This window comes from Ruegeria intermedia (assembly GCF_900129345.1).
In the GTDB taxonomy this organism is placed as follows: Bacteria; Pseudomonadota; Alphaproteobacteria; order Rhodobacterales; family Rhodobacteraceae; genus Ruegeria; species Ruegeria intermedia.
The window spans coordinates 1-55148 of record NZ_FQVK01000016.1; the positions used below are offsets into that span (position 1 = coordinate 1).

Below are 55148 nucleotides of genomic sequence, written 5' to 3' on the forward strand. Positions count from 1 at the left end.
CTGGTTCGGATGAACGTCAAACTGCGTCGCCAATTCGCTCATCGTTTTGTCGCCCTTCAAAGCTGCCAATGCCACTTTCGCCTTGAATGCAGGGCTGTGGTTCCGCCTCGGTCGTCTTGCCATATTCACTCCTTCGTCCCGGCACGCTGCCGGATCAGGAGCGGAAAATCCACCTAACTCATCTGTTCAGATTTCTCGGACCACCTCTGATCGATTGCAACACACAGCGACCACACACATCACTTGGCGGGCTGGCTCCAGCCGTTTACGCCAATCTCAACCGTGCCACCCGGCCTGCTTCGCTTGAGCTACGCAAGGGCTCCGCTCAGCAGGCCTTGACCGCAACCTAATCACGAGAAAGAAACAGGAACGGATTCCACATCCAAACGGCCCGGATCAAGGGGCTGGGTCAGGAGCCTTTCTTGCCGGGCCCAGAGACTCTCAGCGGCCGAACACGTCGTTTGGCGTCCAGGTGAACCGCTCGCCCTGCTTGCCCCATTTCATCATCAGGCACGAGGTCCCGTATTTCTGGAAATAGTTGATCTTGAGCGGATACCACCCGGCTTGCGGCACCTCGACCTCGGTGCGCTGGTTGGCCTCGCAGGGTTGACGACCATTGACATAGCCGATCTGCTGGCCACCGACATAGGCATCGATCCCGTCATTCGACCAGGTCTCCAATTCATAGACGCCCGGCGAGTCAAAGCGGATGTAGCCCGTGATCTCGGCCGCCACGTTGTAGGCCTGATCGAAGGTCAGAACCGGCTCGCCCTCATCGGTGTCGCGATAATCAAGCCCCCGCAGCGGTGCGCCCGGCTTGGCCTTCTTCATCATCTGCTTGGCCTTGGTAACCGTCTGGATCTTGCGCGGCGGATTGCCCTCCCACGCATATTTCACGTTCAACCCGGGCTTCAGCCCCGAAGGTTGCGGATTGGCGGGCTGCAGCTTCAGCGGCGCGGCGTAGGACGCGCCTGCCACAAGCACGACGATCGCCGCGGCCCCTCCCTTGCAAAAAACTTTCATCGTCATCTCCCTGAACTGCACCGTTCGAACCAAATCCAGTTTGGTTGCGGCGCTCTGTTTTGCGACCAGCCTAAGACGGGCCGGGCCTTGCCGCAAGGCGTTGCACCCGTCCCCGCCGACCCTGGCCGCGTGAATTTGCCGCCCGCGCGGGACAAGCCGAGTTGCATCCGGGGCGACCTCAGGTCATATAGCGTGGAACTTTCGCGTTGAGAGGCGTCATGACCCAGTATCTGGATTTCGAAAAACCGCTGGCCGAGATCGAAGGCAAGGCCGAAGAGCTGCGCGCCCTGGCTCGCGCCAACGAAGAGATGGACGTGACCGAGGAAGCCGCCGCGCTGGACGCCAAGGCGGCCAAGCTGCTGGACGAGCTGTACCGGGATCTGACCCCCTGGCGGAAATGCCAGGTGGCCCGTCACCCCGAACGCCCCCATTGCACGGACTATGTCGAGGCGCTGTTCACCGAGTTCACGCCCCTGGCCGGCGACCGCAACTTTGCCGACGATCTGGCGGTGATCGGCGGGCTGGCGCGGTTCAACGACCGGCCGGTGATGGTGATCGGGCACGAGAAGGGCTCGGACACCAAGTCGCGGATCGAGCGCAACTTCGGCATGGCCCGCCCCGAAGGCTATCGCAAGGCGGTGCGTCTGATGGACCTGGCCAACCGGTTCGGCCTTCCGGTGATCACGCTGGTGGATACGGCCGGTGCCTATCCCGGCAAGGGCGCCGAAGAGCGCGGCCAGTCCGAGGCGATTGCCCGATCGACCGAGATGTGCCTGAAGATCGGCGTGCCGCTGGTGTCGGTGATCATCGGCGAAGGCGGCTCGGGCGGGGCGGTGGCCTTTGCCACGGCCAACCGGGTCGCGATGCTGGAGCACTCGATCTATTCGGTGATCTCGCCCGAGGGCTGCGCGTCGATCCTGTGGAAAGACGCCGAGAAGATGCGCGAAGCCGCCGAAGCGCTGCGCCTGACCGCGCAGGATCTGCACAAGCTGGGCGTCTGCGACCGGATCATCCCCGAACCCAAGGGCGGTGCGCATCGCGATCGTCCGACCACGATCAAGGCCGTGGGGGACGCAATTGCCGACATGCTGAAAGAGCTGGACGGCAAGGATGCCGCCGCGCTGATCCAGGACCGGCGTCAGAAATTCCTGGATCTGGGTTCCAAGGGGCTGGCGGCCTGAGTCGTCAGCCGCCCAAGGCCCGCAGCAGGTTGACCGAGGGCTCTCCCGTCACCGGCAGGCCGCTGGCGCGCTGATAGGCGCTGATGGCGGCCTTGGTGTTGTTTCCGATCACGCCGTCCGCGCCCTGCGTATCATAGCCCGCGGCCGTCAAACGGCGCTGCAGCGCCTTGCGGTCCTCGAGCGTCAGGCCGTTTTCATCCGGCCCGAATGACGCCTTGAACCGCGGGCCGCCGGCGATCCGGTCGGCCAGATGCCCCACCCCGATCGCATAGCTGTCGGAATTGTTGTAGCGCTTGATCGCCTGGAAATTGCGGAACACGGCGATCCGCGGCCCCGGTTTCTGCGGCTGCAGGATGGCCAGGGGCGTACCGGAACTGGCGGCCGGTGATCCGACCTCGCCACCCCAGGGCCTGCCCCGCACCCAGCCCGCGCGCGATAGGTAGGCCGCCGTCGAGGCCAGAGAATCCGTCGGGTCGTCAGACCAGATGTCGCGCCGCCCGTCGCCCGTGAAATCGACCGCATAGGCCAGGTACGAGGTCGGGATGAACTGCGTATGCCCCATGGCGCCGGCCCAGCTGCCGGTCATGTTTCCGGGCGTCGTGTCACCGTTCTGCAGAATCTTCAGCGCCGCGATCAGCTGCTTTTCGAAGAACGCGCCCCGCCGGCCGTCATAGGCCAGCGTCGACAGGGCCGAGATCACCGGCACGTCACCGCGCCGCTCGCCATACCGGCTTTCCAGCCCCCAGATGGCCACGACAATTTCCTTGTCCACGCCATAGCGCGATTCGATCTGGGCCAGCGTGCCATTGTGACGCTGCAGCATCTGGCGGCCCTTGCTGATCCGCTCGTCCGAGGCGGCGATGGCCAGATAATCCTCGAGCGAGCGCTTGAACTCGACCTGATTGCGGTCGCGCTCGATAACGTCGGGCAGGTATCCCGCGCCTCGAAACGCCCGGTCGATGGTAGCCTGCGAGATCCCCTGACCGGCCGCGCGGGCCTTGAAACCGGCAACCCAGGCGTCCCAGCCGGCATTGGGCACCGGCTTCATCCGCGTGACCGTTGCGCGGGTCTGTGTCGTTCCGCCCGCGCAGGCCCCCAGCAGGCCGAAGCCCAGCCCCAGTGTAAACATCCGTCGATCGATCATGGCTGGCATCTGCTCTTGTTCGTTGTTGCCGCCAGCCTAGCGCAACCACCCTTCCGACGCCAGCTTGGCGCCAAGAGGCCAGCCAGATTTGCGCCTCTGCGCAGGTCTTTGCTCAGCTGACCAGCAGACGCAGGCCCTGCGTGACGTCCGAGCGCACCGCCAGCCGCAGGCCCGGCTCGTCCCCTGCCTTGAGTGCGGCGATGATCAGCTTGTGGTAATGCGGCGGTTCGGTCCGGCGCAGGCGGCCATAGAGCGCCCGCATGGTCGGCCCCAGCTGCAACCAGACGGTTTCGGCCATGGCCAGCATCGCCGGCGCCTGTGCGCGCAGGTACAGCGTGCGGTGGAATTCGAGATTGGCGCGGATATAGCCCACCGCGTCGCGCTTGGTCACCATTTCCGCGACCGACATGTTGATGCTCTGCAGCCGGTCGATCAGGGCCATGTGGGCCCGCGGCAAGGCGCGGCTGGCCAGCTCGACCTCGAGCAGCGCCCGCAGCGCGGCCAGCTCCTCGATCCGGTCATTGCTGAGCTCGGGCGTCGACACCCGCCCCGAGCTGGACAGAAACAACGCGCCCTCGGCCACCAGCCGCCGCACCGCCTCGCGCGCGGGGGTCATCGAAACATCGAATTCCTTGCCGATGCCGCGCAGGGTCAGGGCCTGCCCGGGCGCGATTTCGCCGTGCATGATGCGCGACCGCAAGGCGCGATAGACCTGGTCATGAGTTGCGGATTGCGAGTCGGGGTTTCGGGCGGTATGCATGGCCCCATGTGATCACAAATCCAAACGGGGTCAACCAGAGCCTGCCTCGAACCGATACCGGTGTAGCTCGGCCCCGTTGTCGCGCAGCCAGCGCCGCGGTGCTTCATATGGGCCGAACAGACGCTCGACCTGCGTCCAGAACGCCGGCGAATGGTTCATCTCGGCCAGATGCGCCACCTCGTGCGCGGCTACATAGTGCAGAACCTCGGGCGGGGCCAGAATCAGCCGCCAGGAGAACATCAGACCACCCGCCGAACTGCATGACCCCCAGCGCGACCGCGTGTCGCGAAGGGTGAGGCTGGAATAGGCCCTGCCCAGCATCGCCGCGTAGTCATCGCAGGCCCCGGTCAGGCGATCCCGCGCCAGCTCTTTCAGGAACCGGGCCAGCCGCCGGGCCTCGGCCCCTTCGGGCACGGCAATCCGGTCCGCCGCCAAAACGACCCGTCGCCCGTCCGCAGGCACGATTCGCCGGGGCACCCCCTCGACCGGCAGGATTTGCCCGAATCGAATGACCGCCGGTTCGGGCCGGGCGCGAAGATGCTGGCGGATCCAGTCCTCTTTCGTACGGGCAAAGCCGATCGCCTCGGATTCGGGAACGCCCTGCGGGTAGGTCAGCGTAACCCTGCCGTCCAATTGCGAGATTCGCAGGCTGATGCGCCGCGCCCGCGCCGATTTCCGCAGCGTCAGGGCGACAGGCGGGTACCCGGGCAGTGAATGTCGCCCCATGGTGCATTCTCCTTGGCGCAAAGGCTTTGACAGTGTCCGCCGCATGTGGCAGGTGACCTGAATCGTTGATACGACTCACCTGATATCAAGGGGAATTGACATGCCCAAGGAAGAATGGGGCGTAAAGCGCGTTTGCCCGACCACCGGAAAACGGTTTTACGACCTGAACAAGGACCCGATCATCAGCCCCTACACCGGCGAGATCGTTGAATTTGAAACCGGCAAAAGCCGGATGATCGCGGCGGACGCCGAAGATGCCGCATCCGTCAAGGCCCGCGAGGCCACGTCGGATGACGACTTGGTGCTGGACGATGACGACGCCGTCGATGTCGATCTGGATGACGACATCCTGGAAGACGATGACGACGACAACGTCTCGCTGGACGACATCACCGACGTCGCGTCGGAGGATGAGGATTCCTGAATTGGCGCGGGCGGCACCCGATGCCGCCCCGCACGGACCGGCGCATCGGACCGAACGTCGACTTTTTTGACAGATTTTCGATTTTTGGTCTTGCACTCACCGACGCCGTTTCATAAACGTCCGTCCACCGCCACGGCGGTTCCGGAATGGGGCCTTAGCTCAGTTGGGAGAGCGCTTGCATGGCATGCAAGAGGTCAGGGGTTCGACTCCCCTAGGCTCCACCAAATCCTCCTTTTCGGGAAGAAACCTTCTCGTTGAAAATCCCGCGACTACTCAGAAGCGCTCCGCAGAGTGAAACTCGAGGCTGTCAGGGTCGGCCGCCTATTCGATGAACCCCGATTGAAGCTGGCTCGGGGGCGGGACAAAAAGCTGCAAGCGCTGCCCCCCCCCCGAGCAGATCGCCACGATCAAGGCGTTCTACCTTCATCACCTTCTGGGAGAAGAAGTCAGGATGGACGAGATTACCCGCCTGACCTGACGACTGATGCAGTCAAGATCGTGCCTAAACAGGCAGAAGCCCTGGTCACCGAAGTCAGCCGCTGATTCCCGGCAGACACTCAAAAAAACCATGCGCCGAAAGATTTCGACGCGCCCTCTCAGCATTTACCGCATGGGCTGGCCGATCGGGTGTCTTTTCGTTTTCGGCCTGATCGGTCAGCCGTTTGCGGCGATCAGCTCCGCCTGCGCCACGATCACCTCGGCCTGCTTGATCGAGGCGATATCGACCAGCCGCCCCTTGTAGACCGTGGCACCTTCGCCATTGGCCTTGGCTTGCTCCATCGCGGCAAGGATTTCGCGCGCTTCGGCCACCGCCTCGTCCGACGGGGTGAAGACCTGATTGGCCAGCGCGATTTGCCTGGGGTGGATCGCCCATTTGCCGACCATGCCCAGCGTCGCCGAGCGGCGCGCCTGCGCGATATAACCTTCATCGTCCGAGAAGTCGCCGAACGGACCGTCGACCGGCAGCACCCCATGCGTGCGGCAGGCGGCCACGATGGCAGCCTGGGCCCAGTGCCACGGGTCCGACCAGTATTTCTGACCCTCGCGCAGCATGTAGTAGTTTTCCTGCGTGCCGCCGATCCCCGTGGTCTGCATCCCCATCGAGGCGGCGAAATCGGCCGCGCCCAGGCTCATGGCCTGCAGGCGTGGAGAGGAGGCCGCGATGTCCTCGACATGGGCAATGCCGGCGGCGGATTCGATGATGACTTCAAAGCTGATGGACTTGGTGCGGCCCTTGGCGCGTTCGATCGCAGTGACCAGAGCGTCAACCGCATAGACGTCCTCGGCGCAGCCCACCTTGGGGATCATGATCTGATCCAGCCGGTCGCTGGCCTGTTCCAGCAGGTCCACCACGTCGCGGTACCAATAGGGCGTGTCCAGCCCGTTGATGCGCACCGACATGTATTTGTTGCCCCAATCCACGGTGTTCAGCGCCTCGATTACGTTGGCGCGGGCTGCGTCCTTGTCGGACGGGGCCACCGAATCTTCGAGGTCGAGGTTGATCACGTCCGCGGCCGAGGCGGCCATCTTGGGGAACAGCTTGGTGTTGGATCCGGGGCCGAACAGTTGGCAGCGGTTTGGCCGCGCCGGGGCGGCGGGTTGGATACGAAAGCTCATCGGCACCTCGCTGGGTAATGAAATTGCGATTTCAGTTGGCAATTGGGTATTAAATTGCGCGACCCTGCGCAAGCCTGATTGTGCAACTGCGGCAATGCTGTTGCAGAAATCTGTGCGCAGCCCCCCGGAGCGCGGCGGTCAAAGCTTCATCATTTCGAAAACTTCGAAGCTTTTTGCGTCGCGGGGTCGAATCTTGCAAAATTCTCCGGTCGATGTGCGGGAGGTTGGAGGAAAACGAGAAACGCTCGTTGACGGCCTTCAATAGGTTGGGGCGGAAGAAAAGGAGAGCGCGCGATGATCGAGACACCGTATCTGCTGTTTTTGGGCGATGCCCCCGACCAACTGGCCGCCAAGGTCGCGATCGGCATTCGGGACTGGCGTCCGGAAAACGCCGTGGGTCAGCTGCGGATGGAGGGCTGCAAGGCCGATCTGGGCCTGACCGACATGACCCTGGCCGAAGGCAAGGCCGCCGGCGCCAAGACGCTGGTGATCGGTGTCGCGAACCGCGGGGGCGTCATCAGCCAGGCCTGGAAAGAGGTCCTGATCGCCGCGTTGGAAATGGGCTATGACCTGGCCTCGGGCCTGCACAACCTGCTGCGCGACGAAGGCGATCTGGTGGCCGCGGCCCAGACCCATGGATGCACCCTGCATGACGTTCGCGTGCCCACGGTGGGCTATCCGATCGCCAACGGGCGCAAGCGCAGCGGCAAGCGCTGTCTGGCGGTGGGCACCGATTGTTCGGTGGGCAAGATGTACACGGCCATGTCGATGGATGCCGAAATGCGCAAGCGCGGCATGAAATCGACCTTCCGCGCCACCGGCCAGACCGGCATTCTGATCACCGGGCAGGGCGTTCCGCTTGACGCCGTGGTGGCCGATTTCATGGCCGGTTCCGTCGAGTACCTGACGCCCGAGAACGATCCCGATCACTGGGATCATATCGAGGGGCAGGGGTCGCTGTTCCATGTCTCATATTCCGGCGTGACCATGGCTTTGATCCATGGCGGTCAGCCGGATGCTCTGGTCCTGTGCCACGAGCCGACCCGCACCCATATGCGCGGTCTGCCGGAATACTCTTTGCCGACGCTGGAACAGCTGCGCGACACGGCCCTGCCTTTGGCGCGCGTGGCGAACCCCGCCTGTCAAGTCGCGGGTGTGTCGATCAACACACAGCACCTGAGCGAGGAGGGCGCGAAAGCCTGCATCGCCAAGGTCGAGGCCGAGATGGGCCTGCCGGCGACCGATCCGTACCGGTTCGGCGCGGGCAAGCTGGTGGACGCGCTGGCCGCGATGTGATCCAACCGGGGCGCCGATGGCGGGGATACCTGCCTCCGGCGCTGGAAAATGCAAAGACAAGGGAGTGGGCGCGTGCAGATCGACGTCTCTCGTGATGTGTTCCGGCTGGCGCAGGTGTTCACCATCTCGCGCGGGTCGCGGACCGAGGCCAAGGTACTGACGGTGCGCCTGACGGATGGGGCGCATCAGGGTTGGGGTGAATGTGTGCCCTATGCCCGGTACGACGAAACGCTGGAGTCGGTCGAGGCCGAGATCCGCGGCCTGCCCGACACGTTTTCGCGCCAGTCGCTGATGGACCTGCTGCCCGCCGGTGCCGCGCGCAATGCGGTGGATTGCGCCCTGTGGGACCTTGAAGCCAAGCGGGCGGGCAAACGCGCCTGGGAACTGGCCGGCCTGCCCGCGCCCAAGCCCGAGATCACCGCCTATACCCTGTCGCTGGATACGCCCGACGCGATGCGGGCGCAGGCGGCGAAGAACGCGCATCGTCCGCTGTTGAAGATCAAGCTGGGTACGCCCGACGACATGCCGCGGCTCGAGGCCGTGCGGGCCGGGGCGCCCGATGCCCGTATCATCGTGGATGCCAACGAGGGCTGGTCGGCCGAGGTCTATGCCGATCTGGCACCGCATCTGGTGCGGTTGGGCGTCGCGCTGGTCGAACAGCCGCTGCCCGCCGGCGATGACGAGGCGCTGATCGGGCTGGAGCGCCCGGTGCCGGTCTGCGCCGACGAAAGCTGCCACGATCGCGCCAGCCTGCCCGGGTTGAAGGGCAAATATGACGTGATCAACATCAAGCTGGACAAGACCGGCGGCCTGACCGAGGCGCTGGAACTGCGCCGCGCGGCGCGGGCGCAGGGCTATGGCATCATGGTGGGCTGCATGGTCGGCAGTTCTCTGGCGATGGCGCCTGCGACACTGGTGGCGCAGGGTGCGCTGGTGACGGACCTTGACGGCCCGCTTCTGTTGGCCGAAGACCGCGACACCCCGCTGGTTTTCGACGAGGCGGGCGTACACCCGCCGCAGGCGGCGCTCTGGGGGTGACGCGCTGAGGCGAGGAACGGGCGCAGCCCAAGGACGAGAAGGATATAACATGACCCGCACCGTTTACGTGAACGGCGAATACCTGCCCGAGACCGAAGCCAAGGTCTCGATCTTCGACCGAGGCTTTCTGATGGCGGATGCCGTCTATGAGGTGACCAGCGTGCTGGACGGCAAGCTGATCGATTTCGAGGGTCACGCGGTGCGCCTGAAGCGGTCTCTGGACGAATTGCAGATGGCCGAACCCTGCAGCAAGGACGAGCTGCTCGAAATCCACCGCAAGCTGGTCGAGCTGAACGGCATCACCGAGGGGCTGGTCTATCTGCAGGTCACCCGCGGCAGCGATGGCGACCGCGATTTCGTCTTCCCCTCGGCCGACACCAAGCCGACGCTGGTTCTGTTCACCCAGAACAAGCCCGGTCTGGCTGACAATCCGGCGGCGAAGAAAGGGGCCAAGATCATCTCGATCGAGGATATCCGCTGGGGCCGGCGCGACATCAAGACGGTGCAACTGTTGTACCCGTCCATGGGCAAGATGATGGCCAAGGCCGCGGGGTGCGATGATGCCTGGATGATCGAAGACGGGTATGTCACGGAAGGCACCAGCAACAACGCCTATATCGTCAAGAACGGCAAGATCGTCACCCGCCCGCTGTCGAACGACATCCTGCACGGGATCACCCGCAAGGCGGTGCTGCGTATGGCGGCCGAGGCGCAGATGGAAGTCGAGGAACGCCTGTTCACCATCGACGAAGCAAAAGAAGCAGATGAGGCCTTTACCACCTCGGCCAGCGCTTTCGTGATGCCGGTGGTCGAGATCGACGGCGTAGTGCTGGGCGACGGCACGCCGGGCCCGATCGCCACGCGCCTGCGCGAGATCTATCTGGACGAAAGCCGCAAGGCGGCGATCTGATTGCAAAGGCCCGCCTATCTGGCGGGCCTTTTCGTTTTGGCGTCAGTCTTTCTTGCCGACGTTCTCTTCGAACGCGACCTTGAAGGCGGCCTGTTTCTCGGGGCTGGCCTCGGTCTGGTATTTCGATTTCCACTCATCCATGGTCATGCCATAGAAAATTTCGCGGGCTTCGTCCTTGCCCATCTCGATGCCTTTTTCATTGGCGGCCTCCTGATACCACCGCGCCAGGCAGTTTCGGCAGAACCCGGCGAGGTTCATCATGTCGATGTTCTGAACGTCGGTGCGGTCCTGCATCAGGTGTTTCTGCAGACGGCGGAAAGCGGCGGCCTGAAGTTCGATCTCGGTCTGGGGGTCCATGGTCGGGCTCCGGTTCGTGGGATTTGATCCAGACTTAGCAAGTGCAAGGCCATTGCACAACGCGCGCCGGTTCAGACCAGCTTGAGGGCAATCCAGGGCATCAGGCAGAAGATCAGGGTCAGGATCTTGTAGTTCGCAAGATACTTGAAATAGGCCTTTCTGACCTCGGCCTTTTCCATCTGGAACATGCGGCCGTGAATGGCGGCGATGCGGTCCTGCAGGGCCACCACCATCAGGGTCGACAGCAGCAGGACCGCAAAGTTCAGAACGGTCATCCAGCCGAAAAAGGCTGTCAGGGTTTCAGGTGTCATGACGGCCTCCTTTCACGCCGAGAAATGGGGACCGGCCGCGCGCCGCGCAAGAGCACGGGCGTCGTTTGGTCGCGGATTTTTCCAGCGTTACAGGCCGCTTGCGGCAAGCGCATCCTGCAGGATCGGCGCCAGGCGCTCGGCCCAGGCGCGTTGCCCGGTATGATCGGCGATCAGGTCGTTGCGCAGCTCGATCAGCGCGTTGGGGCGGCCAAAGGCGGTGGCGTGCCGGTCGATCGCATCCCCCGGCAACACGCCGGTGTAGGGTTCGTTGACGCCGACGCACAGATCCCCTTCGGCGCGCAGCCGGTCGATCAGAGGGGCCGAGAACCGTTCGTCCGCAGTGTGCAGGATGCCGACATGCCAGGGGCGCGGCGGGCGGCCCCGCAACTGGCGGGTGAAAGAATGCATCGACACGATCACGGCATGGGGCAGGGCGGCCATTTTGGCCAGCGCCTCGTGATAGGGGCGATAGCACAGGTTCAGGCGCCGTTCGCGTTCGGCGGCGTCGGCATGACGGTTGGCCGGGATGATCGACCCGTCATACAGTTTCATCAACAGGGTCGGGTCATCCTCGCCCCGGTTCGGGTCGATCACCAGCCGCGAGAAATTGGCCGCGATCACCGGCGCGTTCAGGATCTCGCCCAGATGCTTCGACACCTCGTAGGCGCCCACGTCATAGGCGATGTGGCGCTCCATGTCCTCACGCGGGAGGCCGAGGTCGCCGCCATTGATCTGCGGCGGTACGGTGTTGGTGGCATGGTCGCACGTGATCAGCCATCGGGACGGGCGATCCGCCCCGTGCACGTAAAACGGAGTGTATGTCATGAGCCTGTCATCTAGTTTGCCGCAGGTGTAGGACAGTTGCCTCGGAAAGGGAATTGCGCAATAAGCGACCCGAACACTGTTTGCGGTAACATTCGGCCATCAAGGAGAGCAAGCGCGATGCGACGCCTGAGAAATGTGAAAATCGTGGCGACGCTGGGCCCGGCGTCCAACGACTATGATACGATCCGTGCGCTGTACGAGGCCGGCGCCGACGTGTTCCGCCTGAACATGAGCCATGGCAGCCATGACGAGATTCGCGAGCGCCACCGGATCATCCGGCAGGTGGAAAAGGATCTGGACCGCCCGATCGCCATTCTGGCCGACCTGCAGGGGCCCAAGCTGCGCGTGGGCGTCTTTGCCAACGGTGCCGAGGAATTGGTCGAAGGTGCGCCGTTCCGCCTTGATCTGGACGATGCGCCGGGGGACGCCACCCGTGTCTGCCTGCCGCATCCCGAGATCTTTCAGGCGCTCGAGCCCGGCGCGCATCTGCTGGTCAATGACGGCAAGATCCGCCTGATCGTCGAAAAATGCGGCGCCGATTTTGCCGACTGCAAGGTCGAGATCGGCGGCACGATCTCGAACCGCAAGGGCGTGAACGTGCCCGACGTGGTGCTGCCGCTGGCGGCCCTGTCGGAAAAGGACCGCGACGATCTGGAATTCGTCTGCCAACTGGGTGTCGACTGGCTGGCGCTCAGCTTCGTGCAGCGCGCCAAGGACGTGTTCGAGGCCCGCACGCTGGCCGATGGGCGCGCGGCGATCCTGTCCAAGATCGAAAAGCCCGCCGCGGTCGAGGCCTTCGAGGATATCCTGGATGCCTCGGACGGGATCATGGTCGCCCGTGGCGATCTGGGGGTCGAACTGCCGGTCTCGGCCGTGCCGCCGATCCAGAAGCGCCTGGTGCGCCGCTGCCGTGCGGCAGCCAAGCCGGTGATCGTGGCGACGCAGATGCTGGAAAGCATGATCGAAAGCCCGATGCCCACCCGCGCCGAAGTCTCGGACGTGGCGACCGCGATCTACGAGGGCGCCGATGCCATCATGCTCAGCGCCGAATCCGCCGCGGGTGCCTATCCGATCGAGGCGGTCAAGACCATGAACCAGGTCGCCATCGAGGTCGAGGCCGACCCCACCTATGCCGAGATCATCGCCGCCTCGCGCACCACCAAGGGCACGACCGTGGCCGACGGCATCGTCGCTGCCGCGCGCGAGATCGCCGAGAAAACCGACATCAAGGCGATCTGCTGCTTTACCCAAAGCGGCACCACGGCCCTGCTGACCGCCCGCGAACGGCCGCATGTGCCGATCATCGCCATGACCTCGCTGCGGGGCACGGCGCGGCGGTTGTGCCTGTCCTGGGGGTGCCATTGCGTGATGACGCCGGAACTGGAACGCTTCAAGGGGGCGGTGGTCAATGCCGCCCGCGCGGCGCGCGCCAGCGGATTTGCTGGCCAGTCCGACCAGATCGTCGTGACCGCCGGCGTGCCGTTCAACGTGCCCGGCTCGACCAACATTCTGCGCGTCGCGCCCTGTGACGAACGCCTGATCTACGCCACCGACCCGGAATGACGCGTCCTCAGGCGGAGCGTATCTTGGAACCGACGGGTTCCTTCACGGTTTCCATGACCGTGAAGGAACTTGTCTGGTGAATTCCCGGCAACTTGTTGATCTTGTCGCCCAGTACCCTGCGGAAATGGGCGATGTCGCGTGTGCGCACCGTCAGCAGATAGTCGAATGAGCCCGCCACCATCAGACAGGTCTCGATCTCGGGGACCCGGCGCACGGCCTCGTTGAACCGGTCCAGCGAGTGATCGGCCGTGGCGGCCAGCGACACCTGGACCACGGTCAGATGCGCCAGCCCCAGCCTCTCCTTGTCGATCACCGCGCTGTAGCCGGTGATATAGCCGTTTTTCTCAAGCCGTTTCACCCGCTCGGAGCAGGGCGTGTTCGTCAGGTTTACACGCGCCGCCAGTTCGACTATGGGCAGGCGTCCATTGGCCTCCAGTTCGGCCAAAATGCGCTGGTCGATCTTGTCCAATTCCCTGTCCATCAGGCATTATTCCTGTACATTTTATATGTGGCGGCAGATTTTCCTGAGATTAGACCGAAATAATCCCCATTTCCTAGTGATTTTTCCTGATACTTGACCGAAGGGCAGACTCGCAAAGCGAGATCCAGAATCCGGCTGCCCTGTCGGGGAACACGGGCCCCGGCCAAACAAATAAAAACGGAGGAACGAAATGACAGCGAAAATTGTCATAGGACTGGACGGGACAGAGACCGGCGAACGTGCTCTCGAATTTGCCAAAACCCTGGCAAAGCGGATCGGCGAGTGCGAGTTGATCGTCGCCTATGTCATCGAATGGTCGCCCTACACATTCCAGACGCCCGAGGAAAACGCCCTGCGGCACAAGCGGCGCGAGGAAGAAATCGCCCTTGCCAACAGTCGCGTGGTCGAACCCGCCGTCGCGGCGCTCAAGGCCGAGGGCTTCAATGCGCGCGGCGTCGTCCGGCATGGTGACGTGGCCGAAACGCTGAACGCGATCACCGTCGAAAACGGCGCATCGCAGATCGTCGTCGGTCGGTCGTCCGCCGACGGGTTCAAGAAACGCATCTTCGGCAGCTCGACCCAGAATCTGGTGATGCATGCCGACGTCCCGGTCACGGTCGTGAACTGAGGGGAGGAGCAGACATGAAATCGATCAAAACCCTGGGCCTGTCCGGTGCGGCCGCGGCCCTGCTGGCCAACCCCGCCCTTGCGCAGGAGGCCCCCGGTCTGGACGAAAAGATCAACCAGACCTTCGCAAACCTGACGGGTCCCTTCGTCAGCTTCATCTTCGCGCCACTTCCGGGCACGAGCTTCCCGTGGATCGTGCTGTGGCTGGTCGTGGCCGCAACGGTGTTCACGCTGTATTTCGCCTTTGTGCAGATGCGGTTCTTCAGCCATGCGATCAGCCTGGTCAAAGGTGACTATTCCGACCCCAACGATGCGGGCGAGGTCAGTCACTTCCAAGCGCTGGCAACGGCGCTGTCCGGCACCGTCGGTCTGGGCAACATCGCCGGCGTCGCGGTGGCGATCGGCATCGGCGGACCCGGTGCGACCTTCTGGATGATCCTCGCCGGCCTTCTGGGCATGGCGTCGAAGTTCACCGAATGCACGCTGGGCGTGAAATACCGCAACGAGTACGAAGACGGCACCGTTTCCGGCGGTCCGATGTACTACATGTCCAAGGGCTTTGCCGAGCTGGGTCTGCCCGGCGGCAAGATCCTGGCAGTCCTGTTCTCGATCTTCTGCATCCTTGGCGCGCTGGGCGGGGGCAACATGTTCCAGGCCAACCAGGCGCACCAGCAGATCGCGGGTATCGTCGGCGACTATCCCGGCTGGATCACCGGTCTGGTCTTTGCGACCGTGGTGTTCATGGTCATCGTGGGCGGCCTGAAGTCGATTGCCCGCGTGACCGAGAAGGTCGTGCCGTTCATGGGCATCCTGTATGTTGCAACCGCGTTGGTCATCATCGGCATGAATGCCGACAAGATCGGCTGGGCTTTCGGTCAGATCTTCGCCGGTGCCTTCACCGGTCTGGGCGTGGCCGGCGGCATGGTCGGTGCCCTGATCCAGGGCTTCAAACGCGCCGCCTTCTCGAACGAAGCGGGCGTGGGTTCGGCGGCCATTGCACACTCGGCCGTCCGCACCAAGGAACCGATCACCGAGGGCTTCGTCTCGCTGCTCGAGCCGTTCATCGACACCGTGGTGATCTGCACCATGACCGCGCTGGTGATCATCATCACCCAGCAGCTGGTGATCGACCCGGCAACCGGCCTGTACATGCTGAACGAAGCGGGCACGGCGATCGCGACCGTGGATGGCAACTCGGGCGTCAGCCTGACTTCGGCCGCCTTCGGCAGCGCCTTCAGCTGGTTCCCCTACATCCTGGCCATCGCGGTGATCCTGTTCGCCTTCTCGACCATGATCAGCTGGTCCTACTATGGTCTCAAGGCCTGGACCTATCTGTTCGGCGAGGGTCACACCAAGGAGCTGGTGTTCAAGCTGATCTTCTGCGTCTTCGTGGTGATCGGGGCGGCGGCCAACCTGGGCCCGGTCATCGACTTCTCGGACGCGGCGATCTTTGCCATGGCCGTGGTCAACGTCTTTGCGCTCTACTTCCTGATGAAGGTGGTGCGTCAGGAACTGGCCTCGTACAGCGCGCGGCTGAAAAGCGGCGAAATCCGCAAGTTCGCCGACTGATGACACCGACCGGGGCGGCCCTGCCGCCCCGGTTCACGACCCTGGTGCAAAAAGCACCCGAACGGGTCAAAAACCCCTTGTCAGCATGACCGAACTTGCGTAAACGGCGCACCTGATCGCGCGACCGGCCGATGTGGCATGCCGAGTCGCGTTTCGGACCGAACCCTGAAAGGAGACGGAAATGCCCAAGATGAAGACCAAATCGAGCGCCAAGAAGCGCTTCAAGATGACCGCGACCGGCAAGGTCATGGCCGGTCAGGCCGGCAAGCGGCACGGCATGATCAAGCGGACCAAAAAGTTCATCCGCGACGCCCGTGGCACCACCACCCTGTCCGCCCCCGACGCCAAGATCGTCAAGGGCTACATGCCCTACGACCGCTAAGAGGAGATACCGATATGTCCCGCGTTAAAGGTGGAACCGTAACTCACGCCCGTCACAAGAAGGTCATCAAGGCCGCCAAAGGTTACTATGGCCGCCGCAAGAACACCTACAAGGTTGCCCGTCAGGCCGTCGACAAGGCCAACCAGTACGCAACCCGCGACCGCAAGAACCGCAAGCGCAACTTCCGCGCCCTGTGGATCCAGCGCATCAACGCCGCTGTTCGTTCGCATGACGAAGCTCTGACCTATTCCCGCTTCATCAACGGCCTGAACCTGGCCGGCATCGAAGTGGACCGCAAAGTCCTGGCCGACCTGGCCGTGCACGAACCGGAAGCGTTCGGCGCGATCGTCGCCAAGGCACAGGCCGCTCTGGCTGCCTGATCCTCTTACGAGAGACAGTGAAAGAAAGGCCGTCCCGATCGGGGCGGCCTTTTTTCTGTCTGGTCGCCGGCTTGTGAAACTTGCGGCTCCACGTGCCCAAAACTTGATGCCCGGCAGTGCATGGGCGCATTGCCGGGCATTCGAGCCTCGGAAAAGACATTCTTGGCAGAGCGGGATTGCCGCGAGATCAGCGCATTCGAAACACAGAGTTGCCGGCGCCGTTTCGTGAATTGCACGTCAACGCCTGCCGAAACCCGTGTTGCCCGATGTTGTGGTTGACGCACCGCGCAGAGTAGGCCGAGGCCGATCCCAAAAGGGGATGGAGCTTCGAGAACGGATCGCAAGCGGTCCGTTCCCCGGACCGCCGCCCTGTCGGAAGTGGACGGGCGCAAAAGCCCGCCCCTTGCCTCGGTTACTGGTCGCCAGAAAGCCGGCCATACAGGCTTTCCCCACGCTGCATCGGCGGCAGGAAGTGGGGATATTCGGGCGCCAGCGCGCTGACCGCGTCAAGTTGCGCCATTTCCTCGTTGCCGAGCGCGATGTCCGCCGCGCCGAGGTTGTCTACCAGCTGTTCCTCCCTGCGCGCGCCCACGATCACGCTGGTCACGCCGGGCTTGTGCAGCAGCCAGGCCAGCGCGATCTGCGGCACCGAGGCGCCCTTGGCCGCGGCGATCTCGCGGAGGGTATCCACCACGTCATATCCCCGTTCTTTGTCCACGGGAGGGAAGTCGAAGCTGGCGCGCCGGCCAGCGGCCTCGCCTTCGCGGGTATACTTTCCACTGAGAAAGCCGCCCGCCAGCGGGCTCCAAATCAGCGTTCCAAGGCCCAGATCCATCGCCGCCGGGATGATCTCGCGTTCCAACTCGCGGCCCACGAGGCTGTAATAGGCCTGTACCGAGCAGAACCGTTCGGTGCCCATCCGCCGCGCCAGCCCGTCGGCCTTGGCGATCTGCCAGGCGGCGAAGTTCGACAGGCCGACATAGCGCACCTTGCCCTGACGCACGAGGTCGTCAAGCGCGCGCAGGGTTTCCTCGAGTGGCGTGGTGGGGTCGAAACTGTGTACCTGGTACAGGTCGATCCAGTCGGTGCCGAGGCGCTTGAGGCTGCCTTCGACCTCGCGCATGATCGCCAGCCGGCTGGTGCCCAGGTCATTCGGCCCGGTGGTGCCGCTGAAATAGACCTTGGTGGCGATGATCGCATCCTTGCGCCGCGCGCCCAGGGCCTTGCCCAGCATGATCTCGGATACTCCATCGCTGTACATGTTGGCGGTGTCGAAGATGTTGATCCCGGCCTCAAGCGCCAGATCGACCATGCGGGTTGCCAGTTCCTGGCCCGTCGCCCCGAGGGTTTGGCCGGATGCGCTGTCTTCGTTGGCAAAGGTCATCGTGCCAAGGGTCAGTTCCGAGACGTAAAGCCCGGTCTTGCCGAGGGGTTTGTATTTCATGGGATTGCTCCTGTGGTTTTCTGGATGGAAATGTATGCGGGCACCGCACCCGGTGCCCCGCCAGTCACTTGTCGAAGAACGCGGCCACGGCGTCGGTCGGGGCTTTCACGGCCTCGGGCTTGTAGTAGAAATCGACATGGCTGAACTCGTCGAAGGCCAGCACCTCATGCTCGTTGGTCAGCTTGTCGACGAAGGCGGTCGAGCAGATCGCGGTAAAGGCGGTCGCGCTGTAGATCACCAGCGCGGGCTGGACGATCTTGTCGGCGTAGTGTTCGCTGAGCGAATACATCGACTGCATGCCCTGGTCGGCGATATGCATGTTGGTGAAACTCGGCACCGCCTTCGGCCCCTTGACGCCATCGCGGCCATAGTAGTCATAGCTTTCGCCGGCCATCTCCGGATAGGCGGCCGCCGCGATGAATTCCTCGCGGGGCATCTCGTCATTCAGGCCGAAGGGGGCGACGTAGATCGGCTCGCCGGTCTCATGCATCTTCTGCTTTGCGGCATTCGCGGCGGCAATCTGCTGGTGGGCTGCCTCGCGGTCGGTCCACTGGAACGCATTCGCCGCCATCATGCCCGACACCATGGCGATCTTCTTGATCCGGTGGTCGGTCACCGCGGCCGAGGCGATGATCGCGCTGCCCTGGCAGACGCCGAGGCCGTAGATCTCGTCCACGAAGGGCAGCGTGCCCAGATAGGACACCGCGTCCCAGGTGTTTTCGATCAGCCGGAACATTTAGCGGGACTGCTTGTGCTCGCCGGGCAATGCGGGGCTTTCGCCCATGCCCAGGTAGTCGAAGCCCAGATAGATGAAGCCGCGCGCGGCCATTTCTGGTCCGTAGGTGGCCGGGATCTGGTCCTTGACCTGCGGGAACGGGCTGGCGCCGACGATGGCCTTGTATTTTTTGGACGGGTCGAACCCTTCGGGAAGGTAGAGATCGCCCGCCAGATCCACGCCGAAGGACTTGAAGGTGACTGCGTTCTTGCCTGCGGTGAGGGTCATGCTCTGCATCCTTGCTTGCAAAAGTAAATCGTTGCGTTTACATATGTCGTGCAAGGCCGTTTGTAAACGGTAGATTTTACTTTTTGTGGATGCGCAGGGCGGAAAACCGTGAAGCTGACTGATAAAAAAAGAAAAGATATCATCGAGGCGGCGATCGCCGAGTTTCGCGAGAACGGCTTTCTGGCCGCCAAGACCACGAGCATCGCCAAGCGGGCCGGCGTTTCGAGTCGCACGCTCTACAAGCATTTCGAAACGAAAGAGGCGCTGTTCGACGCGATCACCGAGATCATGATCGAACGCAACGCGGCGATGGCCCCGGTGCCCTACGACCCGGGCCGTCCTGTGGCCGAACAACTGGTCGAGGGGCTGGAGCGTTATGTCGCGGTGATCACCGAGCCCGAGGCGATGGGTCTGACCCGCATGGTGATTTCCGAGTTCCTGCGCGATCTCGACCGTTCGCGCGCCTTCTTTGCCGAAAGTGCGAAACACGACTATCCGGTCAAACGGCTGATCGAAGAGGCGATGGCTGCCGGCGCCTTGCGCAAGGCCGACCCGGAACTGGCCACGAACCAGCTTCTGGGTCTGGTGAAGGCCTTCTTCTTCTGGCCCGAATTCCTGGCCGGCGAGAAACCGGAGTCCGAGGGCGCCTTGCAGGATTGCGTCGCGATGTTCCTGTGTCACTACAAGGCAAAAGAATAGCCTGACGCCCAGATCCGGGAAGCGTCATCCAGCGGATCGAAGGGAATCGTCATCAAGAATTGGTCGGCGCTTGGGTTTGGCCGTTTTTCGTTTCCGGAACCTGCCGGCCCGCTGGCAATTCCAAGGTGGACTTTCCGTTCTTTCGAAAAGGCCGGAACAGGTATTGGGTAAAGTCGAACAAATGACCGCATCAGGCCGTGGCGCTTGAAAGGTTTCAGGCCCGCGTGCTTCATTTTTCATGCGGCGGTCCTTCGAAGGGGCGTGCGCGAAAACAACCGAGATGCTGGCATGCGCGCGGCGGTCCCAACCGGGCCGGGGCGTGAGGCAAGACCAGCACCGCAGATGACCAACACGGAGAAATGCCATGAAGAAATTGACCATGCTGCTTGGAGGCGCATCGATGGCGATTGCCGCACCCGCCTTGGCCGCAGACATCGTGATCGGGGTCCCGAACTGGCCTTCGGTGAACGCGACGGCGCATATCCTCAAGGTGGCGATCGAACAAAATCTCGGGCTCGAGGTCGAATTGCAGAACGGCACCAACCCGATCGTCTTCGAGGCGATGGATTCCGGCGCCATGCATGTGCATCCCGAGGTTTGGCTGCCCAACCAGCAGAACCTTCACGATACATACGTCAAGGAAAAGGGCACGGTGGCCATGAACCCGAACGGGGTCGAGGCCTTTCAGGGCATGTGCGTCGACAAGGCCACGGCCGATGCCAACGGGATCACTTCGATCGACGATCTGACCAATCCCGACATCGCGGCGCTGTTCGACAGTGACGGCGATGGTCAGGGCGAGCTGTGGATCGGCGCGCCGGGCTGGGCCTCGACCAATGTGGAAAAGATCCGCGCCAAGTCCTATGGCTATGATCAGGTGTTCGAACTGACCGAGATTGACGAAACGGTCGCCTACGCCAATCTGGACAACGCGATCAAGGCCGGAAAATCCTGGGTCGGCTTCTGCTATACCCCGCACTACGTCTTCCAGTTGCACGACCTGCAGGTGCTGGACGAGCCGCCCTATGATGCCGCCAAGTGGAAGGTTCTGCAGCCGACGGACGATCCGGAATGGCTGGAAAAATCCGAGGCCGGCGTGGCGTGGGACAAGGCCTATCTGCATCTGCACTATGCCAAGTCGCTGGAAAACGATTTCCCCGAGGTAGCCCGGCTGCTGGCCAACATGAAGCTGGACACCGACCAGGTGTCCGAGATGACCTATGCGCTGGTGATCGACGAAAAGGACCCGCAGGCCTATGCCGAGGAATGGGTCGCCGCGCATGAGGATGCGGTTCTGGGCTGGATGTCCGAGTGATCCGAACTCACGGGACTTGAAACCAGAACAGGCCGCCGGACAGCAACTGGCGGCCTGTTCTGCATCAAAGGGACAGGTATGACGGAAACAGTCGTTAAACTGACGGATGTGTGGAAAATCTTTGGGGCGCGCGCCGAAGAGGCCATGCAGGCCGTCCGCACCGAGGGCATCGGCAAGCCCGAGGTTCTTGAAAGATTCAATTGCGTGGTCGGTGTTCAAGGGGCCACGTTCGACGTGCCCCGCGGCGAGATCTTCTGCATCATGGGTCTGTCCGGCTCGGGCAAGTCGACACTGGTGCGTCACGTCAACCGGCTGATCGAACCGACGGCGGGCAAGATCGAGATTCTGGGCCATGATGTGTCCAAGATTTCCGAGTCCGAGCTGCGCCGCATCCGTGCACAGCAGATCGGAATGGTGTTCCAGCACATGGCGCTGATGCCGCACCGCTCGGTGCGCGACAACGTGGCCTATCCGCTCGAGATCCGCAAAGTCTCGAAATCCAAGCGCTGGGCGGTGTCCGATCACGCGCTGGGCCTGGTGGACCTGACCGGTTACGAGGACCGGCTGCCCAAGGAACTGTCGGGCGGAATGCAGCAGCGCGTGGGCATTGCGCGCGCACTGGCCTCGGACCCTGAAATCCTGTTGATGGACGAACCGTTCTCGGCGCTGGACCCGCTGATCCGGCTGCAGTTGCAGGATCAGTTCAAGGCGCTGGTGGCGCAGCTGAAAAAGACCACGCTGTTCATCACCCATGACCTGGACGAGGCCATTCGCATCGGTCACCGCATCGCCATCATGAAGGACGGCGTGATCGTCCAGATCGGCACGCCCGAAGACATCGTGATGAACCCGGCCGACGACTATGTGCGCGAGTTCGTGCAGGGCATATCCAAGCTGAAACTGGTCAAGGCGCATTCGATCATGGAGCCGTTGGAGAGCTACTCCGGCCCGCTGGATGGCGCGCCGCGCGCCGATGAGGGCGCAGACCTCGACCAGCTGATCGACCTGGCCGTGAACACCGAGCTTCCGGTGGTGATCACCGACGGCGGTCAGGATGTGGGCGTCGTGACCAAACCACGCCTGTTGCGCGGAATTCAGGGGGGCAAAAATGACTGATGCAACCACGGAATTGAAAGTCACGGCCGCTTCCGACATCGAGGTGGACCGCGAGGCGCTGGATCGGTCGATCCGCGAATTTGCCGGCCCAAATGGCGACTATTACGTCAACGCCTTTCACAAGATCCACGATGCGACCAGCCCGATCCCGAACACGTTCAACCTGTGGGCGGCGGTGCTGGGGCCGTTCTGGTCGGCTTCGCGGGCGATCTGGGGGATGTTCTGGACCTTTCTGATCCTCGAGATCATCGCCTGGGTGCAGATCGGGCGCGGCGCCTGGGGCAACCCGGGGGCTGACCTGGCCGAACGCGCGGCCCGTCAGCAGGAGCGCGCAAACGAGTTGCTGGCCCGCGCGGCGGATGCAACCGAGAAGGCGGATATCGACCGGTTCACCAAGTTGGCCGCAAACATCCAGAAGGCGGCGGATGCCAGCATGGAAAAGGCGCAGGCCGCACAGTCCGAAGCCCTGGGGATCATGGTCACCGGGTTGCTGATGCTGTTGGTTTTCAAGCTGGTTCAGGGGTTCTACGCTGACCGGGTGTACGAAAAACAGTACTCGAACTGGCGGATCAACCCCGACAACACCGAAAGCGGCCGCTCGACTCGGAACACGGTTCTGGGGGCGATTCTGGTGACAGCGATCGGACCGCTGATCGTGTACAAATTCACCGTGAACGCCTCGCTGCCGCTGTTGGACGCTTTCCCTGAAAAGGCGGTGTCGGAAATGATCCTCGGGCCGGATAAGGGCACGTTGTTCTCGGCCCTGGCCAGTTGGATGGAGGCCCGGATCGACGCAGCCGCGGCCGCGGGGGGCGATGTCTTCGACGGAATCGTCGCCGGTGTGCGCTCGGTTCTGGACGGGCTAACCGTGGCCCTGATCGGGTCGCCCTGGCCGGTGGTCATGCTGGTGATCTGCGTGACCGCGTGGCGCGCGGCGGGTCCGCGCGTGGCGATCTTCACCGCGGCATCGCTGGCCTATATCGCGCTGCTGGGATACTGGGACGTGGCGATGGAGACGGTGGCACTGGTGGGCGCGGCCGTGCTGCTGTGCGTCACCTTCGGCATTCCGCTGGGCATCTGGTTCGGCAAATCCAAACGCGCCTATCGCGCGGCCGAGCCGGTGCTGGACCTGATGCAGACTCTGCCGGCCTTCGTCTACCTGATCCCGATCATCGCCTTCTTCGGCACCGGCAACCCGCCGGGCATCCTGGCCACGATCATCTTCGGCATGCCGCCGGTGATCCGCCTGACGGCGCTGGGCATGCGCGGGGTGCCGGAAAGCATCAAAGAGGCCGCCGTGGCCTTTGGCGCCTCGAAATGGCAGTTGCTGAAGGACGTGGAAATCCCGCTGGCGCTGCCGTCGATCATGACCGGCGTGAACCAGACCATCTTGATGTGCCTGTCGATGGTCGTGATCATCTCGCTGATCGGCGGCGGGGGTCTGGGCAAGGAAATCCTTGAGGCGCTGCAATACGCGGCCAAGGGGCCGGGCCTGCTGGGTGGCTTTGCGATCCTGTTCCTGGCCATGGTCATGGACCGCATCGTTCAGGGCGCCTTCCGACGCGAAGACGAAAAGATCTGACACGTCAGCCGCCCCCCGTGGGGCGGTTTCATTTCGGCTTGGGGAGACACGATGGCGGACCGCTACGAGCAATCCATGATGGACAACCTGTACTGGTGGGGCGTGCCCACCCTGTTCCGCTGCCCCAATACCGGGCCAGAGGGTCAGGACATCGCCTTGGCCGGAGTGCCGCATTCCGCTGGCAACGGCACCACCGAGCGCGACCAGCATCTGGGCCCGCGCGCGCTGCGTCATGTCTCGGCCGTGCAGCGCCGGGTGCATTCGCTGTTCCAGATCGATCCGTGGTCAAGCGCGCGCATTGCCGATGTGGGCGACGTGCCGTTCCCGCGCGCCAACGACAACGAGGACTGCATCGAGCGTATAACCGCCTTCTACCGTGACATCGACGCCGCCGGGGCGCGGCCCGTTTCGGTGGGCGGCGATCACTCGATCACGGGCGGGATCGTGCAGGCGCTGGGCCGAGGCGAACTGGCGGGCGGGCAACCGGTCAGCTTTCTGCATCTGGATGCGCATACGGATGTGTTCACCAAGGTCGCCCATTTCCTGGGGGCCAAGAAATCGGCCGCGCATTGGGGGGCTTACCTGGCCGATCAGGGGCAGGTGGACCCGACCCGGTCGATGCAGATCGGGTTGCGGGGGCATCCGCGCAGCCTCGACTGGCTGCAGCCTTCTTATGACTATGGGTACAACATCGTCACCATGCGCGAGTTCCGCCAGCGTGGCCTGGCCGATGTGGTGGCCCAAACGCGCGAGGTTCTGGGCGACCGGCCGGTCTACATCACCTTCGATCTCGACTGCCTTGATCCGACCATCGCGCCGGGCGTGTCGAACCTGGAACCCGGCGAAAAGGGTTTTGACATCGACGAAGCCGTGGGCATTCTGCATGCCGCGCGGGGGTTGAACATCGTCGGCGGCGATGTGGTCTGCATGATGCCGACCAAAGACAGCCCCAACAACATCACCGCGCTGACGGCGGCGGCGGTGATGTTCGAGATGATCTCGATGATCGCCGAGAACGTCGCGCGGGCCTAGCGCCGCGCGTCGATCGCCTGGGCCAGCACGCAGAGCAGCTCGAACATCAGAGAAATGCCCAGCCACGCGGTGCCGCCCGCCGGGTCGAAGGGCGGCGAGACCTCGACCAGATCCGCGCCCACAAGGTTCAGACCTTCCAGCTTGCGAATGACCTGCTGGGCCTGAAAGCTGTTGGGGCCGCCGATCTCGGGCGTTCCGGTGCCGGGGGCATGGGTCGGGTCCACGAAATCGATGTCATAGGTACAATAGCAGGGCGCGTCGCCGACGATGGAGCGGACCTCGGCCATGACGTCGTCGATGCCGCGATCGAACAGCTCTTCGATGCGGATGATGCGGATGCCCTGCGCCTCGCCCCATTCGATATCCTCGGTGTTGTAGGCGGTGCCGCGAATGCCCACCTGCACGAACCGTTCGGGATCGACCAGCCCTTCTTCGACCGCGCGGCGGAACGGGGTGCCGTGGGTATATTTGTGCCCGCCGAAATAGCTGTCGAACAGGTCGGTATGGCTGTCGAACTGGATCAGCCCCAGAGGGCCGTCGCTGGCCAGCGCCCGCAGGACGGGCAGGGAGGTCAGGTGATCGCCGCCCGCCGTCAGGGGCACGATGCCGCGCAGCGTCAGGTCGGTGTAGAAGCGGGTGACACGGTCCAGCGTATCCTCGATATCCACCGGGTTGGGGGGCACGTCGCCCAGATCGGCACAGTTGACCAGTTCGAACGGGGCAACCCCGGTCACCGGGTTCATGGCGCGGATCATGGTGGACTGGTCGCGCAACTGCCGCGGCCCATGCCGCGCGCCGGGCCGGTTGGTGGTGCCCCCGTCCCAGGGGATGCCGACCAGCCCAAGCTCGACCAGATCCATCCGGTCGTCGTTTGGGGTCAGGGCCGGCAGACGCATGAAGGTGGGGACACCGGCAAAGCGCGCCAGTTCCATCGCCGAGACGGGTTGAAAGAACGCATTTGCCATGAGGCCCCCTGTGTCGTCGTTTGCCCGAGCCTAGCGCCGAGCCCGCGTCAAAAACACCCGGTCCGCGACACACCGGCGTCGGATCAGGACAGAATCCGGAAATTGGCGCGGATCTCGGCCTTTTGTTCGGGGCTGAGGTATTGCGGGTGATGCGTGCGCAGGATCTCTCGCGCGCGGTCGCGGGCGGTGGACCAGGCATCGCGCGCGCCGCTGTCCTGCCAGCTGCGCGGTTCGGCCCGGTCGGCAAGGGCCGGGTAGAAATAGTCGCGCTCCATCGCTGCATGGGTGTGGGCGCTGCCCAGGAAATGGCCCTCGCCCAGAACCGACTGGCAGATCGCGTCAAAGCCCAGGTTTTCTTCGGTCACCTCGATCCCGCGCAGGGCGCGATAGGTGTGCGAATGCATCTCGTCATCCAGCACGAACCCCTCGAAGCTGACCCCCAGCAGCGAGGCCGTCATGCCCGAGCTTTCGTAGATCAAATTGCCGCCGGCCAGTGCGGCGGCCAGCGAGGTGATGCCTTTCTCGGCGCCGTATTGCGCGTCGATGGCCTTGGCATCGGTCATCGAACAGGCCACGCCCGAGGGCAGCCCCAACCAGTTGGTGATCTGGGCCGAGGCCGCGTTCAGCACGGCGGTTTCGCCACTGCCGCCCGAAAAGGCACCGGTGCGCAGATCGATGATGAAGGGCCAGTTGGAAAACACCATGGGAAAGCCCGGCTTGATCGCGTTGACCATGACCAGGCTGGCCAGGGTTTCGGCCAGCGACTGGGCCAGAAACCCGGCCATGGTGGCGGGCGCGGTCGCCCCGGCCTGGGCTGCGGTGATGCAGGACATGGGGATGTTGTGCGCGATGCATTCATAGACCACGTCCACCGCATCTTCGCCGTACCGCAAGGGCGAGATCACAGGGCTGATATGCGCCTTCAGAAACGGGCGTTCGGCAAAGGCGCCCTGGCCGCCGGCGGCGATATCCAGCATCCGCACGATGGGCGCGACATGTTCGGCCAACGTGAACGAGGTCGCCACCGGTTTGGTGGTATTCCGGATCAGCGCATAGGCGGTGTTCACGTCCAGATCGAAATTGTCCGGCACGTCGGTGGCGACGCAGCATCGGGTGAACCAGCTGACATTGGCCAGCGTGTCCTGAAGCCGGCTGAAATCATGCAGATCGGCCAGCGTCGACGGGCGATAGAGCCCGCTGTCCAGATCCAGCGTCTGGACCGCTGCGCCGCCAGTGCCGAAATGCACGCGGTCGCCGCCCACCTCGATCGACCGGGCCGGGTCGCGCCCGTGCAGGGTAAACCGCTTGGCGGCCTGCCGGACCACGCCTTCGACCATCGAGCGAGGAAAGACCAGCCGCCCCGGCGGACCGGGCCGCGCGCCTGCGGCGATCAGGTCTTGTGCCAGACGGTCGGGCACTTCGCCCATGCCCAGCGTTTCCAGCAGGCGCAGGGCTGTGTCGTGGATCGCCGCGATCTCGGGCAAGGTCAGGGGTTTGTACTGCCCACCGATCTGGCCGGGCGGGCAGGGGTCAAAGGCCGGTTTGGCCGCCCGTTGCGCGAGCCTGGCCCGCCGCCCGCCGCGTTTGCCCTGTTCTGGCATCTCCGAAGGCTCCTGATCCCATCCTGCCCTGCAGGGTACGCGGCAACGCGGGGTGCGGCCAAAGCGGAAATGTCGTTTTGAGAAATCTCAATCCCCGTTTCGATTTTTCGGGACCGGCAACTGCGCCATTGCCCGCCCGCCGCGCCGTTCGGCAGGGTTCGGGGCATGTCAGAAGGAGCACACCCATGAAATCGCGCACCAAGGTCGTGGTGATCGGCGGCGGAATCGCCGGCTGTTCAACCCTGTATCACCTGACGCAGGAAGGCTGGAGCGACGTGGTTCTGGTAGAGCGCAACGAGCTGACATCCGGCACCACATGGCATTCGGCCGCGCAGGTGACGAATTTCGGAATGAACCAGACGATGGTGGGGCTCAAGTCGCATTCGATCCGCCTGTACAAGGAACTGGCCGAGGACCCGGACTATCCGATCAACTACCACCATGGCGACGGCGGCATCCGGCTGGCCAACACCGAGGCGCAGATGCAGGGCTATCGCCATTTCGCTTCGATGGCGCGGGGGATGGACGTGCAGTTCGAGGTGATCGACGCACAGGAATGCGCCCGTCGCCACCCGCTGATTTCCACCGACAATCTGTTGGGCGGGCTGTGGGATCCGCTGGACGGGGATATCGACCCGGCGCAGCTGTGCCAAGCGCTGGCGCGGCGGGCGCGCAACGCCGGGGCCGAGGTTTATCGCAACACGCCGGTCACGGCCCTGACCCAGCACAAGGACGACACCTGGACCGTCCATACCGAGCACGGCGATATCGACTGCGACATCGTGGTGAACGCCTGCGGTTACCGCGTGAACGAGGTGGGCGCGATGATGGGCGTGCACCATCCCGTGGCCTCGATGGAGCACCAGTATTTCCTGACCGAGGAAATCCCCGCGATCCGCGACGCTGGCCACCGCATGCCGCTGCTGCGCTGCCCGATCAGCGATTACTACTGCCGGCAGGAAAAGAACGGGCTGCTGCTGGGGTTCTACGAGCAGGACTGCAAGACCTGGGGCATGGACGGGATCGACCCGAATTTCGTCAACGCGCTGTGCCCGGATGATCTGGACCGGGTGGCCGATGTGCTGGAAGGCGCGTTTGCCCGCATGCCCGCGCTGATGGAGGCCGGAATCCACACGGTCGTCAACGGCCCGATCACCTACACGATCGACGGAGCACCCCTGGTCGGGCCGATCCCCGGCAAACGCAACGCATTCTGCATCATCGGGCTGCGGGCCGGGCTGGGCGAGGGGGGCGGCCACGGCTGGCTTCTGGCCCAGCAGATCGTGCATGGCGAGGCCTGCTATGACACCTGGTGCCTCGACCCGCGCCGGTTCGCCGGGCACGCCAATGTCGAGCTGACGGCGCTGATGGCGATCGAGGATTACCAGAACGAGTTCCGCTTTCACTTTCCGCACGAACATCGCCCCGCCGGGCGGCCCGCCAAGACAACACCGCTGACCCCGGTTCTGGCCGCCGAAGGCGCGGAATTTGCCGTGGTGAATGGGTGGGAGCGGGTTGAGTACATCAAGCCCACGCCCGATTTCACGCCGACGCTCAGTTTCGATTTTGACGAAACATTCGACGTGATCGCCGCCGAGGTCGCCAATGTGCAGCAGAATGTCGGGCTGGCCGAGGTCAACGGGTTCAACCGGATCGAGATCACCGGTGCCGACCGGCATGCGTTCCTCGACCGGATGATATGCGGCGCGCTGCCCCGTCGCCCGGGGCGGGTGGGGTTGGCCTATCTGCTGAACCACAAGGGCATGGTCAAGGCCGAGGCAACCATTGCCAATCTGCCCGCAAGCGACAGGGGGCCGGATCGGGTCTGGTACGGCTCGGCCGCCGCGTCCGAGCTGCATGACATGGATTGGCTGTCCCGACACATCTCCCCCGACGAGGACGTGCACCTGCGCAGCCTGACCAACGAGCAGACCATCCTGGTTCTGGCCGGACCACGGGCGCGTGACGTGCTGTCGGCCTGCTCGCGCGGGGATTGGTCGCGAGACGCCTTCCCGTGGCTCAGCGTGCGCGAGAGCTTTGTCGGGATCGCGCCCGCCACCGTGATGGGCGTCAGTTTCTCGGGCGAACTGGCCTATGAGATCCATGTTCCCAACGCCTCGCTCTATGCGGCCTATCTTGCGCTGCGACAGGCCGGACAGGCCTTTGGCCTGCAACTGTTTGGCGCGCGGGCGGTCGAGTCGATGCGGATGGAGAAGACTTTCCTGTATTGGAAGGCCGACCTGATCACCGAGTTCGACCCGTTCGAAACCGGGCTGGACCGCTTTGTCCGGCTGGACAAAGCGGAGTTCATCGGGCGCGCGGCGCTGATCGAACGGCAGGCCAAAGGGCCGTCTCGCAAGCTGGTTGCCCTGCAGGTGCAGGCCGCGCACGCGCCCGCGCATCCCGGTGCGTCGCTGATGGCCGGGGACCGGGTGGTGGGAACGGTGACGTCGGGCGACTGGGGGCATCGCACCGGGCTGAACCTTGCGCATGCCTTTGTCGCGCCGCACCTGTCCGCCGAGGGCAGCGAGATGATGCTGGACCTGTGCGGCGACAGGGTTCCGGCGCGGGTGATCCCTGCCTGCCCCTACGATCCCGAGTTCACACGCATGCGCAGCTAATGGGCGTGACCAACATTCACCATTGCCTGAAAGCAAAAACTCTGTTTCGCTGTTTTCGATGAAATCGAAACTGCGGGAGGGTCGTGGCCCGTGTCCAAACCGCTGAGCCTGCGTTGGCTGGAGGTGTTTCGCCTGGTCGCCAAGTCCGGGTCGATCCAACAGGTGGCCTCGGAAACCGGGCTGTCGATCAGTACCGTCTCGAACCATCTGCGCAGTCTCGAAGACGCTTTGGGAGTCGCCCTGGTCGATCACGGCCGCCGCCCGATGAGCCTGACCCCGGCGGGCGAAGTGTTCGCGCGCTACGTGCGCGACGGTCTGACGGTGCTGAAACGGGGCGAGGCCGAGATCCGGTCCGGCAACTGGCGCCACGCCACCGATCTGCGGCTGGCCCTGGTGGATGATTTCGACAACCAGATCGCGCCGGAACTGATCCGGTTTCTGGCCCATGCGCTGCCGCGCTGCAATTTCCGGCATTTCACACGGCCCAGCCACGAGATCATCGAGAAATTGCAGGAGCACAAGCTGGACGCGGGCGTGGCGACCCGACCGCCCGGCGGCACGCAGGGGCTGATCGAATATCCTCTGATGCGCGACCCGTTCATCGTGATCGTGCCCGAGAAGTTCAAGGGCGAGGTGCAGGATCTGTTATCGCCCCATTCCGACCTGCCGCTGCTGCGGTATTCGCGAGACTACACGATCGGCAAGCAGATCGAGATCCAACTGACGCGCAACAAATACAACCTGCCCAACCGGTTCGAGCTGGAATGCAACCAGTCGATCATGGGGCTGGTGGCCGAAGGAAGCGGATGGGCGATTACCACGGCCGGGTGTTTCCACCGGGCGCATCGCTATCATGACGCGGTTCGGGCAACGCCTTTTCCGGGTCGGAACTTTGTCAGGATCGTTTCCTTGTTTACGCTCGAGGTCTATCCGGGCACCACCTCAAAACTGATTCACAAGGCCCTCAGCAGCTTGATCCGGCAATATTTCACCGAGCCGATGTGCAAGCGGCATTTGTGGCTGAAGGGTGATTTCCGGACGATGGAAGATCAGGCCGCCTGACTTGGGCACACGGATCACGCCGAGTTCGCAGGACCCAAGGACTGTCGTTCAACGATGTGCGTGAACAGGTGTTCACCGGCCGCCGGGGCCCTTTTTTCAACCATTTCGATCAATGCCTTGGCGGCTTTTCCGCCCATTTCCCGATGCGGCACATGCACAGTGGTCAAAGCCGGGCGCAGGATCCGGGCCAGTTCGATGTCATCGAACCCGGTGATCGAGACATCCTGCGGCACTTTCAGCCCCATGTCCTGAGCCCTGAGCAAAGCGCCGGCGGCCAGGACATCGTTACCGCACATGACAGCCGTCGGCGGCGTGTCCTGCGACATGAGACGCGCGAAGGCGTCAGCGCCGTTTTCGATCTCGTACGGGGTCTCGATGACCTGAAGCCCCTGCGGGTCAAGCCCGCGCTGCCGAACAGCGTCGCGCACCCCGTCCAATCGCAGGCGCGCGCGGTCGTTGCCGTGGGTGATGCCGGATATCACCGCAAGCCGTCTGTGCCCCAGGTCGAAGACCCTTTGCGCCAGCTCGTACATGGCCGCACGGTTGTCGAATCCGATGGAGGGCAGACGCCCATCCGGGGAAAACGACCACGCAACCAGCGCCGGAATATCGCGGCGCTGAAGGAACTCGTAAATGTGCGGCGCACGGTCGTGACCGATCAGCAGCAGCCCGTCGGCGCCGCGGGCGACCAGAGTCCGGATCTGCTCTTCTTCGGTTGCCGGTTTGTAGGCCGAACTGGACACCAGCAGCGTATAGCCATGTTGGTGCAGCTCTTCCTGAAAGGCCTGCAAGCCGCGCGCAAAAATGGCATTCTCCATCGTCGGGATGATCGCGCCGATGGTAAACGTGCGCTTCGCCGCCATGACCCGAGCCGCGAAATTCGGTGTATAGCCCAACGCCTCGATCGCCGACTGCACGCGTTTGCGGGTCGCTTCGACAACCCGATCCGGCGTGTTGAGGCAGCGCGAGACCGTAGCCGTGGAAACGCCCGCCTTTCTGGCAACGTCATCCAGTGTCGGGGCGGGCTTCAGCTTCGACATTTCCAAACCTGATCTTTGTTTTCTTCAATTCTAACCGCATCGGATTGGCAAGGAAAGTTGAAATGTAAGCGCTTGCATTTTCCATGTAAGCGCTTACAAATGGCATCAGTGCCGATTCTACCCGGAGTCCCGAACATGTTTCTTGCCGCATCCGCCATCGTTTTCGCCGTCTATTTCGCGAACGTGGCGCTGGGTGCGTTTGCAGGCCGCGCGTTTCTTGGGGATGTGGGCGAGATGCTGGTTCTGTTCGCGGCGTCGATCCTGTTCGTTGTCGCAATTCTGAAAAAAGAGGCCGACCGCGAGGAGAACGGCGGCTGAATTTTTCCAATGGGAGGGCAATCAATGAACAAAGATCAAATGGAATTGGCGTCAGCTGAACGCCGCAATTTCCTGAAACTCAGTGCCAGCGGCGCGTTCACGGCCGCACTGGTGGCGGGCGCAAGCGGCGTGCTGTGGTCATCCGAGGCCGCGGCGCAGACCGCGAAGGAGGAAAAGGAACGCGAACAAGCTGCCGAGCATGTGATGACGGTCGCTACGGCCTATGTGCTGGGCGCCTCGCGCAGCTATCCGATCATGCAGCTGGACCTGAAAGAGAACATCCAGAACGCAACCAACGGCAAGGTCTATGTCAAGCTGGCCCCGGGCGGGCAGCTGGGCGCGGGCGGCGCGTTGGTGCAGAAGGTGCAGGGCGGAACCATCCAGGCCGCGCAGCATTCGCTGTCGAACTTCGCACCCTTCGCCTCGACCGTGGACCTGATCAACATGCCGTATCTGTGCGGCTCGAACCAGCGGTTCACCAACCTGGTGCATTCCGACACCTGGAAGAACGAAGTGCACCCCAAGGTCGAGGCCGCAGGCTTCAAGGCGCTGTTCTATGTCGTGATCGACCCGCGCGTCGTGGCCGTGCGCCAGGGCGGAAATGCCGTCATTACCCCCTCGGACATGAGCGGGATCAAATTCCGCGTTCCCGGGTCCAAGATGCTGCAGCAATATTATCGCATGGTCGGCGCCAACCCGACGCCCGTTGCTTGGGGTGAGACCCCCTCGGCCATCAAGCAGGGCGTGGCGGATGCGCTCGACCCGTCGGTCGGCGCGCTCTATGTGTTTGGCTTCAAGGACATTCTGTCTCACGTCACCTTCACCCAGGCGGTGCCGGACAGCCAGGTCTATTCCTGCAACCTGGAATGGTTCAACTCGATGCCGGCCGATGTGCAAGAGGGCATCATGTGGGGCTCGGAGATGACCAGCCACCAGAACCTGGCCAAGGTCCCCTCGGCCCGCGCCTACGCCATGGCCGAGTTGAACAAGGCCGGGGTTCAGTTCCACTCGCTGACCGACGATCAACTGGCCGAGTGGCAGGAGGCCGGCGGTTATCAGCGCTCGGAGTGGGACCCCTTCAAAACCGAGCTGGCCGGGTCGATGGATGCCTTCGAAAAGCTGGTCGAAGCGGCCGGCACCCAAGGCAAATACTACGTCCACGACGCCTGATGCGGACCGGGCGGGCGCCGGACGCGTGCCCGCCCTTTCCAGACCTGCAGGGCCTGATCCTTCAGGCCCATCCCCCCAGCCTTGCCGAGGGAAGCGATGTCCTTACTCAAAACCATAGACCGCAATGCCGAACGCTGGCTGCTGCTGGTATTCTACGTGATGCTGGTCATCACGATGGCGATCGAGGTGCTGCGGCGCGAGATCTTCGCCTATTCCTCGATCTGGGGCGAGGAGATCGTCCGCTATTCCTTCATCTATCTGGCCTGGATCGGCGCAGCGGCGGCGGTCAAGGAACGCGCCCATATCCGGATCGACATGATCATGCATTACCTCGGCCCGCGGCCCAAGGCGGTGCTGTATATCTTCGGTGATCTGGTGATGTTCGCGGTGGCGGTCATCGCGCTCTACTGGTCCTACGAGGCGGTGCATGTCTCGGCCAAGTTCGGCTCGGTCACTGACGGGCTGCGGGTATCGAAGGTTTGGTTCCTGATGGCGGTGCCCACGGGCTTTGCTCTGATGATCTGGCGCCTGATCCAATCGTTGATGAACGATATCAAAAGTCTTCGTGACGGCACGCCCGTCTTCGAAGGCGACAAGCTGTTTGACTGAGGAGAAACCGGATGCTGTGGAGCTCTCTCAATCAAACGGTCGAACTGGGCTGGGATTTCTACCTGCCGGTGATCCTGTTCGTCGGCCTGATCGCGCTGGCGGTTCCGGTCTGGGCCGCGATCGGCTCGGCCGCGATCGTGATGCTGATCATGTCGGGCGATCTGCCGCTGAGCCTTGTGGGCGAAAGCCTGTTCACCGGCATCGACGCCTTTGCCCTGACCGCGGTGCCGCTGTTCATCCTGACCGGCGACGTGCTGGTGCGCACCGGGCTGTCGCGCAAGTTTCTGGACGTGGCCGAGGCGCTGACCTGTTTTGCCAAGGGCGGGTTCGGTTCGGCCACGGTTCTGGTCTGCGGCATGTTCGCGGCCATTTCCGGGTCTGACGCGGCGGGTGCGGCGGCGGTGGGTCGGATGACGATCAACCGACTGGTCAAAAGCGGCTATCCGCGCCCCTATGCCTGTGCGCTGGTGGCGGCGGGGGCCTGTACCGGCATTCTGATCCCGCCTTCGATCGCCTATATCATCATCGGGCTCGTGCTGGGCATTTCGGCCTCGACCCTGTTTCTGGCCGCTCTGATCCCGGGGCTGGCGATCCTGGTCTCGATCCTGGTGACCAACATCATCATGAACCGTCTCTATGCCTATGAGGGCGGCGGCATGATGACCATGGGCGAGTGGGCGGCCAATCTGGGCAAGGCGCTGAAATCGGGCTGGTACGCCTTCATCGTGCCGGGCATCATCTTCTACGGTATCTTTTCGGGTCGCCTGACCCCGACCGAGGCCGGCGCGACCGCTGTCGTCGTCACCATCATCATGGGGTTCATCCTGCGCACGCTGACGCTGGCGGACTTCCCGTCGATGCTGGTCAGCTCGGCCAAGGTGAACGGGGTGATCCTGCCGATCATCGCCTTCTCGGCCCCGCTGGCCGAGGCGCTGGCGATCATGGGCGTGCCGCAGGGCTTCGTGGCCTCGGTGACCTCGCTGACCGAGGATCCGTTCCTGCTTATCCTGCTGATGATCGGCATTCTGATCGCGGCTGGCTGCGTCATGGAGACGACACCGAACATCGTCATCCTGGCCCCGATCCTGAAACCGCTGGCGGACAATATCGGCATGAACGAGATCCAGTTCTGCATCATGATGATCACCGCGCTGGGCGTTGGCTTCATCACGCCGCCACTGGGGCTGAACCTGTTCGTGGTGTCGGGGATCACGGGTGAATCCATCCTCAAGATCGCGGCCCGCGCCGTGCCCTTCGTGCTGACCATGCTGATCGTCGTCATCCTGATCGCCTACGTTCCGGCGCTGTCGACCACCTTGCTTCCTGAAATCTACCAATAGGATCTTCTGAACATGTCGCGTGAATACCTCAAGAAGGCCACCCTGACCGCACAATCCCACGCGTCCGAGGTGCATGACACGGTCAAGACCATCCTGGCCGACATCGAGGCCGGCGGCGACGCCAAGGCGCTGGAATACGCGGCCAAATTCGACAAGTTCGAGGGCAACGCGCTGATGACCCCCGCGGAAATCGAAGCCGCCTGCGCGCGGGTGCCGGAAAAGCTCAAGGCCGATATCCGCTTTGCCCAGGACAACGTGCGCCGTTTTGCCGAGGCGCAGAAGACCACCGTGTCGGATGTGCAACTGGAAATCGTGCCGGGCTTCATCGCGGGGCAAAAGGCCATCCCGGTCGATGCGGCGGGCTGCTATGTGCCCGGCGGACGGTACAGCCACGTTGCCAGCGCCATCATGACCGTGACCACCGCCAAGGTGGCGGGGTGCCGTCACATCACCGCCTGTTCGCCGCCCCGCCCGGGTGAGGGCGTGGCCCCGGCGATCGTCTACGCCGCCCATATCAGCGGCGCTGACAGCATCCTGGCCATGGGCGGCGTGCAAGGCGTGGCCGCCATGACCTATGGCCTGTTCGGCCTGCCGCGCGCCAACATCCTTGTGGGGCCGGGCAACCAGTTCGTGGCCGAGGCCAAGCGCATTCTGTACGGCAAGGTCGGCATCGACATGATCGCGGGTCCGACCGATAGCCTGATCCTGGCGGATGCCACGGCCGACCCCTTCGTCGTGGCCACCGACCTGGTCAGCCAGGCCGAGCATGGCTACAACTCGCCCGTCTGGCTGGTGACCGATGACCGCGATCTGGCGACCCGGGTGATGGAGATGGTCCCGACCCTGATCGCCGATCTGCCCGAGCTGAACCGCGACAACGCCGCCGCCGCCTGGCGCGACTATGCCGAGGTGATCCTGTGCGCGGACCGCGAAGAGATGGCCGCCTGTTCCGACGACTACGCCCCCGAGCATCTGACCGTACAGGCCGCGGATCTGGATTGGTGGCTGGATCGGCTGACCTGCTATGGCTCGTTGTTTCTGGGCGAAGAAACAACCGTGTCCTATGGCGACAAGGCCACCGGTACGAACCACGTCCTGCCCACCTCGGGCGCGGCCAGCTATACCGGCGGGCTGAGCGTGCACAAATACATGAAGATCGTCACTTGGCAGCGGGCCACGCGCGAGGGTTCGAAACCCATCGCCGAGGCGACCGCGCGGATCTCGCGGCTGGAAGGTATGGAGGGCCATGCCCGCGCCGCCGATGTGCGTCTGGCCAAGTATTTCCCGGACGAAAATTTTGACCTGACCGCAGATGAATGACCCCCGCGACCTGTTCGATCTGACCGGCCGGGTGGCCTGCGTCACGGGCGCCAGTTCGGGGCTGGGCCGGCGCGTTGCGCAGGTGCTGGCGGCTGCGGGCGCGCGGGTGGTGGGCGTTGCCCGCCGGGCCGAGGCACTGGCCGAGTTGCAGGCCGAGATCGGTTCAAGCGCTGCGGTGGTCGCAGGTGACGTGGCCGACCGAAGTGGCTTGCCATCGCTGGTCGAACAAATCTCGGCCCCGTTCGGCGCGCCGGATATCGTGGTTCATGCCGCCGGGGTGAACACGCGACAGGCCGCCGATGACGTCACGCCCGAGGGCTGGGACGCGACACTGGGCCTGAACCTCGGTGCGCCGTTCTTCCTCAGCCAGGCCATGGTGCCCGCGATGAAGGCGCGTGGTTGGGGCCGGATCGTGAATTTCGCCTCGCTGCAGACGACGCGGGCCTTTCCCGGCGGGATCGCCTATGGGGCCAGCAAGGGCGGGATCGCACAGCTGACCCGCGCCATGGCCGAGGCCTGGTCGCCGCACGGTATCACCGCCAACGCCATCGGCCCGGGCTTCTTTCCGACCGAGCTGACGCAGGCGGTGTTCGATGACCCCGCCCGCGCGGCCCGCAACGCGGCGCAGACCTGCATCGGTCGCAATGGCCGCATGGACGACATCGACGGGCCGATCCTTTTCCTGTGCTCGCGGGCCTCCGACTATGTCACCGGGCAGATCCTGATGGTTGACGGGGGGTTCACGGCGAAATGAAAGCTCTGGTCTATGAAGGCGTCGAACACCTGGTCTATCGCGACGTGCCGGACGCTGCGCCGCAACCTGGCGAGCATCTGATCCGGGTCGAGGCCGTCGGGATCTGCGGGTCCGACATGCATGCATATCTGGGCCATGATGCGCGCCGCCCGGCGCCCTTGATCCTGGGTCACGAGGCGGCGGGCACAGTGATCGGCGGCCCCAAAGACGGAACGCGGGTCACGATCAATCCTCTGGTAACTTGCGGGCAGTGCCCGGCCTGCAAGGCGGAGCGCGAAAACCTGTGCCCCGACCGTCAGATCATCTCGATGCACCCGCGCGAAGGCGCCTTTGCCCAATATGTTTCGATGCCTTGGGACAATCTGGTTGAGGTGCCGGATCACGTACCCTTCGCCAAGGCCGCCCTGGCCGAGCCGCTGGCCGTCAGCTGGCACGCCGCGCGCCTCGCGCTCGAGGCGCTGCATCCAGCGATGGAGCGTCGTGCGCTGGTGATCGGGGGTGGGGCGATTGGCCTTGCGGCGGCGCTGGCGCTGCGGGCGATGGATGTCGTGGATGTGACCGTGGTCGAACCCAACGACCTGCGGCGTAAGTTCCTGCAAAGGCTGGATTGCGCCAAGGTCGCACCCGAAGCGCAAGGTGATTTCCCGATCGTGGTCGACGCCGTGGGCTTTGCCGCCACCCGTGCGGTGGCCTCGGAACGGGCCCGGCCGGGCGGGGTGATCGCGCATGTGGGTCTGGGCGAGGACACCGGCGGGCTGGACGTGCGGCGCATGACCCTGCAAGAGATCACCTTCATCGGAACCTACACCTATACCGCGCAGGATTTCCGTCAGACCGCGCAGGCCATTTTTGACGGCGCGCTGGGCGCTCTGGACTGGATCGAAGAACGCGATCTGGCCGATGGCGCCCGGGCCTTTGCCCAGCTACGCTCGGGCGAGGTCGCGGTTCCGAAAATCGTGCTGTCCCCGTGGGCCTGACCGCCCGGAACTGGAGGTAACCATGTATAAGAAAATTCTTGTCCCCATGGCGCTTGATCACGGCATTTCGCCGCAAACGCTCGAGATCGCCCGTGCCTTGGGTGGCGGATCCGCCGAGATCGTCGCGCTGCATGTCTATGAGATGCCGCAGGGCTCGGTCAGCGTCTATCTGGACAAGGACGCCGTGGCCGAAGGCTTTGCCCGGGCGCGCGAGGTCCTGATGGAAAAGCTGAAAGGCCTGCCGGATGTAAAGCCCGAACTGGTCAAGGGCCACACCGCACGCACGATCATCGACTATGCCAACGACCACGGTTTCGATTGCGTCGTCATCGGCTCGCACCGTCCCGGACTGACGGATTATTTCCTTGGCTCCACCGCGTCGCGCGTGGTGCGGCATGCAAAATGTGCCGTCCACGTCCACCGCAGGGCCTGACCCGTCCATCGCGCCCTCGGCGCCCCAACCCAGGAACAGAAGCTTCGACATGAACATAGACAAGAAGATCACCGAAGATCTGGTGGCCAATGACATCTCGTTCGTCACCACGGTGCCGTGCAAGCAACTGGCCGGCGTCATCGCCGAGATCGACGCCCATGACGCCATCTTTCACATCCCCTCGAACAAAGAGGACGAAGGCATGGGCCTGTGCGCCGGGGCCTGGATGGGCGGCAAGCGCCCCGCGATCATCATGCAGAACACCGCGATCGGGGTCACGATCAACACGCTGGCGACGCTGATCCAGTATTACCGGATGCCGCTGCCGATGCTGATCTCGTACCGGGGCGAACTGCGCGAACCCATCGCCTGCCAGGTCGAGATGGCCGTTCACACCAAGGCCCTGCTGGCGCAGATGCACATTCCGACCTACCATTTCCACCATCAGGAAGACGTGGCCGAACTGGACGCGATCCTGAAATACACCTTCATGTGCAACAAGCCCGTCGCGATCCTGACCGACGCCAATTTCTGGGGAGGCTATGGCGACCAATGATCCGTTCTGAAATCCTGAAGGAAATCGCCCCGATCCTGCGTGACCAACTGGTCGTGTGCAATATCGGAATCCCCAGCCAGGAACTGCATGCCATCGACGATCAGCCCACCAATTTCTACATGCTGGGCACGATGGGCCTGGCCTCGAGCATCGGTCTGGGGTTGGCGCTGGCCCAGCCGAAACCGGTGATCGTGATCGACGGCGACGGCTCGATCCTGACCAACCTGGGGACGCTGCCGACCATCGCCAACAACGTAGCCGACAACTATATCCTGCTGATCATCGACAACGGCTCGTACGGCTCGACCGGCGATCAGCCGACCTATGCGGGGCAGAAGACCTCGCTGGCCAAGATGGCCGAGGCGGCGGGCTGCGAGCGCGTGATCGAATGCCAGGCCGAAGAGACCGGCCGCGTGCTGCAAGAGGCGCTGGACGCCCGCCAGATGACCATCATCGTCAGCAAATGTGAGAGCGGAAACGCCAAGATGCCGCCGATCACGATGGACCCGGTCGTCATCCGCGACCGCTTCATGAAGGCCGTTCAGGCCTGATGGGCGCAAGCGCCATCCACAGCGCCGAAGATGCCCGCCGGCTGGCCCGGCGGCGTCTGCCGTGGATGGTGTTCGACTATATCGACGGGGCCGCCGGGTCCGAGGCCGGGGTCCGGCGCACCCGCGCGGCGCTGGACGCGATGACCCTGCGGCCCCGGATCCTGCGCGATATCAGCAACCGGTCACTGGCGACCCGTGTGTTCGGGCAAGCGGCCGACAGGCCCTTCGGCATCGCGCCCATGGGCATGTGCAACCTGTCCGCGCCGGGCGCCGACCTGATGCTGGCGCGGCTGGCGGCGCAATACGGGGTGCCGCTGGGCGTTTCCACGGTGGCCTCGACACCGATGGAGGCGCTGATCGAAGAGGCCCGGGGCCATGCCTGGTTTCAGCTGTATTTCAGCGGCGATGGCAGCGGCACGTTCAAGCTGGTCGATCGGGCAAAGGCCGCGGGCTACCAGACCCTGATCCTGACGGTTGACGTGCCCGAAGTCGGCCGCCGCCCGCGCGAACTGCGCCACGGCTTCCGCATGCCGTTCCGGATCGGGCCGCGGCAGTTTCTGGATTTCGCGCTGCATCCGCGCTGGTCGATCTCGACCCTGCTGAAGGGCAAACCGCAGATGGCGAATTTCCTGATGGAGGGGTTCGCGTTCGACCGAACCGAAAGCCGTGCAAAGGCCGATTGGGGCACGCTGGCAAGGTTGCGCGACCGGTGGCCGGGCAAGCTGGTGGTCAAGGGCGTGCTGGATGTCGAAGACGCGGTTTCGCTGAAGGCGTCCGGTGTCGACGCCATCCAGGTCTCGAGCCACGGCGCCCGTCAGTTGGAGAGCGCACCCGCACCGATCTCGGTCCTGCCGCAGATCCGGGCGGCGGTCGGCGACGACTATCCGCTGTTTTATGACAGCGGCCTGCGGTCCGGCGAAGATGCGCTCAAGGCGCTGATGGCCGGTGCCGATTTCCTGTTCTTCGGGCGGATCCTGCAATTCGCCATCGCGGCGGGCGGCGAGGCCGGTTTGCACCGGTTGTGGGAGGTGCTGTCCGAGGAGATGGACATCGCCATGGCCCAGATCGGCGTCACCGCGCCGCGCGGTGTACGAGGTGGCCGGGGCGAGTAAAAGTCCGGCGCGCCGAACGCGCCGGTCGGTCGTCAGATGCCGTCAGCCGAACACGCGACCCAACGCGCCATCGACCGCGTCGGTGATCTGGTCGATATCGTCGGCCGTCGCAATCAGCGCCGGCGAGAAGCACAGCGTGTTGTTCTTGCCCGGAACCGAGCGGTTGGTGACGCCGATGATCACGCCCTGCGCCATGCAGTCGGCCACGACCGCCTGGGCCAGTTTCTCGTTCACCGGTTCCTTGGTCGCACGATCCGCCACCAGTTCGGCCCCCAGGAACAGACCCTTGCCGCGCACGTCGCCGATGACCTTGTGCTTGTCCATCAGCGCCCGCAGGTTGCCCATCATGCGATCCCCCATCGCGGCGCAGTTGGCCAGCAGGTTTTCATCCTCGATGATGCGCATGTTCTCGATCGCCGCCGCCGGCCCGGCGGTGCAGCCGCCAAAGGTCGAGATGTCGCGGAAATAGTTCATCGGGTCGTCGGCATTGTCCTTGAACATGTCAAAGACTTCTTCGGTGGTCACCATGCAGGCAATCGCCGCATAGCCCGAGGCCACGCCCTTGGCCATGGTCACGAAATCCGGTTTCACGCCATATTGCTGGTACCCGAACCAGGTGCCGGTGCGACCCACGCCGCAGACGACCTCGTCGATATGCAGCAGGATGTCGTATTTCTTGCAGATCTCCTGCACGCGCTGCCAATAGCCTTCGGGCGCCTCGATCACGCCGCCGCCGGCGGTCACCGGCTCAAGGCACAGCGCGCCCACGGTGTCGGGGCCTTCGCGCAGGATCACGGCTTCGATCTGATCGGCGGCCCATTCGCCAAAGTTCTCGTCGGGTGCGCCGTCCAGTTCGTGCTTGCGGTATTCCATGCAGTGCGGCACGCGCACGAAATCCGGCGCAAAGGGGCCGTATTGCGCGTTGCGCTCGTCCTGCCCGCCGGCCGACATCGCCGCCAGGGTCGAGCCGTGATAATCGCGGTCGCGGTACAGGATCTTGGTCTTCTTGCCGCCGTATTTCTTGTGGGCGATCTGGCGGACCATCTTGAACGCCTTCTCGTTCGCCTCACTGCCCGAGTTGGTGTAGTAGACCCGGCTCATGCCCGGCATCTTTTTGATCAGCTTTTCGGCAAAGATCGCGCCGGGGATCGAGCCCGCCGACTGGGCGAAGTAGCACAGCTTCATCAGCTGGTCATAGACCGCCTTGCAGATGGATTCGCGGCCATAGCCCACGTTCACCGTCCAGACGCCGCCCGAGACGGCATCCAGGTGTTCCTTGCCCTTCTGGTCCCAGACGCGCATGCCCTTGCCTTCGACGATGATGCGCGGATCGTTCGTCTCGAACGGCTTGTGCTGGATCAGGTGGTGCCAGATATGGGCGCGGTCGGCCTCGACCACGCGGGAAAGATCGTTTTCGTTGAACGTGCCGTCCATGACATGTCCTTTCACTAAGATGCGACGCGCGGGAATCACGATGTCCGGCGGGCGCGGATGAACCAGATACCGCAGATCAGCCCGAAAGCCCGGTACGCAGTAGGGCCAGATTACCCGATCGCGTAGCTCCAGTATATTCGCCGCGCGTAGTTTTACGGGTTTGTTTTGCGCCAACCTTTGTGCTCAATACGAAAAATCCGACGATTTGGGGAGGAGAGGCGGATGGCGACCCACAACATCTATCAGCGCGATCTGGACAAGTGCCCGGCCAATTTCACGGCCCTGTCCCCGCTCAGCTATATCGAGCGGACGGCGGCCGTTTACCCGGACTATCCGGCCGTGGTCTATGGCGACCGGCGCTATAGCTGGGCGCAGACCTATGCGCGTTGCCGCCGGTTGGCCAGCGCGTTGGCTGCGCGTGGGGTGGGCACGGGCGACACGGTGTCGATCATCGCCGCCAACATCCCCGAGATGTACGAGGCGCATTTCGGCGTGCCCATGGCGGGCGCGGTGCTGAACACCATCAACACAAGGCTGGACGCGCCAATCATCGCCTTCATCCTGAACCACGCCGAATCCAAGGTGCTGCTGGTCGATCCCGAGTTTTCGGGCGTGGTGAAGCAGGCGCTGGAGCAGGTGGATCACGACATTCTGGTGATCGACATCGAGGATCCCAGTTTCGACGGCGGTGAGAAACTGGGCGCGCTGACCTATGACGACCTGCTGGCCGAGGGCGACCCGGAATTCGACTGGTCTCTGCCTGCCGATGAATGGGACGCGATCACGCTGAACTATACCTCGGGCACCACGGGTAACCCCAAGGGGGTGGTCTATCACCACCGTGGCGCGGCGCTGAACGCCACGTCGAACATTCTGACCTGGGGCATGCCGCAGCATTCGGTCTATCTGTGGACGCTGCCGATGTTCCATTGCAACGGCTGGTGTTTCCCCTGGACCATGGCCGCGAACGCGGGCACGTCCGTCTGCCTGCGCGCGGTGCGGGACGAGCCGATCTACAAGGCGTTCCGGGATGAGAAGGTCACCCATTTCTGCGGCGCGCCCATCGTGCTGAACATGCTGGCCAACGCGCCTGATCACCTCAAGGATTTCGGTCACGAGATCAAGGTGATGACAGCCGGCGCCCCGCCGCCTGCCGCGGTGATCGCCGCGATGGAGGGAATGGGCCTCGAGGTCACCCATGTCTATGGCCTGACCGAGACCTACGGGCCGTCGGTCGTGTGCGCCTGGAAGGACGAATGGAACGACAAGCCCGCCGAGGAACGCGCCGCGCTCAAGGTGCGGCAAGGGGTGAAATACGTTGCCTTGTCGGGGCTGATGGTGGCCGATCCGGAAACGCTCGAACCGGTGCCGGCCGATGGCGAGACCATGGGCGAGATCTTCATGCAGGGCAACATCGTGATGAAAGGGTATCTCAAGAACCCCGAGGCCACGCAGAAAGCGTTCCGCGGCGGCTGGTTCGCCTCGGGCGATCTGGGGGTGATGCATCCCGACGGCTACATCGCGCTGAAGGACCGGTCCAAGGACATCATCATCTCGGGGGGCGAGAACATCTCGTCGGTCGAGGTCGAGGATATCCTCTACAAGCACCCCGCCGTGATGGAGGCCGCCGTGGTCGCGAAGCCGGACGAGAAGTGGGGTGAGACGCCCTGCGCCTTTGTCGAGTTGAAGCCGGGCGCCGATGCGACCGAGGCCGATCTGATCGCGTTCTGCCGCGACCACATGGCCCATTTCAAGGCACCCAAGACGGTGGTGTTCGGGCCGCTGCCCAAGACGTCCACGGGCAAGATCCAGAAATTCAAGCTTAGGGAACAGGCGCGGGCGCTGGGCTAGGCGCCCAGCCGGTCAAAGATCGACAGGTCCAGGTCCAGCATCTCGCCCATCCAGATCGCCCTGTCGCGGTGGTCGGGCAGGTGCTGGCCGGTTTCGGGATGGGTGAACACGGTCAGCCCCTGCCGGTTCAGCATCAGCCACGGGACCACCTTGTCGAAGGCATCTGCGGCAAAGCTCAATTGGCAACTCCAGCGCGGGTGGGGGCCGACATTGCGGCTGTGCATGTGGCCCATCTGGACGGGGAACAGGCGTGCAGCCTCTTCGCAGACACGGCGGGCGGTCTCCTGCGTTTCGGCGTTGAAATAGACATGGGCGTGATAGCCGGTGATCTGTGGCATCGGGGGCCTCGTGCGGTGATTTCCGGCACGAGGCTAGGCCCGATCGGCGCTGGTGCACAGACGCATCGGCACACAGACCCTGTGCGCGGCTCAGCCCGGCGCGTGGGCGTCCGGGTGGGCCGCTGCAAAGGCAGGGTGGTCGGCGCAGGCGGCTTCGACCGCCAGAATGCGCGGCATGTCCGACAGATCGACCTGCCAGCGCCGGGCGTTGTACATCTGCGGGATCAGGCAGAGATCGGCCAGCCCGGGCGCCGATCCCGTGCAATAGGGGGCTTGCTCGAACTCTTCCAGCATTGCCTCGAAGGCCAGCAGGCCGGGGCGGATGAAATGGCGCATCCAGTCGCCGGGCATGTCGCCCTTTCCGCCGCTCAGCTGCGTGGCGTGGCGGGCGACCTTCAGGTTGCAGACCGGGTGCAGATCCACCGCGATGGCATGGGCCAGCGCCTGCGCCCTGGCCCGCGCGACCGGCTCGTCCGGCAGCAGGTTCAGGCCCCGCGTCCGGTCGAGATAGTCGAGAACGGCCAGCGACTGGGTCAGTTGCACGCCGTCGATCTCGAGCACGGGCACAAAGCCTTGCGGGTTGCGCGCCAGATGCGCGGGCGCGGTCTGCTCGCCCTTGACCAGATCGACCGTCTGCGCGCGATAGGCGATCCTGGCCAGGTTCAGCGCGATGCGAACCCGGTAGCTGGCCGAGGACCGCCAATAGTCATACAGGACGACGTCGCTCATCGGGCCTTGGCCGCGTCGATCGCCTGTTTCAGGATGGTCCGGTCGCCGATGTGATTGGCCAGCACCAGCACCAGCCGCGCATTCAGCGCATCGCTTTCGGCCTTGTCCAGACCGTCGTGCGCGGCCAGCAGATCGGCATAGAAATCATCCGCGCCGTCGATATTCGGGGTGAGGATCAGTTCATCCATTGTGCCTACTCCTTGCCGATGGCCCGGCGGATCGCATGCCGGAACGCGTTGTCTTCATAGCTGTCGCGTCGTGCCGCCACATGCTGGTCGGGCCGGATCAGATAGACCGCACCTTCCGCGTCACCCAGATACCGCCGCTTCAGCGCCAGCGTGCGGTCGTCCTTGACCGACAGCGCCAGCCGCTCGACCGTCACGCCCTCTTCCTCGATCCTGTCGGGGGCGTCGGCATCGATGGTCAGCAGGGTGAACTTGCCCGCCAGCTTGGGCAACAGGAATTCGTCCCCCAGCGGCGCATCGGGGCAGGGCGATCCGGGGCGTGTTTCGGCCGGGCCATCCAGCGCATCCGCCGAATTCAGCGGCGAGCCGTCATAGGTGCAGGGCACGCTCAACCGCCCGGAATTCACCAGCGGGCGGGCGAACTCGTAATGTTCGCTCAGGTCCAGAACCGCGTCGCGCAGGATGCGTGACATTTCCGATTTCGGCGTGATGAAATCGGTCGAGCGTGTCGAGTTCAGGATGTTCTCGTCCGCGCCATGGATGCGCTCGACATCATAGCTGTCCAGCAGGCTGTCGGGCGCGGTACCGTCCAGGACCATCTTCAGCTTCCAGCACAGGTTGTCGGTGTCCTGCAGGCCCGAATTGGCCCCGCGCGCGCCGAAGGGGCTGACCTGATGGGCGCTGTCGCCGGCAAACAGGACGCGGCCGTGGCGGAATTTCTCCATCCGGCGGCACTGGAAGGTATAGATGCTGACCCATTCCAGCTCGAACTGGACATCCTCGCCCAGCATCGCCTTGAGGCGCGGGATCACGTTTTCAGGGCGCTTTTCCCGTTCCTTGTCGATGTCCCAGCCCAGTTGCAGGTCGATGCGCCAGACATTGTCGGGCTGTTTGTGCAGCAGGGCGGACTGGCCGCGATTGAAGGGCGGGTCGAACCAGAACCAGCGCTCGGACGGGAAATCGGCCTCCATGATCACGTCGGCGATCAGGAAGTTGTCCTCGAACACGCGGCCCACGAAATCCAGCCCCAGCATCCGGCGGGTGGGCGAATTGGCCCCGTCGCAGGCGATCAGCCAGTCGGCCTCGACGGTGTACGACCCCTCGGGCGTTTCAACCTCGAGCTTGACGTGGTCGTCATGGGTGCCGATCGCCTCGACCTTGTTGCGGCCACGGATCTCGATCGGCGCCCCTTGGGCCTGCAACGCGCGGACCCGTTCGACCATGAACAGCTCAAAGTAGTATTGCTGAAGGTTGATGAAAGCCGGATGGGCATAGCCCTCATCGGGCTGAAGGTTGAATTCATAGACCTTGCGGTCGTCGAAGAACACTTTGCCCGTGTTCCACTGCACGCCCTTGTCCACCATCGGCCGGGCACATCCCAGCCGGTCGGCGATTTCCAGCGTGCGCTGGGCGAAACAGATGGCGCGGCTGCCGAAACTGACCTTGTCGTTGTCGTCCAGCACCACCACCTCGACGCCCTGCTGGGCCAGGTCGATGGCGGCGGCCAGCCCGACCGGGCCCGCGCCGATCACGATCACCTGATGCCGCACCGGGGCGGGGGCATCCTGATCGGGGCTGCGGGCATAGGCATAGAGCGGCTGTTCAAAAATCTTGTTCATGGGCTCTCTCCCCAAGTTCCGTGCGCCGGGCGCACATTCCCTGCCCACCGGCGCGGGGCGCCGATGGCTCTCCTCCATGGTCGCATCGTTTTCAGGCCGGCAACACGATCTGGATCAAGTCGCCGGGCCGTTTCTCAGCCCTGCAGGGCCTCCCACATCTCCAGATCGCGCTGGGCGGTCCAGATGCGCGGGGTGTCGATGCCGCGCGCCTCGTCATAGGCGCGGGCCACGTTGAAGGGCAGGCAGTGTTCATAGATGGCGTAGTCCGAGAATTTCGGATCGCACTCCGCACGCACCGCGTCCCAGGCCTCTTTCAGGCTGCCGCCGCGCGCCGCCACCTTGGCCGCCGGGCGATAGGTGCTTTCGACGAAATCGCGGGTGTTCTCGATGGCTGCGTTCACCATTTCCTTGCCGACAAGCGCATCGCCGCGCCCCGGCGCGATGGCATCCACGTCGAACCACTGGATCTGATCCAGCGTGTCGCCCCAGTCGCTGAAATGCCCGTCGCCGCAATAGCAGGCCGAGTGATATTCGACGATGTCGCCGGTGAACATCACGTTCTGGTCGGGCACGTGGATGACGATGTCACCGGCGGTATGCGCCCGACCCAGATGCATCAGATCGACCCGGCGGTTGCCCAGATAGACCGTCATCGTGTCGTTGAAGGTGGTGGTGGGCCAGGTCAGGCCGGGGATGCTCTCGTGCCCTTCGAACAGGCGCGGAAAGCGCTGGAACTCGCTGTCCCAGTCCTCTTTCCCGCGTTCGACGACCATGGCGCGGGCCATGTCCGACATGATGATCTGCTGCGCACCGAAGGCGCTGGCGCCCAGTACCCGGACCGCGTGGTAATGGGTCAGCGCCACATGGGTGATCGGCTTGTCGGTCACCGACCGGATGCAGTCGATCACCTTCTGCGCCAGGCGCGGCGTGGCCTGGGCCTCGACCACCATCACGCTGTCATCGCCGATGATCACGCCCGAGTTCGGGTCGCCTTCGGCGGTGAAGGCATACAGCCCTTCGCCCACTTCGGTGAACGAGATCTTCTTTTCGGTCATGTCCCCCTGGGACGCGAATGCCTTGGCCATGTGGCGCTCCTTATCGTGCGTATGGGTCTTCAAGGGCGGGCAGCACCGTGCCGGTGCAGTCGCCGAAACCGATCGTGTAGCCGTCGCCCCGGGCGGCGCCCTTCAGGGTCAGCGTGTCGCCGTCCTCGATGAAGCTGCGGGTTTCGCCGGTGTCCAGCGTGATCGGCTCCTTGCCGCCCCAACTGAGTTCCAGAAGCGAGCCGCGGCTGTCCTTCGTCGGCCCCGAGATCGTGCCCGAACCCAACAGATCGCCCACGTTCATCGGGCAACCCGAGGTGGTGTGATGCGCCAGTTGCTGCGCCGAGGAATAATACATTTCCTTGTAATTGGTGCGGGCGATTGTGGTCGCCGGTTTGCCTTCGGGCGCCATCGTCACCTCAAGGTCGATGTCGTAGAGCATCGGGCCGCAATCCTTGAGGTGATCCAGCAGTTCGACCTCACGCGCGGGCGTGTCGCAGCGGAACGGGTCCAGCGCGGCCTTGGTCACGATCCAGGGCGAAATCGAGGTGGCGGTGGCCTTGGCCTGGAACGGGCCCAGCGGCTGGTATTCCCAGGCCTGGATGTCGCGCGCCGACCAGTCGTTCAGCAGGACATAGCCAAAGATGTGATCGTCGGCCTCCTGCACGGTGATCGGGCCGTCGGACGGGGTGCCGACGATGGCGCCCATCTCTAGCTCGATGTCGAAACGGCGGCTGGGCAGGAAGGCCGGGCGGTCGTGGTCGGGCGATTTCAACTGCCCCCATGGGCGGCGGATATCGGTGCCCGAAACCACCACCGACGAGGCCCGTCCGTTGTAGCCGATGGGAATGTGCAGCCAGTTGGGCGGCAGCGCGTTTTCCGGGCCGCGGAACATGGTGCCCACATTGGTGGCGTGGTGCTTGCCCGCGTAGAAATCGGTGTATTCGCTGACGGCAAAGGGCATGTGCAGTTGGGCCTCGGCCTGCGGAACCAGCAGCGGTTCGACCTTGTCCTGTTCTTTCGACCCTTTCGCCAGCAGGGCGGTCAGCCGCTCGCGCAGCGCGGCCCAGACCGCCGGTCCCTGCTCCATCAGCGGGTTCCAGAAGGGTAGGTCGAACAGCGGCTCGTCACCCAGCGTGATCAGCCCTTCGGCCTCGGCGGCGGACACGTCAAGGATCATGTCCCCGATGGCCACGCCGCAGCGCGGCTCGGTGCCTTCGGTCGAAAAGACGCCATAGGGCAGGTTGTTCAGCGGAAACGGGTGGTTCGCGTCATTGGCCGAGGCCACCCAGGATTTCATCAAAGGCATTGCGTTTCCTTGTGCGGTGCGGTGGCCGTGGGGCCACCGGTGTCATTTCTTGCCGGGCGTGCCGTCGAATTTCTTCTCCAGATCCGTCCAGCAATCGATGTAGTCATCCTGCAGCGGCGCCTCGTTCGCGGCAAAGGCGGTCAGGTGCTGCGGGAAGCGGGTCTCGAACATGAAGGACATGGTGTTGTCCAACTTGTCCGGCCCCAGATTGGCGTTGGACGCCTTTTCAAAGGCTTCCTTGTCGGGGCCATGCGGGATCATCATGTTGTGCAGGCTCATGCCGCCCGGCACGAAGCCCTGCGGCTTGGCGTCATACTGGCCGTAGATGTTGCCCATCAACTCGGACATGATGTTCTTGTGGTACCACGGCGGGCGGAACGTGTCCTCCATCACCATCCAGCGTTCGCGGAACAGGACGAAGTCGATATTGGCCGTGCCCGGCACGCCCGAAGGCGCGGTCAGCACGGTAAAGATCGACGGATCGGGGTGGTCGAACAGGATCGCCCCGACCGGGCAATAGGTGCGCAGGTCGTATTTGTAGGGCGCGTAGTTGCCGTGCCAGGCCACCACGTCCAGCGGGCTGTGACCGATCTTGGTGGTGTGGAACTGGCCGCACCACTTGATCGTCACGGTCGAGGGCACCTCGCGATCCTCGAACGCGGCCACGGGCGCCTTGAAGTCGCGCGGGTTGGCCATGCAGTTGGCGCCGATCGGGCCACGGCCCGGCAGCTCGAATTTCTGGCCGTAGTTCTCGCAGACGAAACCACGACAGGGGCCTTCCAGCACCTCGACGCGGTAGACTAGCCCGCGCGGGATGATGGCGATCTCCTTGGGTTCCAGGTCGATGATGCCCAACTCGGTCGCAAAGCGCAGGCGGCCTTCCTGCGGCACCACCAGAAGCTCGGAATCGGCCGAGAAGAAATAGTCATCCACCATCGATTCGGTGACCAGATAGATGTGGCTGGCCATGCCGACCTGGGTGTTCACGTCCCCGGCGGTGGTCATGGTGCGCATGCCGGTCAGCCAGGTCAGCGGTTGGTCGGAATGGGGCACCGCGTCCCAGCGGTACTGGCCCAGGCTGATCACGTCCGGATCGACATTCGGGGCGCTTTTCCAATAGGGCAGGTCGATCTTTTCATAACGGTGCGAATGCTTGACCGAGGGCCGGATGCGATAGCACCAGGTGCGCTCGGGCGGGTTGGCGGTGAAGGCGGTGCCGCTGAGCTGTTCGCCGTAAAGGCCATAGTTGCATTTCTGCGGGCTGTTCATGCCCTGCGGCAGCGCGCCGGGCAGCGCTTCGGTTTCAAAGTCATTGCCAAAGCCGGGCATATAGCCTGCGTGGGTGCCAACGGGCGTGCTGGCTTGGGTCAGAGCGTGCGGGTCAGTCGGACGATTCATCGGGGTTCCTCCGTTTGCTGCTTGTCGGATAATAGTTGATTTTGTAACTAACAACCATGACACAGCCAGATTCCGCCGAAAAAGATGACTTCGACCTGCGAAATTTCCTGCCCTTCCTGCTCAACCAGGCGGCCGAGGAAAGCTCGTTGGATTTTCAGAAGGTCTACAAGAACCGCTATGGGATGCTGCGTACCGAATGGCGCGTTCTGTTCCACCTGGGCAATTACGGAGAGATGACCGCCAAGCAGATCGGGGAACGTGCCAAGATGCACAAGACCAAGATCAGCCGCGCGGTGCACAAGCTGGAACAGCGCCGATACCTGCGGCGCACCCGCGACGAAAACGACCGCCGGATGGAGCGGCTGACCCTGACCCCCGCCGGTCTGACGGTGTACCGCGAATTGCGTGACATCGCCCGCGACTATGACGCCCGGCTGGCGGGCATGTTCACCACGGGCGAGGCGGCGCTGTTGCGGATGATGCTGCGGCGGCTGGCCGGAATGGACTGACCTCTGGTAATCTGGCCTCGCAACCCCCAAGTGGGTTGCAGACCAGACGGAGCCCCAAGATGCCATCCACCGCCCCCCAAGCCCGCGCCGATGACCTGATTGGATGGTTGCTGGACCGGGGGCTGGAAGGGGCCGAACAGTCGGAAATACTCGAAGGGTATTGCCTGCGGCTTGTGGATGCGGGCGTTCCCCTGATGCGGTTTCACGCCGCCCAAAGCGCCTATCACCCCACATACGGCGGCACCGGCTTCAACTGGTACCGGGACGAAGGGGGCAGCGTCGAGAATTACGAGCACCGCGAGGAATTGCCCGATCAGTGGGTTTCGAGCCCGCTCTACGCGATGCTGCAGTCCGGCGCGAAGGAGCTGCGTGAAAGGTTGAAGGACCGGAACGAACCCAGCCGATTTCCGTTTCTGAACGAACTGCACCAGAAAGGCGCCACCGACTACTTTGCATCCGGGCTGGTACTGCAGAAAGTCGCGCCCGAAAACCGGATCGCCCTGGACCAGATGCCCGAGGGGGTGCTGATGTCATGGACGACGGACCATGCCGAAGGGTTCGAGGAAACCCACCTGGATCTGATCCGATATGCTCTGCCGCATCTGGGTCTGGCCTTGAAATCGGCCTCGAACCGGAAAATGGCACAGGATCTGCTGCGCGTCTATCTGGGGCGGGATGCGGGTCGGCGCGTGCTGTCGGGAGAAATCCGGCGCGGATCGTTGCAGCAGATCGACGCCGTGATCTGGAATTTCGACCTGGAAGGGTTCACCGGCCTGGCCGAACGCCTGCCGGGCCCGGACATCATCGCGATGCTGAATGACTATCTGGCCGTGGCGGTCGAGGTCGTGCAGGGTTGCGGCGGCAATATCCTGAAATTCATGGGCGACGGGCTGATGGCCATGTTCGACGTGGGCGAGATCGACGAGGACGCCCGCGCCGCGCTGGCCGCCGTCGGCCTTCTGCAGACGCGTATGGCCGATCTCAACGCGGAACGGGCTGCCGCCGGTCTGCCGGTCGCCAATTTCACCCTTGCCCTGCATTCGGGCGAGATCCTGTATGGCAATATCGGTGCTGAAAGCCGGCTGGATTTCACCGTGATCGGACCGGCGGTGAACCAGGCCGCGCGTATTGCAGGCATGCACCGCTCGCTGGACCGGCGTATCTTGATCTCGGATGACGTGGCCCGCGCCGCTCAGCCCTGCGAACAGGACCTGATCTCGGTCGGGCGCTACATGCTGCGCGGCGTGCCCGAGCCCAAAGAGCTGTTCACGATCTACGCGCCGACGGCCTAGAAGTCGATCTCGACCCCAGGCAGGTTCAGTTCACGCATCATGTCGCGCAACTCCTGCCGCGCCGCGATGTTGGAAATGTTGAGCTGTTTCACCCCGATATCCTTGAGGTCCAGCAGGGTCAGCCCGCGCGGGAACAGCTCGCGAAAGATCACACGCTCGGAAAAGCCCGAGGCGACGCGGAAGCCGATCCGTTTCGACAGCATCTCGATGGCGCGCTGCATCTTTTCCTTGTTGACCATGCGCTGGGTGCCGACACGGTTGCGCACCACCACCCAGTCGATGGGTTTCAGCCCGGCCTGCGCCCGCAATTGCCGCGCGTTCCAGACCATCTCGGAATAGACCGAGGGGCCGAGGATCTTTTCACCCTTGGAATCAATCCGCGCCAACAGGTCGAAATCGATGAAACTGTCGTTCAGCGGCGTGATCAGCGTGTCGGCCAGCGAATGGGCCACCTGGCTGAGCCGCGTGTGCGAGCCGGGGCAGTCGATCAGGATGAAATCGCTGTCGCTTTCCAACTCGGCCACGGCGGCGGACAGGCGGTGGTCATAGATGTTCTCGCCGGGTTTGAGCTTGCTTGCGTCGATCTCGGGCAGGTCATGGTGGCGTGGGCTGGGCAGGTCCAGCTGTTCGTGGGCCATGAAATTGCGCCGGTTCTCGAAATACCGGCCCAGGCTGCGCTGCCGCAGATCCAGATCCAGCGTGCTGACCTTGTGTCCCAGCCGCGCCAGCGCGGTGGCGACATGCATGGAAACGGTCGATTTGCCTGCGCCGCCCTTTTCGTTCCCCACCACGATGATATGTGCCATGCCAGTGTTCCCCGGTTCCGTCGTGTTTGACTACACGTTGTTTGCGGCCACTATATGTTGTGTGTGCGCCAAAGGAAAGCGGTCGAATCGGGTTCCTGCGCCAAGATCAGGCACTGTCATTAGGGGGCCGACGCCTTGGACCGCCGAAGACGATCCGACCACCCGCGCGTCAGAGAAAGGGATGGCCGATGATCCTGCACTGTGTTTTCTTCACCTTTCGCGCCGACGCGCCGCAGCAGGCGCGGCGGGACGTGGTGCAAGGCCTTTCGGACCTGTGCAGCGGGTTGGCTGGCGCGATTGGGTTCGACCATGGCCCCAACCGCGATTTCGAAGGAAAGTCGCAGGCCTGGCGCGACGGCTTCGTGATCCGGTTTGCCGATGCCGAGGCGCGGCGCAGCTATGCAGAACATCCGGTGCATCGGCGATTGGGCGGCCAACTGTGCGCATTGTGCGAAAACGGGGCCGAGGGCATCGTCGTGTTCGATCTGGACGTGCCCGACGGCTGACGCAGCCAATGAAAAAGGCCGCCCCGACGGGACGGCCTTGAAACGCGATGGCGTGGGATCAGAAGCCCAGGCCTTCGTATTTCTTCTTGAACTTCGACACACGGCCGCCCGCGTCCATCAGGCGCGACGAACCGCCGGTCCAGGCCGGGTGCGAGGACGGGTCGATTTCCAGGGCCAGCTGGTCGCCCTCGGCGCCCCAGGTGGATTTCATCTGAATGACGGTGCCGTCGGTCAGCTTGACGTCGATCAGGTGGTAATCGGGGTGGATGTCTTTTTTCATGGGTCCGCTCCTTACGCTTCGGCCTCGGCGCCAGCCTTGGGCTTGTAGTTGGTGACCTCTGCGATCCGGGCCGATTTGCCGCGGCGCGAGCGCAGGTAGTACAGTTTGGCGCGGCGGACACGGCCGCGGCGGACAACGGTGATGCTGTCGATGTTGGTCGAATACAGCGGGAACACGCGTTCCACGCCTTCGCCGAACGAAATCTTGCGGACGGTGAACGAACCGGCAATGCCATTGCCGTTCTTGCGCGCGATGCAGACGCCTTCGTAGTTCTGCACGCGGGTGCGCGAGCCTTCGGTCACCTTGTAGCCGACACGGATGGTGTCACCGGCTTTGAAATCGGGGATCTCTTTCCCCAGGGCGGCAATCTGTTCCGCCTCAAGCTGTGCGATCAGGTCCATCGCAGGTACTCCTATCTGCTCGTGGTTGGTCCACGAAGTTGGCACGGCCCGAGAGCTCTTGGTCTTCCCCGGGTCCCGCTTGCGCAGCCCGCCAGAGATCAGGTCGACTGTTCCTTCCGTGCGGTTTCGTGTGCAGCTTCCCCGATCCGAAGAAAGCCGGGTGCGATCCTGCGACACAAACCAAAACACCGGAGTCGCCGCAGGGCGCCACCGG

Annotated in this window: 59 protein-coding genes and 1 tRNA gene; 33 read left to right on the forward strand and 27 right to left on the reverse strand. The window is 63.7% G+C overall.

Translation table 11 applies throughout. The annotated features are described in order from the left end of the window. Positions 1-123: transposase (locus F3H26_RS12000; RefSeq protein WP_149776288.1), on the reverse strand; the 123-nt coding region annotated here is incomplete at its 3' end. 318 nt (positions 124-441) lie between these two features. Beyond that, positions 442-1023, reverse strand: a complete 582-nt coding sequence (locus F3H26_RS12005; RefSeq protein WP_149776289.1) for a PA14 domain-containing protein — start codon at positions 1021-1023, stop codon at positions 442-444. A gap of 218 nt (positions 1024-1241) precedes the next feature. Between F3H26_RS12005 and F3H26_RS12010 the strand changes: the two genes are divergently transcribed. Next, positions 1242-2204: an acetyl-CoA carboxylase carboxyltransferase subunit alpha gene (locus tag F3H26_RS12010; protein ID WP_149776290.1), complete on the forward strand. Its 963-nt coding sequence runs from the start codon at positions 1242-1244 to the stop codon at positions 2202-2204. Between the two features lie 4 nt (positions 2205-2208). Here F3H26_RS12010 and F3H26_RS12015 read toward each other — a convergent pair whose 3' ends face one another. From F3H26_RS12015 to F3H26_RS12025, 3 genes are all read right to left on the reverse strand, one after another. Then, entirely contained in the window at positions 2209-3348 is a 1140-nt protein-coding gene (locus F3H26_RS12015) for a lytic murein transglycosylase (RefSeq protein WP_149776291.1), read from the reverse strand. A gap of 112 nt (positions 3349-3460) precedes the next feature. Beyond that, complete coding sequence (locus F3H26_RS12020; RefSeq protein WP_149776292.1) at positions 3461-4108, reverse strand: GntR family transcriptional regulator; 648 nt, start codon at positions 4106-4108, stop codon at positions 3461-3463. Between the two features lie 30 nt (positions 4109-4138). Then, the gene (locus F3H26_RS12025) at positions 4139-4834 is read right to left on the reverse strand and encodes a M48 family metallopeptidase (protein WP_149776293.1); all 696 of its coding nucleotides are present in this window, start codon (positions 4832-4834) and stop codon (positions 4139-4141) included. A gap of 100 nt (positions 4835-4934) precedes the next feature. Between F3H26_RS12025 and F3H26_RS12030 the strand changes: the two genes are divergently transcribed. Both F3H26_RS12030 and F3H26_RS12035 read left to right on the forward strand, forming a co-directional pair. Continuing rightward, the gene (locus F3H26_RS12030; RefSeq protein ID WP_149776294.1) at positions 4935-5258 is read left to right on the forward strand and encodes a TIGR02300 family protein; all 324 of its coding nucleotides are present in this window, start codon (positions 4935-4937) and stop codon (positions 5256-5258) included. A 148-nt stretch (positions 5259-5406) separates the two neighbouring features. Then, a tRNA-Ala gene (locus tag F3H26_RS12035) sits at positions 5407-5482 on the forward strand. A 430-nt stretch (positions 5483-5912) separates the two neighbouring features. On the opposite strand, the gene F3H26_RS12040 is transcribed toward F3H26_RS12035, so the two are convergent. Then, on the reverse strand, positions 5913-6875 hold the full coding sequence (locus tag F3H26_RS12040; RefSeq protein WP_149776295.1) for an L-malyl-CoA/beta-methylmalyl-CoA lyase: 963 nt from the start codon (positions 6873-6875) through the stop codon (positions 5913-5915). 294 nt (positions 6876-7169) lie between these two features. Here F3H26_RS12040 and dgcN point away from each other — a divergent pair, with 294 nt between their 5' ends. The 3 genes from dgcN to F3H26_RS12055 all read left to right on the forward strand — a co-directional run bounded on the left by dgcN (position 7170) and on the right by F3H26_RS12055 (position 10119). After that, positions 7170-8171, forward strand: coding sequence for an N-acetyltransferase DgcN (dgcN, locus tag F3H26_RS12045; RefSeq protein WP_149776296.1), 1002 nt, complete (start codon positions 7170-7172; stop codon positions 8169-8171). Between the two features lie 72 nt (positions 8172-8243). Next, positions 8244-9209 (forward strand): N-acetyl-D-Glu racemase DgcA, encoded by a 966-nt coding sequence (gene dgcA / locus F3H26_RS12050; protein ID WP_149776297.1) that lies wholly within the window; start codon positions 8244-8246, stop codon positions 9207-9209. A gap of 49 nt (positions 9210-9258) precedes the next feature. Continuing rightward, positions 9259-10119 carry a D-amino-acid transaminase gene (locus tag F3H26_RS12055; RefSeq protein ID WP_149776298.1) on the forward strand — a complete coding sequence of 287 codons (861 nt, stop codon included), beginning with the start codon at positions 9259-9261 and terminating at the stop codon, positions 10117-10119. A gap of 42 nt (positions 10120-10161) precedes the next feature. Here the strand turns inward: F3H26_RS12055 and F3H26_RS12060 are convergent, their stop codons facing one another. The 3 genes from F3H26_RS12060 to F3H26_RS12070 form a co-directional block, all read right to left on the reverse strand. Continuing rightward, positions 10162-10476 (reverse strand): DUF1244 domain-containing protein, encoded by a 315-nt coding sequence (locus F3H26_RS12060; RefSeq protein ID WP_149776299.1) that lies wholly within the window; start codon positions 10474-10476, stop codon positions 10162-10164. Between the two features lie 71 nt (positions 10477-10547). After that, on the reverse strand, positions 10548-10787 hold the full coding sequence (locus F3H26_RS12065) for a DUF6868 family protein (protein WP_005981131.1): 240 nt from the start codon (positions 10785-10787) through the stop codon (positions 10548-10550). Positions 10788-10874: 87 nt separating this feature from the next. Further along, positions 10875-11612, reverse strand: coding sequence for an N-formylglutamate amidohydrolase (locus F3H26_RS12070; protein WP_149776300.1), 738 nt, complete (start codon positions 11610-11612; stop codon positions 10875-10877). Between the two features lie 117 nt (positions 11613-11729). Between F3H26_RS12070 and pyk the strand changes: the two genes are divergently transcribed. After that, positions 11730-13175, forward strand: coding sequence for a pyruvate kinase (gene pyk / locus F3H26_RS12075; protein ID WP_149776301.1), 1446 nt, complete (start codon positions 11730-11732; stop codon positions 13173-13175). A 7-nt stretch (positions 13176-13182) separates the two neighbouring features. On the opposite strand, the gene F3H26_RS12080 is transcribed toward pyk, so the two are convergent. After that, complete coding sequence (locus F3H26_RS12080) at positions 13183-13656, reverse strand: Lrp/AsnC family transcriptional regulator (RefSeq protein WP_149776302.1); 474 nt, start codon at positions 13654-13656, stop codon at positions 13183-13185. 190 nt (positions 13657-13846) lie between these two features. Between F3H26_RS12080 and F3H26_RS12085 the strand changes: the two genes are divergently transcribed. The 4 genes from F3H26_RS12085 to rplT all read left to right on the forward strand — a co-directional run bounded on the left by F3H26_RS12085 (position 13847) and on the right by rplT (position 16614). Then, entirely contained in the window at positions 13847-14284 is a 438-nt protein-coding gene (locus F3H26_RS12085; protein ID WP_149776303.1) for a universal stress protein, read from the forward strand. Positions 14285-14298: 14 nt separating this feature from the next. Further along, complete coding sequence (locus F3H26_RS12090) at positions 14299-15852, forward strand: alanine/glycine:cation symporter family protein (protein ID WP_149776304.1); 1554 nt, start codon at positions 14299-14301, stop codon at positions 15850-15852. 181 nt (positions 15853-16033) lie between these two features. After that, entirely contained in the window at positions 16034-16234 is a 201-nt protein-coding gene (gene rpmI, locus F3H26_RS12095; RefSeq protein ID WP_149776305.1) for a 50S ribosomal protein L35, read from the forward strand. Between the two features lie 14 nt (positions 16235-16248). Next, positions 16249-16614: a 50S ribosomal protein L20 gene (rplT, locus tag F3H26_RS12100; RefSeq protein ID WP_149776306.1), complete on the forward strand. Its 366-nt coding sequence runs from the start codon at positions 16249-16251 to the stop codon at positions 16612-16614. A 412-nt stretch (positions 16615-17026) separates the two neighbouring features. On the opposite strand, the gene F3H26_RS12105 is transcribed toward rplT, so the two are convergent. The 3 genes from F3H26_RS12105 to F3H26_RS19650 all read right to left on the reverse strand — a co-directional run bounded on the left by F3H26_RS12105 (position 17027) and on the right by F3H26_RS19650 (position 19061). Then, positions 17027-18058: an aldo/keto reductase gene (locus tag F3H26_RS12105; protein ID WP_149776307.1), complete on the reverse strand. Its 1032-nt coding sequence runs from the start codon at positions 18056-18058 to the stop codon at positions 17027-17029. Between the two features lie 64 nt (positions 18059-18122). Next, complete coding sequence (locus tag F3H26_RS12110) at positions 18123-18794, reverse strand: alpha/beta hydrolase family protein (RefSeq protein WP_223162495.1); 672 nt, start codon at positions 18792-18794, stop codon at positions 18123-18125. Next, entirely contained in the window at positions 18795-19061 is a 267-nt protein-coding gene (locus F3H26_RS19650; protein ID WP_223162496.1) for an alpha/beta hydrolase family protein, read from the reverse strand. A 108-nt stretch (positions 19062-19169) separates the two neighbouring features. Between F3H26_RS19650 and F3H26_RS12115 the strand changes: the two genes are divergently transcribed. The 5 genes from F3H26_RS12115 to F3H26_RS12135 all read left to right on the forward strand — a co-directional run bounded on the left by F3H26_RS12115 (position 19170) and on the right by F3H26_RS12135 (position 24805). Further along, complete coding sequence (locus F3H26_RS12115) at positions 19170-19760, forward strand: TetR/AcrR family transcriptional regulator (RefSeq protein WP_149776308.1); 591 nt, start codon at positions 19170-19172, stop codon at positions 19758-19760. Positions 19761-20124: 364 nt separating this feature from the next. Further along, the gene (locus F3H26_RS12120) at positions 20125-21075 is read left to right on the forward strand and encodes an ABC transporter substrate-binding protein (RefSeq protein ID WP_149776309.1); all 951 of its coding nucleotides are present in this window, start codon (positions 20125-20127) and stop codon (positions 21073-21075) included. A 78-nt stretch (positions 21076-21153) separates the two neighbouring features. Next, positions 21154-22191, forward strand: a complete 1038-nt coding sequence (locus tag F3H26_RS12125) for a quaternary amine ABC transporter ATP-binding protein (RefSeq protein ID WP_149776310.1) — start codon at positions 21154-21156, stop codon at positions 22189-22191. Beyond that, positions 22184-23773, forward strand: coding sequence for an ABC transporter permease (locus F3H26_RS12130; RefSeq protein ID WP_149776311.1), 1590 nt, complete (start codon positions 22184-22186; stop codon positions 23771-23773). Before F3H26_RS12125 ends, F3H26_RS12130 begins: the two co-directional genes overlap by 8 nt. Before the next feature lie 51 nt (positions 23774-23824). Then, on the forward strand, positions 23825-24805 hold the full coding sequence (locus F3H26_RS12135) for an arginase family protein (RefSeq protein ID WP_149776312.1): 981 nt from the start codon (positions 23825-23827) through the stop codon (positions 24803-24805). Here F3H26_RS12135 and F3H26_RS12140 read toward each other — a convergent pair. Both F3H26_RS12140 and F3H26_RS12145 read right to left on the reverse strand, forming a co-directional pair. Beyond that, positions 24802-25770 (reverse strand): agmatinase, encoded by a 969-nt coding sequence (locus tag F3H26_RS12140; RefSeq protein ID WP_149776313.1) that lies wholly within the window; start codon positions 25768-25770, stop codon positions 24802-24804. The genes F3H26_RS12135 and F3H26_RS12140 overlap by 4 nt on opposite strands. Positions 25771-25853: 83 nt before the next feature. Then, positions 25854-27371 carry a trimethylamine methyltransferase family protein gene (locus F3H26_RS12145; protein ID WP_149776314.1) on the reverse strand — a complete coding sequence of 506 codons (1518 nt, stop codon included), beginning with the start codon at positions 27369-27371 and terminating at the stop codon, positions 25854-25856. A gap of 185 nt (positions 27372-27556) precedes the next feature. Between F3H26_RS12145 and F3H26_RS12150 the strand changes: the two genes are divergently transcribed. Both F3H26_RS12150 and F3H26_RS12155 read left to right on the forward strand, forming a co-directional pair. Beyond that, a complete protein-coding gene (locus F3H26_RS12150) occupies positions 27557-29992 on the forward strand; it encodes a GcvT family protein (RefSeq protein ID WP_149776315.1) in 2436 nt (811 codons plus the stop codon). A 90-nt stretch (positions 29993-30082) separates the two neighbouring features. Then, complete coding sequence (locus tag F3H26_RS12155; RefSeq protein WP_149776316.1) at positions 30083-31054, forward strand: LysR family transcriptional regulator; 972 nt, start codon at positions 30083-30085, stop codon at positions 31052-31054. A gap of 14 nt (positions 31055-31068) precedes the next feature. Here F3H26_RS12155 and F3H26_RS12160 read toward each other — a convergent pair whose 3' ends face one another. Continuing rightward, positions 31069-32094: a LacI family DNA-binding transcriptional regulator gene (locus F3H26_RS12160; protein ID WP_149776317.1), complete on the reverse strand. Its 1026-nt coding sequence runs from the start codon at positions 32092-32094 to the stop codon at positions 31069-31071. A 135-nt stretch (positions 32095-32229) separates the two neighbouring features. Between F3H26_RS12160 and F3H26_RS12165 the strand changes: the two genes are divergently transcribed. The 11 genes from F3H26_RS12165 (at position 32230) to F3H26_RS12215 (ending at position 41234) form a co-directional block, all read left to right on the forward strand. Beyond that, positions 32230-32412, forward strand: coding sequence for a hypothetical protein (locus F3H26_RS12165; protein ID WP_149776318.1), 183 nt, complete (start codon positions 32230-32232; stop codon positions 32410-32412). Between the two features lie 24 nt (positions 32413-32436). Next, positions 32437-33582 carry a TRAP transporter substrate-binding protein gene (locus tag F3H26_RS12170; RefSeq protein ID WP_149776319.1) on the forward strand — a complete coding sequence of 382 codons (1146 nt, stop codon included), beginning with the start codon at positions 32437-32439 and terminating at the stop codon, positions 33580-33582. A 96-nt stretch (positions 33583-33678) separates the two neighbouring features. Next, on the forward strand, positions 33679-34191 hold the full coding sequence (locus F3H26_RS12175) for a TRAP transporter small permease (protein ID WP_149776320.1): 513 nt from the start codon (positions 33679-33681) through the stop codon (positions 34189-34191). Positions 34192-34202: 11 nt separating this feature from the next. Then, complete coding sequence (locus F3H26_RS12180; protein ID WP_149776321.1) at positions 34203-35531, forward strand: TRAP transporter large permease; 1329 nt, start codon at positions 34203-34205, stop codon at positions 35529-35531. Positions 35532-35543: 12 nt separating this feature from the next. Further along, positions 35544-36851, forward strand: coding sequence for a histidinol dehydrogenase (gene hisD, locus F3H26_RS12185; protein ID WP_149776322.1), 1308 nt, complete (start codon positions 35544-35546; stop codon positions 36849-36851). Continuing rightward, positions 36844-37605, forward strand: coding sequence for an SDR family NAD(P)-dependent oxidoreductase (locus F3H26_RS12190; protein ID WP_149776323.1), 762 nt, complete (start codon positions 36844-36846; stop codon positions 37603-37605). Before hisD ends, F3H26_RS12190 begins: the two co-directional genes overlap by 8 nt. Further along, entirely contained in the window at positions 37602-38582 is a 981-nt protein-coding gene (locus tag F3H26_RS12195) for a zinc-dependent alcohol dehydrogenase (protein ID WP_149776324.1), read from the forward strand. The genes F3H26_RS12190 and F3H26_RS12195 overlap by 4 nt, the downstream gene beginning before the upstream one ends. Before the next feature lie 22 nt (positions 38583-38604). Continuing rightward, the gene (locus F3H26_RS12200; RefSeq protein ID WP_149776325.1) at positions 38605-39015 is read left to right on the forward strand and encodes a universal stress protein; all 411 of its coding nucleotides are present in this window, start codon (positions 38605-38607) and stop codon (positions 39013-39015) included. Between the two features lie 49 nt (positions 39016-39064). Continuing rightward, positions 39065-39571: a sulfopyruvate decarboxylase subunit alpha gene (comD, locus tag F3H26_RS12205; RefSeq protein WP_149776326.1), complete on the forward strand. Its 507-nt coding sequence runs from the start codon at positions 39065-39067 to the stop codon at positions 39569-39571. Then, on the forward strand, positions 39568-40122 hold the full coding sequence (gene comE, locus F3H26_RS12210; RefSeq protein ID WP_005981189.1) for a sulfopyruvate decarboxylase subunit beta: 555 nt from the start codon (positions 39568-39570) through the stop codon (positions 40120-40122). Before comD ends, comE begins: the two co-directional genes overlap by 4 nt. Continuing rightward, the gene (locus F3H26_RS12215; protein WP_149776327.1) at positions 40122-41234 is read left to right on the forward strand and encodes an alpha-hydroxy acid oxidase; all 1113 of its coding nucleotides are present in this window, start codon (positions 40122-40124) and stop codon (positions 41232-41234) included. Before comE ends, F3H26_RS12215 begins: the two co-directional genes overlap by 1 nt. Before the next feature lie 42 nt (positions 41235-41276). On the opposite strand, the gene F3H26_RS12220 is transcribed toward F3H26_RS12215, so the two are convergent. Next, positions 41277-42668, reverse strand: a complete 1392-nt coding sequence (locus F3H26_RS12220) for an aminotransferase family protein (RefSeq protein ID WP_149776328.1) — start codon at positions 42666-42668, stop codon at positions 41277-41279. A gap of 222 nt (positions 42669-42890) precedes the next feature. Between F3H26_RS12220 and F3H26_RS12225 the strand changes: the two genes are divergently transcribed. Then, complete coding sequence (locus tag F3H26_RS12225; protein WP_149776329.1) at positions 42891-44519, forward strand: acyl-CoA synthetase; 1629 nt, start codon at positions 42891-42893, stop codon at positions 44517-44519. On the opposite strand, the gene F3H26_RS12230 is transcribed toward F3H26_RS12225, so the two are convergent. The 7 genes from F3H26_RS12230 to hmgA form a co-directional block, all read right to left on the reverse strand. Beyond that, the gene (locus tag F3H26_RS12230; RefSeq protein ID WP_149776330.1) at positions 44516-44857 is read right to left on the reverse strand and encodes a DOPA 4,5-dioxygenase family protein; all 342 of its coding nucleotides are present in this window, start codon (positions 44855-44857) and stop codon (positions 44516-44518) included. The genes F3H26_RS12225 and F3H26_RS12230 overlap by 4 nt on opposite strands. Positions 44858-44947: 90 nt before the next feature. Continuing rightward, on the reverse strand, positions 44948-45586 hold the full coding sequence (maiA, locus tag F3H26_RS12235; protein WP_149776331.1) for a maleylacetoacetate isomerase: 639 nt from the start codon (positions 45584-45586) through the stop codon (positions 44948-44950). Next, positions 45583-45774 (reverse strand): DUF2783 domain-containing protein, encoded by a 192-nt coding sequence (locus F3H26_RS12240; protein ID WP_149776332.1) that lies wholly within the window; start codon positions 45772-45774, stop codon positions 45583-45585. The genes maiA and F3H26_RS12240 overlap by 4 nt, the downstream gene beginning before the upstream one ends. Before the next feature lie 5 nt (positions 45775-45779). Then, positions 45780-47390: an FAD-dependent oxidoreductase gene (locus F3H26_RS12245; RefSeq protein WP_149776333.1), complete on the reverse strand. Its 1611-nt coding sequence runs from the start codon at positions 47388-47390 to the stop codon at positions 45780-45782. Positions 47391-47524: 134 nt separating this feature from the next. After that, on the reverse strand, positions 47525-48475 hold the full coding sequence (locus F3H26_RS12250) for an MBL fold metallo-hydrolase (protein WP_005981205.1): 951 nt from the start codon (positions 48473-48475) through the stop codon (positions 47525-47527). Between the two features lie 10 nt (positions 48476-48485). Beyond that, positions 48486-49742, reverse strand: a complete 1257-nt coding sequence (gene fahA / locus F3H26_RS12255; protein WP_149776334.1) for a fumarylacetoacetase — start codon at positions 49740-49742, stop codon at positions 48486-48488. A gap of 42 nt (positions 49743-49784) precedes the next feature. Beyond that, the gene (gene hmgA, locus F3H26_RS12260; RefSeq protein ID WP_149776335.1) at positions 49785-51140 is read right to left on the reverse strand and encodes a homogentisate 1,2-dioxygenase; all 1356 of its coding nucleotides are present in this window, start codon (positions 51138-51140) and stop codon (positions 49785-49787) included. Positions 51141-51196: 56 nt separating this feature from the next. Here hmgA and F3H26_RS12265 point away from each other — a divergent pair, with 56 nt between their 5' ends. Both F3H26_RS12265 and F3H26_RS12270 read left to right on the forward strand, forming a co-directional pair. Continuing rightward, positions 51197-51649, forward strand: coding sequence for a MarR family winged helix-turn-helix transcriptional regulator (locus F3H26_RS12265; protein WP_093965172.1), 453 nt, complete (start codon positions 51197-51199; stop codon positions 51647-51649). A 59-nt stretch (positions 51650-51708) separates the two neighbouring features. Beyond that, positions 51709-52941, forward strand: a complete 1233-nt coding sequence (locus tag F3H26_RS12270) for an adenylate/guanylate cyclase domain-containing protein (RefSeq protein WP_149776336.1) — start codon at positions 51709-51711, stop codon at positions 52939-52941. Here the strand turns inward: F3H26_RS12270 and F3H26_RS12275 are convergent. Continuing rightward, entirely contained in the window at positions 52938-53747 is an 810-nt protein-coding gene (locus F3H26_RS12275; RefSeq protein ID WP_149776337.1) for a division plane positioning ATPase MipZ, read from the reverse strand. The two genes, F3H26_RS12270 and F3H26_RS12275, sit on opposite strands and share 4 nt — an antisense overlap. A gap of 188 nt (positions 53748-53935) precedes the next feature. Between F3H26_RS12275 and F3H26_RS12280 the strand changes: the two genes are divergently transcribed. Next, positions 53936-54253, forward strand: a complete 318-nt coding sequence (locus F3H26_RS12280; RefSeq protein ID WP_149776338.1) for a Dabb family protein — start codon at positions 53936-53938, stop codon at positions 54251-54253. 58 nt (positions 54254-54311) lie between these two features. On the opposite strand, the gene rpmE is transcribed toward F3H26_RS12280, so the two are convergent. Beyond that, positions 54312-54533 (reverse strand): 50S ribosomal protein L31, encoded by a 222-nt coding sequence (gene rpmE / locus F3H26_RS12285; RefSeq protein WP_005981219.1) that lies wholly within the window; start codon positions 54531-54533, stop codon positions 54312-54314. Between the two features lie 11 nt (positions 54534-54544). Next, complete coding sequence (gene rplS, locus F3H26_RS12290) at positions 54545-54934, reverse strand: 50S ribosomal protein L19 (RefSeq protein ID WP_005981221.1); 390 nt, start codon at positions 54932-54934, stop codon at positions 54545-54547. Positions 54935-55148: the final 214 nt, after the last annotated feature.

Bases quoted from the DNA above. Each gene is read 5' to 3' on its own strand.
- F3H26_RS12005 (WP_149776289.1), bottom strand. From the start codon at position 1,023: ATGAAAGTTTTTTGCAAGGGAGGGGCCGCGGCGATCGTCGTGCTTGTG.
- F3H26_RS12010 (WP_149776290.1), top strand. From the start codon at position 1,242: ATGACCCAGTATCTGGATTTCGAAAAACCGCTGGCCGAGATCGAAGGC.
- F3H26_RS12015 (WP_149776291.1), bottom strand. From the start codon at position 3,348: ATGATCGATCGACGGATGTTTACACTGGGGCTGGGCTTCGGCCTGCTG.
- F3H26_RS12020 (WP_149776292.1), bottom strand. From the start codon at position 4,108: ATGCATACCGCCCGAAACCCCGACTCGCAATCCGCAACTCATGACCAG.
- F3H26_RS12025 (WP_149776293.1), bottom strand. From the start codon at position 4,834: ATGGGGCGACATTCACTGCCCGGGTACCCGCCTGTCGCCCTGACGCTG.
- F3H26_RS12030 (WP_149776294.1), top strand. From the start codon at position 4,935: ATGCCCAAGGAAGAATGGGGCGTAAAGCGCGTTTGCCCGACCACCGGA.
- F3H26_RS12040 (WP_149776295.1), bottom strand. From the start codon at position 6,875: ATGAGCTTTCGTATCCAACCCGCCGCCCCGGCGCGGCCAAACCGCTGC.
- dgcN (WP_149776296.1), top strand. From the start codon at position 7,170: ATGATCGAGACACCGTATCTGCTGTTTTTGGGCGATGCCCCCGACCAA.
- F3H26_RS12055 (WP_149776298.1), top strand. From the start codon at position 9,259: ATGACCCGCACCGTTTACGTGAACGGCGAATACCTGCCCGAGACCGAA.
- F3H26_RS12060 (WP_149776299.1), bottom strand. From the start codon at position 10,476: ATGGACCCCCAGACCGAGATCGAACTTCAGGCCGCCGCTTTCCGCCGT.
- F3H26_RS12065 (WP_005981131.1), bottom strand. From the start codon at position 10,787: ATGACACCTGAAACCCTGACAGCCTTTTTCGGCTGGATGACCGTTCTG.
- F3H26_RS12070 (WP_149776300.1), bottom strand. From the start codon at position 11,612: ATGACATACACTCCGTTTTACGTGCACGGGGCGGATCGCCCGTCCCGA.
- pyk (WP_149776301.1), top strand. From the start codon at position 11,730: ATGCGACGCCTGAGAAATGTGAAAATCGTGGCGACGCTGGGCCCGGCG.
- F3H26_RS12080 (WP_149776302.1), bottom strand. From the start codon at position 13,656: ATGGACAGGGAATTGGACAAGATCGACCAGCGCATTTTGGCCGAACTG.
- F3H26_RS12085 (WP_149776303.1), top strand. From the start codon at position 13,847: ATGACAGCGAAAATTGTCATAGGACTGGACGGGACAGAGACCGGCGAA.
- F3H26_RS12090 (WP_149776304.1), top strand. From the start codon at position 14,299: ATGAAATCGATCAAAACCCTGGGCCTGTCCGGTGCGGCCGCGGCCCTG.
- rpmI (WP_149776305.1), top strand. From the start codon at position 16,034: ATGCCCAAGATGAAGACCAAATCGAGCGCCAAGAAGCGCTTCAAGATG.
- rplT (WP_149776306.1), top strand. From the start codon at position 16,249: ATGTCCCGCGTTAAAGGTGGAACCGTAACTCACGCCCGTCACAAGAAG.
- F3H26_RS12105 (WP_149776307.1), bottom strand. From the start codon at position 18,058: ATGAAATACAAACCCCTCGGCAAGACCGGGCTTTACGTCTCGGAACTG.
- F3H26_RS12110 (WP_223162495.1), bottom strand. From the start codon at position 18,794: ATGTTCCGGCTGATCGAAAACACCTGGGACGCGGTGTCCTATCTGGGC.
- F3H26_RS19650 (WP_223162496.1), bottom strand. From the start codon at position 19,061: ATGACCCTCACCGCAGGCAAGAACGCAGTCACCTTCAAGTCCTTCGGC.
- F3H26_RS12120 (WP_149776309.1), top strand. From the start codon at position 20,125: ATGAAGAAATTGACCATGCTGCTTGGAGGCGCATCGATGGCGATTGCC.
- F3H26_RS12125 (WP_149776310.1), top strand. From the start codon at position 21,154: ATGACGGAAACAGTCGTTAAACTGACGGATGTGTGGAAAATCTTTGGG.
- F3H26_RS12130 (WP_149776311.1), top strand. From the start codon at position 22,184: ATGACTGATGCAACCACGGAATTGAAAGTCACGGCCGCTTCCGACATC.
- F3H26_RS12135 (WP_149776312.1), top strand. From the start codon at position 23,825: ATGGCGGACCGCTACGAGCAATCCATGATGGACAACCTGTACTGGTGG.
- F3H26_RS12140 (WP_149776313.1), bottom strand. From the start codon at position 25,770: ATGGCAAATGCGTTCTTTCAACCCGTCTCGGCGATGGAACTGGCGCGC.
- F3H26_RS12145 (WP_149776314.1), bottom strand. From the start codon at position 27,371: ATGCCAGAACAGGGCAAACGCGGCGGGCGGCGGGCCAGGCTCGCGCAA.
- F3H26_RS12150 (WP_149776315.1), top strand. From the start codon at position 27,557: ATGAAATCGCGCACCAAGGTCGTGGTGATCGGCGGCGGAATCGCCGGC.
- F3H26_RS12160 (WP_149776317.1), bottom strand. From the start codon at position 32,094: ATGTCGAAGCTGAAGCCCGCCCCGACACTGGATGACGTTGCCAGAAAG.
- F3H26_RS12165 (WP_149776318.1), top strand. From the start codon at position 32,230: ATGTTTCTTGCCGCATCCGCCATCGTTTTCGCCGTCTATTTCGCGAAC.
- F3H26_RS12170 (WP_149776319.1), top strand. From the start codon at position 32,437: ATGAACAAAGATCAAATGGAATTGGCGTCAGCTGAACGCCGCAATTTC.
- F3H26_RS12175 (WP_149776320.1), top strand. From the start codon at position 33,679: ATGTCCTTACTCAAAACCATAGACCGCAATGCCGAACGCTGGCTGCTG.
- F3H26_RS12180 (WP_149776321.1), top strand. From the start codon at position 34,203: ATGCTGTGGAGCTCTCTCAATCAAACGGTCGAACTGGGCTGGGATTTC.
- hisD (WP_149776322.1), top strand. From the start codon at position 35,544: ATGTCGCGTGAATACCTCAAGAAGGCCACCCTGACCGCACAATCCCAC.
- F3H26_RS12190 (WP_149776323.1), top strand. From the start codon at position 36,844: ATGAATGACCCCCGCGACCTGTTCGATCTGACCGGCCGGGTGGCCTGC.
- F3H26_RS12195 (WP_149776324.1), top strand. From the start codon at position 37,602: ATGAAAGCTCTGGTCTATGAAGGCGTCGAACACCTGGTCTATCGCGAC.
- F3H26_RS12200 (WP_149776325.1), top strand. From the start codon at position 38,605: ATGTATAAGAAAATTCTTGTCCCCATGGCGCTTGATCACGGCATTTCG.
- comD (WP_149776326.1), top strand. From the start codon at position 39,065: ATGAACATAGACAAGAAGATCACCGAAGATCTGGTGGCCAATGACATC.
- comE (WP_005981189.1), top strand. From the start codon at position 39,568: ATGATCCGTTCTGAAATCCTGAAGGAAATCGCCCCGATCCTGCGTGAC.
- F3H26_RS12215 (WP_149776327.1), top strand. From the start codon at position 40,122: ATGGGCGCAAGCGCCATCCACAGCGCCGAAGATGCCCGCCGGCTGGCC.
- F3H26_RS12220 (WP_149776328.1), bottom strand. From the start codon at position 42,668: ATGGACGGCACGTTCAACGAAAACGATCTTTCCCGCGTGGTCGAGGCC.
- F3H26_RS12225 (WP_149776329.1), top strand. From the start codon at position 42,891: ATGGCGACCCACAACATCTATCAGCGCGATCTGGACAAGTGCCCGGCC.
- F3H26_RS12230 (WP_149776330.1), bottom strand. From the start codon at position 44,857: ATGCCACAGATCACCGGCTATCACGCCCATGTCTATTTCAACGCCGAA.
- maiA (WP_149776331.1), bottom strand. From the start codon at position 45,586: ATGAGCGACGTCGTCCTGTATGACTATTGGCGGTCCTCGGCCAGCTAC.
- F3H26_RS12240 (WP_149776332.1), bottom strand. From the start codon at position 45,774: ATGGATGAACTGATCCTCACCCCGAATATCGACGGCGCGGATGATTTC.
- F3H26_RS12245 (WP_149776333.1), bottom strand. From the start codon at position 47,390: ATGAACAAGATTTTTGAACAGCCGCTCTATGCCTATGCCCGCAGCCCC.
- F3H26_RS12250 (WP_005981205.1), bottom strand. From the start codon at position 48,475: ATGGCCAAGGCATTCGCGTCCCAGGGGGACATGACCGAAAAGAAGATC.
- fahA (WP_149776334.1), bottom strand. From the start codon at position 49,742: ATGCCTTTGATGAAATCCTGGGTGGCCTCGGCCAATGACGCGAACCAC.
- hmgA (WP_149776335.1), bottom strand. From the start codon at position 51,140: ATGAATCGTCCGACTGACCCGCACGCTCTGACCCAAGCCAGCACGCCC.
- F3H26_RS12265 (WP_093965172.1), top strand. From the start codon at position 51,197: ATGACACAGCCAGATTCCGCCGAAAAAGATGACTTCGACCTGCGAAAT.
- F3H26_RS12270 (WP_149776336.1), top strand. From the start codon at position 51,709: ATGCCATCCACCGCCCCCCAAGCCCGCGCCGATGACCTGATTGGATGG.
- F3H26_RS12275 (WP_149776337.1), bottom strand. From the start codon at position 53,747: ATGGCACATATCATCGTGGTGGGGAACGAAAAGGGCGGCGCAGGCAAA.
- F3H26_RS12280 (WP_149776338.1), top strand. From the start codon at position 53,936: ATGATCCTGCACTGTGTTTTCTTCACCTTTCGCGCCGACGCGCCGCAG.
- rpmE (WP_005981219.1), bottom strand. From the start codon at position 54,533: ATGAAAAAAGACATCCACCCCGATTACCACCTGATCGACGTCAAGCTG.
- rplS (WP_005981221.1), bottom strand. From the start codon at position 54,934: ATGGACCTGATCGCACAGCTTGAGGCGGAACAGATTGCCGCCCTGGGG.